Below are 45,941 nucleotides of genomic sequence, written 5' to 3' on the forward strand. Positions count from 1 at the left end.
TTGAAAACCTTCAAAATTCTTGCTGAGCGATATCGCAATCGAGGCAAAAGACTAGCATTAAGATTCAATCTAATTGCTGGAATTTATAACTTGGAGCTGAGTGAAAAATGACTTATGAAAGAAATCTTGTGTAGTTAATCATCAAAGCCTGTGTTGCATATTCACAACACAGTGTCCCGATTTTAAACGACGCATATTTTTGTGGTCTGTATTAGAATCTGCATAAGATTGGACGCTTAAATAATCAACATGAGCAATAACACACAATACTACACTCGAACAGCTCAGGTCTTACATTGGCTGATGGCGATCATATTCATCGTGGCATGGTTAATTGGCTTTTATAGTGGTAATTTTCTGAGTTATGACGTCGATGGCAGCTTTAAAGGGCAAGTCATTATCCTCCATAAAAATATTGCGACTACGATTATTTTTTTGGTGGTGATACGAATCTTTTGGCGCTATACCCACCCCGCTCCAGATTTACCTGACAACATGTCCTCCGGCATGAAAACCTTGGCACATTTGGGTCATTTAGCACTTTATTTTGTACTACTGGCTTTACCTATTACAGGTTGCTTATTTAGTTGGAGCGCAGGTCACCCGGCCCCTGTCCTGTATTTGTTTGAAATACCACGCTTGGTCCAAGATAATCCTGAATTATTAGCCATCGTGAAACCGCTACATATTTGGATTTCTTGGGCAGCAGGCTTGCTCTTAGTGGGTCATATTTTGGCAGCGTTGAAACATCATTTTATTGATAAAGACCATGTGCTCAAAAGCATGACACGACAACCAAAACCCTAATAAAGACAAAATAAAAGCCACATTATGTGGCTTTTATTGTGAGCATCATCTTTTAATTCAGCACTTGCTGAGCACAGCCACGCATACTATTCAAAACCGCTTTAGAAATCAGTTTATTCTTTTCAGTTTCATTCACTGCAGCAGTCATCAGATCTTTCGCACCGATATCATCCATAGCATGCTCACTCACGCACTGACAAATCGCAGCTTGATTGTCTTTTTTCTGTTGAGCACTCATAAACAACGCAGCACCTTTCCAAATTTTAGAACTATTTAACTCTTGCGAGCATTGATATTCAACCACGGGCTTTAGCATACGCTGACTTAAACTTGATTTATCTGCACTAGCAGCGGATGAAATCAATACTACGGCTAAAAATGTAATCGATGAGGCAAATATAGAGCGATTTGAATGAGAGAAAAGCATGATTTAAACATAAAAAAGGCAGTGAATATTCACTGCCTGAGATTATACGCTGATTATTAATTCAACGCTTCAATCTTTTTAATCCAAGTTTGTTTTTCCGCATCTGAAATAAATGATGCTTCAAAAGAGTTAATTGCCAGTTGCTTTAACTCTGCATTGCTTAGATCAAGAGCTTCGGTGATCGCAATAAAGTTATCATTCATATAGCCACCAAAATAAGATGGATCATCTGAATTGACGGTCACATGCACACCTTGTTGCAATAGTCGGCGAATATTATGATCAGCCATATCATTCACCACACAGAGCTTTAAATTGCTTAGCGGGCAAACGGTTAATGGCATTTTTTCTGCAATTAAACGTTGCATCAAAGCAGGATCCTCTTCTGAACGTACACCATGGTCAACACGATTTACTTTCAGCAAATCCAAGGCTTCCCATACGTATTCTGCTGGACCTTCTTCCCCTGCATGCGCAACGATAAGAAAACCTGCTTCACGTGCTTTAGCAAAAACACGTTCGAATTTTGATGGTGGATGACCCACTTCACTCGAATCTAAACCGACACCAATAATTTGATCTTTATATGGTAAAGCTTGTTCTAATGTTGCAAATGCTGCATCTTCAGATAAATGACGCAAGAAGCACATAATCAGATGTGAGCTAATGCCCAGTTTTGCTTTGGCATCATCACAAGCGCGTTGTAAGCCATTCAAAACCGTTTCAAAAGCAACACCACGGTCTGTATGGGTTTGTGGGTCGAAGAACATTTCAGTATGAACCACATGATCTTCTGCACATTTTTCGAAATATGCCCATGCTAAATCATAAAAATCTTGCTCATGAATCAGTACATTTGCACCTGCATAATAAATGTCTAAAAAAGACTGTAAATTATGAAAGTTATACGCTTCTTTTAATTCTTCGACTGATTGATAAGGGATTGCAATATTGTTGCGTTGGGCAATTGCAAACATGAGTTCAGGCTCAAATGTCCCTTCAATATGCACATGTAGCTCTGCTTTTGGCAAAGCGCGAATCAGCTCAAGTTGATCCATCTTTTATCCTCATAAAAATAAAAAAGGGTGCAAACTGAGTTTACACCCTTTCGCTATTTGACAGTATTAACCGCCAAATGCAGCAAATTTTAATGCCCAAAGTGCAGCAATAATCCAGACCATATACGGTACAGTTTTCGCCTTACCTGTAAGCAATTTAACCAATGCATAGCTAATGAAGCCCATTGCAATACCGTCTGCAATTGAATAGGTAAACGGCATAAATACAATTGTTAAGAATGCTGGGACTGCTTCAGTAATATCATCCCACTCAATATGAACGATACCTTGAATCATCAACACACCAACAAACAATAATGCTGGCGCAGTTGCAAAACCTGGTACAGACTGAGCAAGTGGTGCTAAGAACAATGCCAAAATAAACAATACAGCAACTACAACTGCAGTTAAACCTGTACGACCACCGGCAGCAACACCTGCTGATGATTCAATATAAGGCGTAGTCGAAGACGTACCCAATGCCGCACCCGCAACAATTGCAGATGAGTCAGCAAATAATGCTTTCTTCAAACGTGGTAATTTACCGTCTTTTAATAAGCCTGCACGGTGTGATACACCGACCAATGTACCTGTAGAGTCAAATAAATCAACCAAGAAGAATACAAAGATTACGCCAATCAAACTTGCTGTGAATAGACCTTCGAAGTTCATTTGCATGAATGTTGGAGCGATTGAAGGAATAGCACCTACAACACCTTTAAATTCGTTGAAGCCCAGTAGGGTTGAAATTGCAGTAATCACCAAAATACTGATGATGATTGCACCACGTACTTTGAAGTGATGCATAACCACAACCATCAAGAAGCCAAGTAAAGCCAACAAGACAGACGGCTGTTTTAAATCACCCAGACTAACCAATGTTGCAGGGTTATCAACAATAATGCCGGCATTTTTCAAAGAAACCAGTGCAAGGAATAAACCAATACCGCCGCCGATCGCCAGTTTAAGCGACATTGGAATCGCATTGACAATCGCTTCACGGATTTTGAACATGCTGATAGCGATAAAAACAAGGCCAGAGACAAAAACAGCTGCTAAAGCAGTTTGCCATTCCACGCCCATACCCAAACATACAGAATAGGTAAAGTAAGCGTTTAAGCCCATACCGGGTGCTAAGGCAATTGGATAGTTAGCAACAAGCCCCATCACCAAACAGCCAATGGCTGCTGCTAGACAGGTTGCGACAAAAACAGCGCCATGATCCATACCCGTTTCGGACAAAATCATTGGATTGACAATAATGATGTAACACATTGTCAAGAAAGTAGTTACACCTGCAATGACTTCTGTTTTGAAACTGGTTTTGTTTTCGCTCAGTTTAAACAGACGTTCAAGCATGTTCTCGGAAGATGGATTAGGAGTCGTCATGACCTAGCCCCTATGAAGTAAACTTTATGCATATAAGCATTCCACAAAATTAATCATGTCATGTATTCATCATTAATTTTGTGTATGCCTAAGCAACGAATATGCCAATTCGGCAGATTGTAGGCTTTAAAAAATCCTATTTTCAACAACATACAACACGGTACAAATGTTGAAATTTGCAAACAAAAAAGCTGCATAAACCTATGCAGCTCCTCTATTTATGTCATTTAATTCGTATTTAATATCAATAAATACTGATCAAATTAATTTCGGCAAATTATAACACATTGATTTTTTAATGTTTCCACATTTTCATCGCTTTTCAATTTAGTAAATTTAAGACATTGTTTTCTTTATAAAGTTTCAAATTATTATATATAAAAATAAAATATCAATATTTAAACGAACACTTCAAGACCATGCTTGAGCTCAATGCAAAAGCAGCAAGATTGATTTTTTTTAGCGCATATAAGGTGATGCGCTCAAATCATCATTGAACACCTGATTAATTTCTTGCTGTCGCTTTAACTCTGCATTCTTATAAACACTAAACCCTAAAAACACAATGCTGAGTATAAAAATTGGTATCAGTATTTTTTTCATAACAAAATTTTATTCATGTTTAAATATTTAGCTATAATAACAAAAAACTTAAACAAAAAAGTGATGTATTTCACAATTTTATATCTTATTAAGTCATTTAATAAGCTATTTGTTCGATCAATGTTAACTTTGTAATATATTTTAGACTGATAGACAAGATAATAACTGAATGTTTTTTCGAAGCCTTTTCCGCAAAAAGCCTCAAATCATAGATCATTTCACCTGCGAAATTTAAAGCACGATCAATTTCACAGACCCACCATTACATCTCGAATGAAGAAGATAAAAAAAGCCGCTGAGTTCTAAGCAGCGGCTATTCATATTCTTTTCGGTCTAAGTTTTTCAATTTCGAAATTAAGCGGCTTGTTGTTCGTCTCGCTTAAAGACCAATTCGCCCTTTAAGCTACTCTCTGCATCGAAATAATAACCATCGGTATTGAACGACTTGATATCTTCAATACGTTCAATTTTATTTTCCAACAAATAACGCGCCATTAGGCCACGTGCTTTTTTGGCATAGAAGCTGATGACTTTATATTTGCCGTTCTTTTGATCCAGAAAAACAGGTTTGATGATTTCGGCTTTAATTTTTGATTCTTTGACCGACTTATAGTATTCATCTGAAGCGATGTTGACCAAAAGTTCAGAGCCGGCTTTTTCCAAATCGTCATTGATGAGATTGGTGATTGTATTATCCCAAAACTCGTACAAGTTATGTCCACGTGGGTTTTGCAACTTGGTCCCCATCTCTAAACGATATGGCATCATTAAATCCAGTGGACGCAATAAACCGTAGAGACCCGAGAGCATACGCAAATGGGTTTGTGCGTATTGAAGGTCAGTATTTGCAAGTTGATAAGCATCTAAACCGGTATACACATCACCTTTAAAGGCAAAAATTGCTTGACGTGCATTGGCAAAATCAAAATCAGGCTGCCAATCTCGGAAGCGCTCAACATTTAAAGTCGCAATTTTCTCACTGACACTCATCAAGCTTGAAATTTCACTTGCCGACAATTTACGTGCGACTGAGATCAATTCTTCAGAATGATCTAATAGCCGTGGTTGAGTGAATTTTTCAGTCGGTAAAGCGGTTTCGTAATCTAAAGTTTTTGCTGGAGAAATTAAAGCGAGCATAAACATCCTGATTAATTTTTAATTAAACAAACTATAACAGTAGAGTATTTTCAAATCCAATCTGTGTTTTAGATAATATTAATCTGTAAACTATAGACTCTCCCGCTTTCACATCTTAGTCATTATGTCAGAACAAATGTTCATTCAAGGGCCGATGGGTCAACTTGAAATTTTTGTTGATTATCCACAGGGTGAAGTGAAAGGATTCGCGGTAGTTACACACCCTCACCCATTGCAAGGTGGTACACCACAGCACAAAGTCCCTGTGCTTTTAGCGCAAATGTTCTTAGAACGTGGCTATGTTGTTTACCGCCCAAGTTTCCGTGGTTCTGGCCAAAGTGCAGGAATACATGACGAAGGCAATGGTGAAACCAAAGACACTATGCAAGTCATTGAATTTGCTCGCAACCAACATCCGAACCTGCCATTTTATGCAGGTGGTTTTAGTTTTGGTGCAAATGTCATGACTAAATGCTATGCCCTATTGCCAGTAGAATTGCAGCCTGTACAAACTATTTTATGTGGCCTACCAACCACAACAGTTGCAGGTGTGCGTCACTATGTGACTCCGCATATTAAGGGTGATATTTTATTTATTCATGGTGAAGAAGATAATGTCACACTGTTATCTGACTTGATTCAGTGGGCCAAACCACAGCGCCATTTAATCACGGTTTTACCAGGTGCAAACCACTTCTTTACAGGTTATCTAAAACAGCTTCGTATCGCGATTTCACGCTTTTTAGTATAAAAAATACAAAAAAATGAGTCAGCTTAACTGGCTCATTTTTTTTGCCTAGCGAACGCTCTATTCCCCCAATATTTCAGATAAACTGAACTACTCGCTTTTCGATTTATCCATTTTTTTTGCATTAGCGATCATAATTCGTTCAACATGTAATGACTTAAGCCGATGCTCGTTTAATTTTGATTACGCCTCAATTTTTTATCTAAAAACCAATAATTTACTTGTTTAAATAATCAACTACAGAAATAATACCCAGAAAAATTAAGATAAAATTTAGAGGGAAAAATGAAATTTATTGTTGCTGTGATTTTAAGTCTAGGCATTGCAGCTTTGGTCTATTATTTTAATTCAACCCCATCCACAACGACAAATTTGCCAGCATCTACGGTTGCTGCGAACGATGGTCCCAAAGCCTATTTGACTGCGTCATACAAGATGAATGTCGATGGTCGTGATTTTAGCTTAAAGATGGTCTATGACTTTCCCAACAGCCAAGTGTGTGAAGCCCAACTCAACAGCACTGACACCATGAATATGATTTCAACCTTTAAGCAACGCTGTTCGAGTGACTCGGTGTGTAAAGAAGCTGAAATTTCGTCTTGTTCATCTTTTACCGATCAAAAATATAAAGATATGCTCGATAAAAACTATCATGACACCCATTATATTTATCTTAGCGATAGCAAATTGACTGATCAACGTGGTGTGATCGTGTTTTGGGGACTCAATGAACAAGAGTCAGAAAAAATGTGTGACTATGTGAAAAAGAGCAATCGAACCATTAATCCAATCAATATTGAATGTCTATAACCTTGTTCAATACATTCTGTTAAAAACAAAAAAGCAGCGCTATGCTGCTTTTTTATGGATGATTTTTAATTCAATTTTTCAGATCATTTTGTCATTTGTTTCCATTGAAACTCACTATATGACTCTTCTTCTTTTAAACTGTTTTCGACTGCTTGAGCCAATTGGTTCAATAAACTTTGCTCAGTAATACGATCTAACCAATCTTGGTCTTCATCTGGATAAGAGGTAATTTCACAGACTAAACGACCTGATTCATCCTGCCCCTGACATGTCACTGAAAGCGGCAATTCATGCTGATCGACACTGACTGCAATCTGATCACCACTTTGCGATAACGTTTGAAAGCCATAACGCTCTAATTTATTTGCCAATAATTCAGCAACCTGAGTTTGCGTATCAGCACTGCTTTCAACTCGATTTGACTCGCTATGCGCGGTGAATTGTAGTTTTCTCATGTATCTATCCAAAGACATTCTTGTTGTATGGTTTTAGCATAAGCAATTAAAACCAAACAGCCAAGCATTTGCTTGGCTGTTGTTGAATAAATATACAATTTTGGTGAATTATTTATTCACTTACGGCAATCGTTAAACCGGCCTGAGTGGCTAGCTCTGTAAATGTCGGGAAGCTGGTCGCAACGGTTTCTGTACCCACGATATTAATTTCACCCGAAGTACGTAAACCTGCCATTGAGAAGCTCATTGCAATACGGTGGTCATGATGTGACTCAATTTGACCACCTGTGAAGATTGCACCCCACTCGCCCGTTTTACCTTGACCTTCAATAATGATGCCGTCATCAGTAGGCGTGCAGTCAATACCCATAATTTTTAGGCCATCTGCCATCACTTGAATACGATCCGACTCTTTCACTCGAAGTTCAGCTGCACCGGTCAAAATGGTTTGACCTTCTGCACATGCCGCTGCAATAAACAGTGCTGGAAATTCATCAATCGCCAATGGCACTTGATCTTCTGGCATATGAATGCCTTTAAGCGTGCGTGAACCACGAATACGAATATCTGCAATCGGCTCACCGCCAGCGATACGTTCATTTTCAACAGTCAGGTCAGCGCCCATCTGTTTTAAAATTTCGATCACACCTGTACGGGTTGGATTAATGCCGACCGCTTCGAGTGTGACATCTGAACCTTCGGTAATCGCTGCACCCACCATAAAGAATGCTGCAGATGAAATGTCAGAGGGTACTTGAATGTCTGTACCGACTAACTTGCCGCCACCTTGAAGTGAAATGCGGTTGCCTTCTGTTTTCACGTCATAACCAAATGCACGAAGCATACGCTCTGAATGGTCACGTGTTGGTTCCGGCTCAGTGACAACAGTTTCACCTTCCGCCCAAAGACCAGCCAACAAAATACCTGATTTTACTTGTGCAGATGCCATTGGTAAGTCGTAATGAATACCTTTCAGGTTTTGACTTCCGGAAATAGACACGGGCGGCGTACCACGCTCACCTGTAGTTTGAATTTGCGCACCCATTTCACGTAATGGTTTGGCAATACGTTCCATTGGACGTTTTGATAATGACGCATCACCCGTCATCACCGAATCAAACTTCTGTGCCGACAACATGCCTGAAAGCAAACGCATTGAAGTGCCTGAGTTACCCATATACAAAGCGCCTGCAGGTGCTTTTAAACCATGCATGCCTACACCATGAATGGTGACTTCGCCATTTTTAGGGCCTTCAATACTCACTCCCATATCACGGAATGCTTGGAGGGTTGCCAAGGCATCTTCACCTTCAAGGAAACCCGTGACATGCGTTGTGCCTTCTGCAATAGCACCAAACATGATAGAGCGATGTGACACAGATTTATCACCTGGCACAGTAAATTTACCTTGGAATTGCTTTGGACCCGGTAAAATTTTGAATTGCTGTGTCGTCACTTTATTTTTCTCCATCAGTGGTTTCTTTGCGAGCATGTGATTGAAATGTTGACGTGCCGCTTGTGCATGCCCCAACAGTCCCATCAACGCTTGTGAGTTTTCATCTTCAATCAGTTTACGAAGAATAGCCAATTGTTTTTCAAAGCCATCTACCGCATTTAAAATTGCCTTTTTATTGGCAAAAAAGATGTCATGCCACATATGTGGGTCGCTTGCAGCAATGCGTGAGAAATCACGAAAACCGCCAGCGGCATAACGGAAAATATCTAGATTATCTTCTCGGTTCGCAAGTTGCTCAACCAAGTTAAATGCCATCAAATGCGGAAGATGACTGGTATGGGCCAACACTTCATCGTGTTTTTCCACATCCATGCAAATCACTTCCGCTTTGGCAGCTTGCCACAATTGAATCAGTTTCTCTACAGCCCAATCTGCACTGCTAGGTAAAGGTGTCAAAATCACTTTGTGATTGGCAAATAAATCCACTTTACCAGCATGCACACCTGTCAGTTCAGCCCCCGCAATCGGATGCCCCGGTACAAAACCAGCAGGTAATTGCTCACCATAGACCGCTTTCGCTGCATCAACGACATTGCCTTTAGTACTTCCAACATCGGTAATAATCGTCTGTTCGGTTAGATAAGGTTTGATCGCCTCAAGGACTTTTTGTGTCGCACGTACAGGCAAAGCCAAGACAACGAGATCTGCACCTTTGACCGCTTCGGCAGGATCGCTATAACCCTGCTGAATAAGTCCTAAAGCTTTTGCATCTTCTAAAGTTTTTTGTGAACGCGTAGACGCCACAATTTCCTTAGCCAAACCTTCAGCAATCATGACGCGAGCTAGGCTTGAGCCAATCAGCCCAAGCCCAATAAAAGCAACTTTTTCAAATAGTGGCACAGACATGACTTAAGCTTTAGCCTCTAAGCCCAAAACTTTAGCCAAGGCAGCTAAGAATTTAGCATTTTCAGCTTCAGTCCCAATTGATACACGTAAATGCTCAGGGATACCAACTGGACGAACAATCACACCTTCTTTTAATAAAGCATTGAAAGTCTGTGCAGGATCAGCTTTTACATTTACTAAAATGAAGTTCGCACGTGAAGACACATATGCTAAACCTAGAGCATCAAATCCTGACTCAAGTTGCGCCATACCTGCTTTATTGACTACACGTGATTTTTCAATAAACGCTTCATCTTTGAGTGCAGCAACAGCAGCCACCATTGCAAGATGGTTTACGTTAAAGGGTTGACGAATACGATTGAGGAAATCCGTCACTTCAACTGAAGCCAAGGCAAAACCAACACGTAACGCAGCCAAGCCATAACATTTTGACATGGTACGGCTAACGATTAAGTTTGCGTATTGATCTAAGAATTTTAAGCTGTTGAAGTTTTCTGGGAAATATTCCACATAGGCTTCATCTAAAACCACGATCACATTTGCAGGTACTTTTTGCATGAACGCTTCAAATTCAGCTTCTTCAAACCATGTGCCTGTTGGATTATTTGGGTTCGCAATAAAAACCAATTTAGTATTGTCTTTGATTGCCGCAGCCATTGCATCTAGGTCATGTGAAAAACCTTTTGCAGGTACTTCAATCGCTTCAGCATTAATCGCTTGAGTCACCAGACCATACACAGCAAATGCGTGTTGGCTATACACCACAGAGTCTTGCTCTGAAACAAAAGCACGAGCAAAAATTTCTAGAAGATCGTTTGAACCATTACCCAACGTAATGCGGTCATGTGCAATACCAAATTGTTTTTCAACTTGGTCTTTCAAAATAAAACCGCCACCATCCGGATATCGACCAATTTCTGCAAGTTCAGCAGCAACCGCTTCTTTCACTTTGTCAGAACAACCCAATGGGTTTTCATTTGATGCGAGTTTTACGATATCTGTAATACCCAACTCACGCTCAAGTTCACTAATTGGTTTACCTGGTTGGTAAGGCTTTAGCTTTGCAATGCCTTCATTGGCTGGGACAAACGTCATTTTACACTTCCAGTTTTTTCAAATGATGAAGGTGATCAACTCCTGATGGAATTGATCACAGTTGTGATCTTAAAGAACAGCAATCGGATATGAACCCAATACACGAATTTCTTTTACTAACGGACGAATTTCTTCAATTGCCGCTTTCACGTTTTCTTGCTCAACATGACCTTCCAAGTCCACAAAGAATACATAAGCCCATTTTTCGGGTAATGCAGGACGTGTTTCGATACTTGTTAAGCTAATATTATGCTTGGCAAACGGTGCAAGAATTTCAAGTAAGGCCCCCGCACGGTCATGCGCAGAAATCAACAATGAAGTTTTATCATTGCCCGATTGCGGTACTTTCTCACGACCAATCACCAAGAAACGAGTAGTATTTTCAGGATTGTCTTCAATATTGCTATGCAAAATTTCAAGGTTGTAAATGTTTGCAGCGACTTCAGAAGCAATTGCCGCAGAGTGCCATTCATTGCGAATACGGCGTGCAGCTTCTGCATTTGAACTGAGTGCAACACGTTCTACACCCGGATAATGTGCATCTAACCAACCACGGCATTGCGCCAAAGTTTGTTGATGAGCATAAATTTGTTTAATGCTGTCTTTACGTGTGTTTTCAGACACTAGGAACTGGTGATGAATACGCAGCTCCACTTCACCAATAACATTCAGATGTGAAGATTTGAAGCAATCTAGGGTGTGGTTCACTACACCTTCAGATGAGTTCTCTACAGGCACAAGACCATAGTGCGCACTGCCTGCTTCTACTTCGCGGAATACTTCATCAATCGTTGGAAGAGGGCGAACAACAGCGTCTTGACCAAAGTGTTTCAACACCGCCGAATGTGTATATGTCCCAACTGGACCTAAGAACGCAATACTTTGCGGTGCTTCAAGGGCTAAACAAGCCGACATGATCTCACGGAATAAACGTGCCATTGTCACATCAGACAATGGGCCTTCGTTACGATCCATAACTTTACGTAAAACTTGCGCTTCACGTTCAGGACGATAAAACAATGGATTCTCTTCTGCAGCAAATTTTGCTTTTGCCACAGCTTCAGCTAGTTTCGCACGACGGTTGATAAGTTGTTGAATCTGCATATCAACAGAGTCGATATCTTCACGAATTTGAGCTAAGTCCAGAGAAGTCGGAGTGTTTTGATCATCGTTGATCATTGTTATGTCGCCCTTCAAAAAAATTTTGCAAACAGTATAACAATAGTTAGCTTTCAAATGTTGCGCAATACGACTTTGATGGTTTCAGCCTTAAAAACATACAGTTGATTAAAGCTTCATCAGCTTAACTTAAGAGCCAAAACAGCCAAACTGATAGGTAAAGCCATAATTAAGGCAAATCTTACCTTTTGACGGCTTTATTGATCATTCATCTTGAGCAGCACAATAAATAGCCCTTCTCTTTTCCTCCAAATTTGCCTCAGATCCATCTCCTTGTATAAGCCCATCAATCAATTTGTTTCATTGGTCATTTCAGTTTTAAATTTTGCTCTCAATACTTGAAGCAAAATAAAAATTTCAAAACTTGGTTTTCATGGCATAGAATTAATTTGAAACTTAAAGATGATCTATATAAACACTTGGTCATTGATCGTTTTTTCAGTGACTTAATAGGCACTTTCATCTAGTGTTTACAGTCATTGACGCATTTATTACAAAAGACACAGGTAATTCTTATCATTGCTTTGTAGTCTAAATATCAGAAAAAAAATAACAGCCCCATAGGTACAAGTATGCACAAGAAAATTGCAGTGTTAGTGACCTACGATTTTGAAGATATTGAGTATCTTGAGCCTGTGGAGGCCTTTCGAGCCGCTCGGCACAGCATTATCAATATCGAAGATCAGGTTGGAAAAATCGTTTACGGCATTAAACGCCGTTCCCAGATCACCATTGACCAAAGTATCGACGATGCCTCTGTGCATGATTTTGATGCCTTATTTATTCCCGGCGGTTATTCCCCAGAGAAACTCGCTTTAGATGACCGTTTTATCTATTTTGTACGTAATTTTGCAGATAGCCAAAAGCCGATCTTGAGCAGTTGCCATGGTCCACAGTTGTTACTAGAAGCTGGTGTCATACAAGGTCGCCATTTCGCCCAATCTGAAACACTTAAATCCGCTTTGTTAAACGCAGGTGTGGTGGTGTCGGATCAATCGGTTGTGAATGATAATAACCTATATATATCGTCTCGCAGTACTTTAGATACACCTGAATTTATTGAAGTCTGTTTGCAAGTTTTGGGGCAACCGTCATTATCATAGGTTTCAAAATATTCACGCAAAATTAAACACACAATCTAATTCAAATAAGCAAATCTATAGAAATACATCGTCTCTATAGAAATACATCCTAAAAAAAATAGCGAAGTCTTCACTTCGCTATTTTAATTTCAGCCTGATAAATTGTTTATCGACCTAAAATACTTCGTGCCACGATTTCTTTCATAATTTCATTGGTGCCACCGTAGATTTGCTGAATACGTGCATCGACAAAGAAACGTGAAATTGGATATTCGGTCATATAACCATAGCCACCAAATAATTGAAGTAGATTATGGGCCACTTTCATTTGCATATCGGTAGAAAAGCTCTTGAGTGCTGCTGCAGTTTCAACATCAAGTTTGCCTTGCATATAAAGTTCAACATTTTGATTATAAAATGCCGCTGTAGCCAATTCGTCAATCTTAGCCTGTGCCAAGACAAAACGAGTATTTTGGAACTGTCCGATCGCCTGTCCGAACGCTTGTCGCTCTTTAACATACTGCGTTGCCACATCAATGGAACCGCGAATCGCACCAATTGCAGTCGAGGCAATTGCGGTACGTTCACGCGGTAACTCTTGCATCAAGTAAGCAAAGCCTTGTCCAGCTTGACCCAAAAGTTGCTCTTTTGGTACTTTGACGTTGTCATAAAACAACTCTGAAGTGTCTTGCGCATGCAGACCAATTTTGTCGAGGTTGGTACCTTTCTTAAATCCATCCAAATGTGTATCGACTAAAAGTAATGACACGCCTTTGGCACGTGCTTGTGGATCAGTTTTCGCGGCCAATACCACAAGGTCTGCATGTTGACCATTTGAGATAAAAGTTTTCGAACCATTGAGCAGATAATGATCACCCTGCAAAATTGCACTACTACGCATAGACTGCAAGTCCGAACCTGCTCCCGGCTCTGTCATACCAATAGCACCGACCACTTCACCTGTGACCATTTTCGGTAACCAATATTGTTTTTGTTCTTCTGAACCAATGTGCAAAATATAAGGCGCTGCAATTTCAGAATGGCATGAAATACCTGTCGATAATGCACTAAAACCTGCTCGCGCAGATTCTTCGACTAGCATCAGTGAATAATGCGTTGGAACGCCATAGCCGCCATATTCTTCAGGCACATCCACACATAAAAAGCCATTTTCACCCAAGGCATTCCATACTGATCGCGGCATAATGCCTTCACGTTCCCATTGCTCATAATGTGGTGCGACATGCTCTGCCATAAAACGGCGAAAGTTATCTCGAAATAATTCTAAGTCTGCATCATAAGCCAGCATGTGTTTCTTCCTTGGTTAAGTTTGTTGTTTTGTTGAACTCCATCCTATTGCAGTTTAGAACAGCCGTCATGCCCAAAAACTAAAGCGTTCAAATTTGGCTTTAGTCCTGCATTAAAAAAGGAAGCCGAAGCTTCCTTTTTAAATGACATCTTTTACATCACAGCATCTGCCTTAGGCATGATGTGCATTGCCTTCTTCTTGCATCTGACGGTCAATTTCTTCAGGGTTTGCCAAAGCAAAATCCAGTTTTTCTTTGTCTAATTGACCCACCCATTTCGCAACCACAATCGTTGCCAAAGAGTTACCTACAAGGTTCGTTAATGCACGTGCTTCTGACATGAAACGGTCAATACCAAGAATTAATGCCAAACCTGCAACAGGAATATGACCCACAGCAGACAATGTTGCAGCCATCACAATAAAGCCTGAACCCGTCACACCCGCAGCACCCTTAGATGAAATGAGTAGAACCAACAACAACGTGATCTGATGCGAAATATCAAGCGGTGTATTGGTCGCTTGTGCAATAAAGATTGCTGCCATGGTCAGGTAAATAGACGTACCATCTAGGTTAAATGAATAACCTGTTGGAATAACAAGGCCCACTACAGATTTTTCTGCACCAGCAAGTTCGAGTTTTTTCAACATACGTGGCAGTACAGATTCAGAAGAAGACGTACCCAGTACGATCAGTAACTCTTCGCGAATCATACGAATCATTTTGAGGATACTGAAACCGCAAATACGTGCAATTGAGCCAAGTACAAGGAAAATAAACAGCAAACAGGTAATATAGAAGCAGATGATCAATTGACCCAATTGCGCCAAACTACCAATACCATATTTACCAATGGTATAAGCCATCGCACCGAAGGCACCAATTGGCGCAAGCTTCATGATCATGTTTACAATGTTAAAGAATACATGTGCAATTTGATCAATAAACTTCAATACAGGCTTACCTGCATCACCAAGTTTATGCAATGCAAAACCAAATAATAAGGCAAATAATAGAACTTGAAGAATCTCACCCTCAGCAAACGCACCAACAACGGTGTTTGGGATGATATTCATAAAAAATTCTTGGGTAGATTGTGCTGCACCAGATTCAACATATTTAGAAATACCTGCAGTATCTAAAGATGCTGGATCGACGTTCATGCCTACACCAGGTTTTGCAATATTAATCACTGCAAGACCGATAATGAGTGCGATAGTCGAAACGATTTCGAAGTATAGTAAAGCGACCCCACCTGTCTTACCCACAGATTTCATGCTTTCCATGCCTGCAATACCACTCACCACGGTACAGAAGATCACAGGTGCAATAATCATTTTAATCAGCTTGATGAAACCTTGTCCTAGTGGATAGAACAATTCACCCCAGCCTTTTACGTATTGCTCGGTACCATTGATAATTTGCGTGCCACTTGGTGAGAAATGCCCCACCAAAACACCCGCAATAATGGCAACGATCACTTGAAAATATAGTGACTTATAAATTGGTTTTTTAGCCATGACATTACTTCACGATATATTTCTGCTTCAAAGAAATATTCAGTTTTTGTCTATTTTCAAAAAATAAACAGCCCAAAACCCCTTTGTCTTCGACAAAAGAGCACCAAAGGTATTTGACTTAGCCAAATACAGAAAAACGAAATATGTATGGTGATTAAATAATCACATCAGGACCTGATATAAAATCAGCGCATTGATCAGGAGATGAAACACATACTAAAGTAGGTTAAATTTTACCTGTTTTTTAAGGGCTTGTTCTGCCACAAATGTTAATTTCGGTTAAATAATAGACCGAGTTTATTAGACGATAGTCTAAAGACATCCTTTTTTAAACCTGTTATCAGGCTGAAAAATACCAACTATAGAAGTAAACTATCCTTAAGTCCTAATTTTAAGCCCAGTATTTGCATGAACAATAAACGAAATATTTACAAAGATTTTGAACATCCTTTTGCGCAATTTGTCCGTATTGTGGGTAAAGGAAAGAATGGTGCACGTTCGCTCACTTATGATGAAGCCTACCAAGCGTTCAGCATGATCTTAAAAGATGAGGTTTTAGACGTTCAATTGGGCGCTTTCCTGATGTTATTGCGTGTAAAAGAAGAATCTGTCGATGAACTCACTGGCTTTGTCCAAGCCTCCCGTGATCAACTCAAGTTTAAAAAGCTTGATGTCGATTTAGATTGGTCATCTTATGCAGGTAAACGTAAACATTATCCTTGGTTTTTATTGGCCGCATTAACGCTGGCAAAACACGGCTACAATGTCGTGATGCATGGTGCTTCAGGTCATACCATTAACCGCCTTTATACAGAACAAGTATTAGAGTATTTGGGTTTTCCTATTTGCCAAAATGATACAGATGTGGAACAGCAGCTCAATCAGCGTCATTTTGCTTATATTCCGCTCGACGTCATTTCGCCAATACTCAGTGATCTAATTTCACTGCGCAATGTGATGGGTTTGCGTTCCCCAATTCACACCCTTGCCCGCCTAATAAATCCGTTTAATGCCAAAGCCACCATGCAAGCGATTTTCCACCCAGCCTATCGTGGATCACACCAACGTGCGGCATTCCAATTGGGTTATCAAAATAGTGCTGTCATTAAGGGTGAAGGTGGTGAATTCGAACGTAACCCCGATGCAAAAACCTTAATTTGCGGCATCAAGGATGGTGAAATGTATGAACATGAATTGCCTAAACTGACGGACAACCGCAGTCCCGTCGAAGAAGAACTCGATTTGGCCGTCTTTAAAGCCGTTTGGGACGGTCAACAGGTACATGAATATGGTGAAATCGCAGTCATCGAAACCATGGGAATTGCACTGTATTCCATGGGCGCCGTCGCAAGTTTTGATGATGCAATGCAAACTGCCAAAACCATGTGGGCAAATCGTCACGCTTAAATAAGCAGTATGAAGCAAAAAATTTAGGCATGCATCAAGCCAATAAAAAGCCAGCATTAAGCTGGCTTTTTCAATCAGACAGAAAACGGATTAAACGAAACGAATCGGCTTGAACTCAGGTTCTTCCACATGCGAGTCGCAATGCTCATCTTCTTCTTTGGTCCCGCGGTCGATATAACCACTACGCTCATCTTCTGGCAAATGTTTAATTTCCCATGCATACACCGCTTGCATACAAATTTGACGTTGTTCTTGAGTCAGCGCTACGCCATTTGGCCATTTACCAATTTCAATTGCCGTTTTTAATCGACCAACAATTTCAGGATCGAGTACGGCAAGCATCTGTTCAATATTCATAATTAATCCTGCTTTAATGAGTCAAAATCTTGGTTCCAGCCTAGCTTGGTACGACATGCCATATAGAAGTCATAACCGGGTGGATGTAATAAGTTGAGCTTAAATGGATGTTTGCGGATATGTAAACTATCGCCTACACCCAATGATACACTGTGTTGACCATCGGCACTGACCATTGGTAAAACACGGTTTTCGCGAATCAAAATTTTAATTTCACTTTGTCCGCCCACGACAATCGGACGTGACGACAAAGTATGAGGATGCATTGGCACTAAGGCAATCGCATCCATACTTGGGTGGACAATCGGACCACCACCAGATAATGCATAAGCTGTAGAGCCGGTTGGTGTTGAAACAATTAAACCATCACTGTGTTGGCGGTATACATATTGCCCATCAATATTCAGTTCAAAGTCGATCATGTGTACCGATTTACCCGAGTGCAGCACAATATCATTTAAAGCTACAGCATCATAAATCGACTCGCCTTTCGAGCGAATTTCCATTTCTAGCAAGAAACGTCGGTCTAGCTGAAACTCACCTTTGAGCACTTGATCTAACTTGAAAATCACTTCTGTCGGTTTGATATCGGTCAGGAAGCCCAAACGACCACGGTTCACCCCAATCACAGGAGTATTGTATTTCACCAAGGCACGTGCAGCATGAAGCAATGAACCATCACCGCCGACTACGATCACCAAATCGACGACTTCACCCAATAAATTACGGCTTACCGTCTGAGTATTATTATAGGGAACCAGCTGCGCTGTTTGCGTATCAAATACAGGATGTAATCCCAAACTCAAAATATGATCGTGGATCAAACATAGGGTTTCGATCACTGATGATTTGTCTGGACGACCAATCAACCCAATGTTTCGAAATGATTTATGTGAAATTTGCACCTGCGCTTTTGCTCCGCTTCGCCTCATTGGTATCATATCACTAACAGAAATGATTTAAAAAAACTTTAAAGTTTCGACTTTAGTGAAGTAGCTTCCAATATTTTGCATACATATAACAGTTTAAATATTGCAAAATACTGAAAAGCTTCGCATGATTAGCAAAATTTCTCAGGGTCTTATCACTATTTATGAAGTCTGAACGTGGCATAGGCATAATTGCACTGATTTTTTCGCTGTTGATTATCGGCGGATTTCTCGTGTTCAGCATTTATCTTATTCGTCTAGATAATATTGTACGGGATAAATTCGAAGGTCAACGTTGGGACATTCCAGCCAAGGTATTTGCTCGTCCTTTAGAAATTTATACTAATGCGCCTGTGAGCCAAGCAGACCTCAACCAAGAACTGAAACTTTTGGGTTATAACGCTCAAGATAGCTATGCGAAAACAGGGAGTTACGTTACTTCTGGCAATGTAACCTATATCCATACGCGTGGTTTTGACTTTGGTGATAGTGTCGACCCTGAACAAGTCCTTAAAGTGACCTTTGGTGAAGATCAAATCACTGAAGTGAGTGCAACCAAGCCTTCAAGCAGTGGTATTGCCCGCTTAGAGCCGATGTTAATTGGTGGTATTTATCCTCAGCACAATGAAGACCGTGTGCTGATTAAACTTGATAAAGTGCCTAAGCCTTTAATCCAAGCTTTAATTGCTACCGAAGACCGTAATTTCTATCAGCATCATGGTATTTCGATTCGTGGTACAGCACGTGCCATTGTGAGTAATGTCACAGGTGGTAAACGTCAAGGTGGTTCGACCCTCACTCAGCAATTGGTGAAAAATTTTTATTTATCGCCTGAGAGAACCATTAAGCGTAAGGCCAACGAAGCCTTAATGGCCATGCTGATTGAACTTCACTATGACAAAGATGAAATTCTTGAAGCTTATTTAAACGAAGTGAACTTAGGTCAAAACGGTAACTATTCCATCAATGGTTATGGTTTAGCCTCACAATTCTATTTTGGTTTACCCCTACGTGAACTAAATATTGCTCAGCAGGCTTATTTAGTCGGTTTGGTACAAGGCCCGACCCTATTTAATCCGTGGAAAAACCCTGAAGGTGCGATTAAACGCCGTAATATTGTGTTAAACAATATGGTAGTGATGGGCTATTTAACTCAGGAACAATATGAAACTGAGTCAGCGCGTCCATTAAATGTCATTACTAAACCAACATTGGGCCCTTCTCGCTTCCCTGACTATATGGATATCGTGCGTCGTCAATTGCGTACCGAATACCAAGAAAGCGATTTGACCAATCAAGGTCTGCGTATTTTCACCGCGATGGACCCGATTGCTCAAACTCGTGTACAAACTGCATTTAAAGAATCTGTGGCACGTTTAAGTAATGCCAATCCAGCACGCTTGAAAGAATTACAAGGCGCGGTACTGGTGTCTCATCCTGAAAATGGTGAATTGGTTTCAGCAGTCGGTTCAACGCAGGACTTTACTGGCTTTAACCGTACAATGGATGCTAAACGTCAAGTCGGTTCATTGCTAAAACCTGTGATTTACCTCAGTGCGATAGAATCAAACCGTTATAACTGGGCGAGTCAAATCGAAGACAGTCCTATCAGCATTCAAAGTGATGGCAAAGCTTGGACACCGAAAAACTATAGTGGTGGTGCACATGGTGTCGTACCAATGGTCGATGCCCTATCAAACTCTTATAACCTCTCTGCGGTACGCTTAGGTCAAGAGTTCGGTATGTCGACTTTTATTAACCATCTGAAAAAGTTTGGTGTGACTTCTAATATTCCAAGCTACCCTTCGATTTACCTTGGTGCTATCGATATGTCACCGATGGAAGTGATGAGTGTGTATGGCAACTTTGCAACCGGTGGCTTCAAATATCCAGTGAAAGCTATTCGTTCAGTGGTCGATGCCAATGGTCGTTTATTAGATCGTTATAGCTTAACGGTACAACCGACTATTGCACCTGATGCAGCCTTTATCTTGAACTATGGTTTACAACAAGTCATGAGTTCAGGGACAGGCCGTTCTGCTTATGCATCATTACCAGCTTCACTCAAACTTGCAGGTAAATCAGGGACAACCAATGATACGCGTGACTCATGGTTTGCAGGTTATTCAGGTAATTATTTAAGTGTGGTTTGGTTAGGTTTAGACAACAACAAAGTTACAGGCTTAACTGGTTCGTCAGGAGCACTTCCGGTTTGGACCAATGTCATGAAGCAGTTACGTCAAAAGCCAGTTAATTTACGTCAACCAGACAGCGTACAGTGGCATTGGTTAGACCGTTATTCAGGTAATTTATCTGCACAGCATTGTACAGGTGCGATGTATATTCCTCTGTCGCGCAACTCTATTCCAAATCAAGCGACGGCATGTGGTTCGACACAATATGAAGTAGAACCTTACACAGTTGATACTGAAGAGACGCAGCCAACTCAGGAACAAAATGATAGTTTAGGTGACTACATTCGTGAAAGTGATGTCGATAATGACCAGGGTTCATCTGATCAACCTCGCATCATCTCAAGTGGAGAGTATACAAATTAAATTGCAAAACATTAAAGTTTTAAAAACGTTCAGTATTCTGAGCGTTTTGACGATCATTTTGGCTGGTTGCCAAACCATAGTCGAACCTGAGCAAAAGCCGCCTGCTCCACCTGAAAAAAAGGCAGATATCCATGACTCTTCTGGGGTCATTATTACGCCATATGACCATCCAGAAATTAAACGTCAACGCATCGTTATTCCTGAGCAGAAAACCCAAATTCAAAAATTTGATGATGGTCGTGACTTGCCTGCATTCAAAAAATTGATGCAAACTACGCAAACCGCTTATGCCAATGGAAAATGGAATGAAGCTGAAAGTGCGGCAACTCAAGCACAGCGTTTGGCACCACAATCTGCGGAAACTTTTTTATATTTGGCAATGATCGCCAATCGAAAAAATCAGCCTGCGAATGCAGAATCGTTGGCACTGCGTGGATTAAGCTATGCTCAAACCAAGCCGATGAAACAACAGCTTTGGAATGTTGTTTTAAAAGCCGGTCAAATGCAAAAGAAAAGCAGCACCATTCAAAAAGCACAACAAGCAATTAAAGCTCTTTAAGCACCCCGTAAAAAAGCTTGATCTTAATTGAGATCAGGCTTTTTTATTTAAAACATACTAAAAGTAAGTTTATTTCTTATAGTTATTATTAAAAAATGTTACGCAGTAACATCAGAAGCATAATTTGATCTAAATAAAAGTACGATACACGGTAACGTCATCTGCAAGCGTTTGAGACAAGACTACATCTATTTAAAAATGTTTGCGATACTTTGGATAAATTGACGCTAGTGAACGAGTTTTGTCAGTGAGGTGCATTGCACCGCAAGATGGTTTCCTTGTGAAGCACGCTTCTCATTTTGCCTAATGAGAAGCATCGTTTCGTAAGAGTACCTCCAGCCGAAGGCTAATCCCTTTACTCAATCTCTAGATTTAAGACTCCGTCGTATCGGTTTAAAAATCATTTTAAAAATGCGTAATTATTTTTACGGGCGTAACATCAGTAAATAGCTTACAAATAGTAAGTCTATTTCTAACCAACCTTCACTGAATTTTACATAACGACTTTCAAATACGACTTTAATTCAATATACACATTCTAGTTTCTAAAAACTGCGAATACCTGCCACCCCATAAGCATGATGTTGCTGTGAAATAGACAATAATTCAGGACGCATGCCACCTAAAGCAAAAACAGGGATTTCTATGCTTCGTGCAATCTCAGAAAAATGCGCCCATCCTATACTTTGCGCCTCTGGATGACTTTGTGTCGCCAGAACTGGGCTCATAAAAATAGCCTCACAGCCAATTTTTTGCGCATGCAGTGCAGAAACTTGATCATGACAAGCGGCGATATAGCGCTTCCCAAGCTGTAAATCACCTTTATTTTTTTTCAGCAATTGGTGCTGCTTAAGATGTAAAGCCGAAATATGTGCTTGCACCTCTGTAGAGAGTAATGACCATAGATCTTCATTAATTATCAGTTGTTTTAAAATCACGGTAGGTAATTGATTTAATGCCTCTGCATTTTCTGCGCTGGCATCGACTCGCCAATAATACAACAGCGTCTCTTTAAGCGTTTCAAGTGTTGGTAAATCGGCGGTGATTTTGATCTGTTGCTGCCAATATAAACGCTGCAAAATAGCTTGATTGGCCTTTGGAAAATTCAAACTCATGAGTTGTTGACGCGAATACCAGGCCCATGGCTTTTGGATTTCATTCAGCAACGCATGCGGGACGGTGGCATGAAATAAATGTAATTTCACAATAACATCATCGTATTCATGTTGAATAAAATCAAAAGCATGCCAGTCATGTAAACCAATTCCAACCTCTTCAAAAATTTCACGACGACAAGCCTGTTCAGGACTTTCACCCTGCTCGACTTTACCGCCCGGAAACTCATGTTTATTGCCCTGATGTTGTTTTGCTTCACGCCAACCCACCAGTACTTTGTCTTGATGCAATAAAATCGCAATGGCGACATCGATTTGCGGTTTAGACATAGTTCCCTGCTCTCTACTCTGTTCCAATTGATATCTAAGTGTAAGCAAATTTATCTTTTTTATAAAATCCTAAAATTACCGTTGACAGGCCTATTCGATAATGATTATCATTTAAACCATTCAGAAATACACCACGGAGTCGACGGAATGAACGCACCATTTAGCCTTTTTACTCGTAGCAATGAAGCACACCACTCACTGCCAATGCTACATTCAAACAACCTTTTTGCTTTAGGACGTGAAATTCGCATTATGCATGCAGGTGAAGAATATCGACTACGTTTAACACGAAATAATCGCCTTATTTTGACCAAATAATTTCTGATAAAAATAATAATTATCAGCGCAATAAAAATAATCGTGGACACAAGCAGTAAGCCATTCGCTTACTGCTTTTTTAAGTTTTGTACTTAGTTAAATTAAGTTTTATAGCTACTCAAACTTAATTTAAATCGCAACACTCATCTTCCTCTCACAATACTCTTTCGCTCAAATTCCATAGGGTAAATTATGTTTTTAGCGGATTGGAAAAATGAGTTGTACCTTTAAGCCACCCAGTTCAGATGCATCCACACTGAATTGACCTTGATGTAACTGTACAATTTTTTGGGCAATTGAAATACCTAAACCTGAACCTTGCGTCTTCGTTCCCAATACACGGTAAAATCGCTCGCCAATGCGTTGCAATTCTGCGACTGTCAGTCCCGCACCTTGATTTTCAATCGTCCAAACCGCCTGCTGTGCTGTTACCGTTAAATCAATCTTTACCTGTCCTTGCTCAGGACTATAGCGAATTGCGTTATCAACTAAATTGCGCAGACAGCTAAACATCAACTCTGGGTTCATAGCAAACTGTACAGACTGGGTCTGTAGCTTCAATTCGATCTGTTTTTCTTCAATAAAAGGCTGTAAAGCGTCAAAGACTTGTAAACTCAGCTGTTCTAAGTCTTCTTGTTTTTTATCTAATTGCTCCGATTGCGTCGGGTCGAGCCGTGCCAAAATCAGTAGATTTTCCAACACGCGCGTTCCTCGATTAACATCGTGCTGTATGCTCAATAAATCCTGCTGAATGTCGGGATATTTTCGTTTTAATACCTGAAGTCGCATTTGAATCGCAGACAGCGGTGAGCGTAATTCATGTGAAGCATCGGATGTAAAGCGTTGTTCCGCCTCTAAGGCTTGATCTAATCGACTTAATAAAAAATTCAGCTGTGTTTGGATCGGCTCTAATTCTTGTAATACAGGTTCAGGTAAAACAATGGCTTGTAAGTCATCTACATTTTTTTCAGCGATTTGTTTTGAAAAAAGCTGTAAAACTTTCAATTGACGTTTAATCAAAATATGCAGTAATAGCCATTGGATCAACCAGACAATCAATAGAATCCCTGCATAGCCTAGTACGCTTTGCAGCGTTTCTCTGAGCCGTGTTTTCATCGGTTGAACGATTTGTACGCTTAATCCATCGTCCTGAAGTGCATAGCTACGCCAAAGCGCTCCGTCTCTCCATTGATAATTTAGCCCCTGTTTTAAATTGGGCTGATGTTCAAATGCTGTGTGTTGTTCTGATGTGGTTAAGACTTGCGACCCTTGCATGAGTTGATATTGCATATCAAACTCTTCACTCAGCTCATCTATTTGTTCGTCTTGCTTCAGCGTGAGATCAGTAGCAGTGAGCATGTCAGCCACTTCGTCCATCAGGGCATCATGTACACTCATGATGTGATAAAGACCAAATCCCAACATCAGACACAGGGAGATTGCTCCCGCCCAAATTGCACTGAGCAGTGAGGTTTTAATCAGTTGCGACTGTAAGGAAATGCTTTTTTTATCACTCATAGACTTAACTTTGTTGTGGAAGATTCATGCGATAACCCAAACCTCTTAAGGTTTTGATGTAATCACTGCCAATCTTCTTACGCAATTGGTAAATAAAAACTTCGATCGCATTACTTTCAACTTCATCCCCCCAAGCATAGAGTGATTCTTCGAGTTGGCTACGCGTCATAATATGCTCAGGATTTAACATCATCTTATGCAAGATTTGATATTCACGCGATGTCAGCGTAATCAATTCCGCATTTTTACGCAGCGTTTTGGCTTGTACATCTAAACTTAAATCCCCGAAAGTCAGAGAATTATCACGCTGTTGATGATGCAAGCGTAATTGGGCACGTACCCTTGCTGACAACTCTTCCAAGCTAAAGGGTTTTACCAAATAATCATGAGCACCCAGATCTAAACCTTCTACACGATCTGCAATACTGTCCCGAGCAGTAATGAATAAAACTGGTGTAAGCGGATGCAACTGTACGATACGTTTTAAAATTTCATCACCAGTTACTTTTGGTAAGCCACGATCTAAAAGTATGCAATCATATTGATGTTGTTCTAAAGCCAAAATAGCGTGATCGCCGCGATCAACCCAATCGACACTATAGCCATCCATTTCAAGCCATGTTTTTATACTGTCTGCTTGGGATGCATCATCTTCTGCCAATAAAATTCGCATCTTACCTACCCTATTTCTATGGTTCCGACTTCAGTGTATCGAACTTTTGCTCATATCTACTCATATCATAAAAAAACCACAGCAAGCCGTGGTTTTTTTATGGAGCAGCACTGTATTGAATGACAGGCTAAATTAAAATTTTACTTGATCGACATCCACTTCAACACGTTTTGTTGGTTTGTAATCAATGTCGATTTCTCCAATGAGCGTTACCGGTGTTTTAGCTGAAATCGCTTTGCCTTGCCAAAGTTCATCATCAATATCCACTGTAATGCTGCCTGTGCTATCGCGGAACTGATATTTTTCATCGCCCATCGATTTCACAACATAACCTTTCAATTGAACTTTACTATCATCTTTTAAGCCTAAGGCATGTTTCACAGATGTGGTTTTCATCGGTGCAACTGCTGTTTGATTAACGGCTGTATTCGCGACTGCAACCGATGCCACACCTGCAAATGCTAAACCACATACCAATTGAGTGAATGTTTTCATCTTCGGTCTCTCTTACTTTGTCTATTTCGATAGCGCTATTTAAACAAAGCAAGATGAGTCGAATCTTAAGCTGCAAAGACGTTTTTATTTACTTTGATCGAACCATTAGTTGAGCGGCACGACACGCAGGACTTCTTCTAAAGTGGTTACCCCTGCAAGTACTTTACGCGCACCGGCAATTCGTAATGGCTCGACATGCTCTTTACGAGCCTGTGTACGTAGTTGGGTTAGATCTGCATTAGCACCAATCAATTGCTTGGTTTCAATACTGAGTGGCATAAATTCATAAATTCCCACACGGCCTTTATAACCCGTTTGACGGCATTCATCACAGCCCACCGCCTCGTAAACAAAATCAGGCATTTGAATCGCATATTCAAAGGTCAGATGTTTCCACTCTTGTTCATTGATAAAAGTCTCACGCTTACAATGTGGACAGAGTTGACGAACTAGACGTTGTGCCAAAACCCCTAATATGGTCGCTGCGGTTAAAAAAGGCTGAATACCTAGGTCATGTAATCGCGTCAAACTCGATGGTGCATCATTGGTATGTAAAGTTGAAAGCACCAAATGACCTGTTAATGCAGCTTGGATCGCCATATTTGCCGTATCATGATCTCGTATCTCCCCGACCATGATAATGTCAGGGTCTTGACGCATTAAAGCCCGTACACCATCAGCAAAGCCCAGATCAATCCCTGTATTCACCTGCATTTGGTTAAAGCTTGGCTCTAACATCTCAATCGGGTCTTCAATGGTGCAGACATTCACTTCTTCAGTTGCTAATTGTTTGAGTGATGAATAAAGCGTGGTGGTCTTACCTGAACCTGTCGGACCAGTCACTAAAATAATACCGTGACTATGACTGGTTAAGGCCTTCCAATCATCCAGCAGACGCCCTTCAAAACCGAGCTGTTGGAAGCTACGTACCAAGACTTCAGGGTCAAAAATACGCATAACCAACTTTTCACCAAAAGCTGTTGGCAACGTCGATAAACGTAGCTCTGTTTCTTGGCCTTTGGGTGTACGGGTTTTTAAACGTCCATCTTGCGGCTTACGCTTTTCCGCCACATTCATCCGACCTAAGATCTTAATTCGCGAGACCACGGCTGTCAGGGTATTTGCGGGCATGTTGTAGATGGTATGTAATACCCCATCGATACGAAAACGCACCTTTCCTGTATCTTTACGCGGCTCGAGGTGAATATCACTTGCACCTTGTTCGAAGGCAAACTGTAAGACCCAATCGACAAGCTTCACAATATGCTGATCATTGGCATCTGGATTTTGTGTATCACCTAATTGTAATAGTGCTTCAACGCCTTTATTTTCACGGTCATAACTCGATGATTTTTGCGAATTACTGACTGCGCGACTCACTTGGTAATATTCAACCAAGTAGCGCTGTAGTTGATCTGGACTGAGTAATACACGTTGAATCTTGCGTGGTAATACCGTTCTTTCTAAGTTGGCAATCCATTCATTTTTATAAGGTTGATCCGTTGCAATCAACACATGCTCATTTTGTAATTCAACCGCTAAAATGCGATTTCGTACTGCAAATTCCTGCGACATAATTGCAGTCAGTGCAGGCACATCAGCTTTTAAAGGATCGATAATATAAAACGGTACACCTGACTTTTCTGCCAACCATTGGCAGAGTCTATTGAGCGTTAAGGTAGACTGCGGATGACTCTGATCGACTAAATTAAAATTGGCAATCCATTGTAAAGGATGCCATTTTAACTGCTCACGCTGACGGTGCGTGGTTTGAATCAGCATTTTGTCCCGTTCAGTAATACGTCCATCTTTTTGCAATTGGTCTAAACACCAAGAAGTGTCAATTTCAAAATTAAAAGTCATTGTTCTATGTTCCCCAAACATAAAACTACTATAGCAAAAAAATTCTAAAGGCACGCTTGTGTCATTTGTGTTTTGCACATAGGTTTTCTGAAAGCATACTATTTTTTTTATTAATAAAAACATTCATAAATTTAAGCTATAATAAATTTGCCTCTCAGGGCTTTATAACAACGATATAAGAAGATTTATGATGAAAATAAAAATATTAGCAATTTATACGATGACTATTCTTAGCATAACTGCCTGCGGCAGTGGCGGTGGAAGCTCTACATCTAATAATAATTCCAGTGAAAATCCACCAGTACCAAATGCTGCTTTCCAACAGTGGTCAACTTTTGAACTCGACAGTGAAAGTGATGTGCTGTCATACGAAAGTGATACTGCAACTATCGATAATGGTAAATTATATACTTCAGAAAGTAGCGATTCATTTATGGTCACAACGAATGGCTTGTATGATGAAGGATCTCTACACAGTTCGTATGGCTATCTGAATGGCAATATATCCATTGCAAATAATGTGTGGACGCTAAGTCCTCATTCCTCTATTAATTCATCAGGTCTAAAAATTACAACAACAATGAAATCTTTCAATCTTGAAGGTGAAATCATTGCCTCTCAAGTTGATGCCTATAATTATTGGATCATAAAAAATAATATTACTGATTCAAGCAACTATATTTCTAACGATGCTCTCAAATACTTAACAGCTATTTCAAATATTAAGTTTCCCGCTGGTTCTCGCTGTTTACAATTAAATAAAGTATCAAATAGTGAACAGTATTTAGATTTAACAGATTCCTCAGATAGTGAAAGTCAAAGTTTTTTAGCTGACTGGTGGGCTGATCTTAGTACAGATATTACTGCGAAAAAATACATCATGAAAGATACTGTAGCCTATACCGTAGCTGATGATGAGAGTGAATATGGCGTAGCTCAATATAAAAATCGTTTCTATGACGCTTACCCATCTCCTAAAGGAGTGGAATACAATATGCAGGATTTAATTAAGATTATTGATAATTGGATAAATACTTCAACAAATCCTACTCAAAAAACTCAATTTTTAGAGTTTAAACAATTAGCTGAGAACTCTTGCAGCATGTATAACGATGTTGCTCTTAACGCAATCAAACAAAGTTTTGCAGCAAATAAATAATTTACACATTTAATAAAAAAGGAGCTGAAAGCTCCTTTTTTATTGAGATATTTCAACAATCAAAACATGTTGTTTACTGACCTGAAATTTCACATTCAATCCACCAAACAACATGCCGTACACACGTTCATCATCATGCTGATAGGCAGGACGTGGATCTAAACTCAATACCTGCTCAAGTTCAGCCCTTAATTGCGCGGTTAAATTGCCATTATTCAAAAATACCTGTTTTTGTTGCTCAGCGTGCTCTGACCAAATCACAGATTTTCTTTCTGGCTCATCCTGCGCATAACCGCTTTGCGCATCCATAACTGCATCTGAATATTGAATATAGGGTTTGATATCTAAAATTGGTGTTCCATCCAACAAATCACTACCGACCACATAGACACATACCGATTTTCCGACTTTTTTCACTCCTTTGAGCTGCACAACCGACAAGCCCATAGGTGACGGTCGGTACATACTTCGTGTCGCAAATACCCCGATTTTTTGATTACCACCTAAACGCGGAGGACGAACTTGCGGACGAAATTTTGTCGAATCTGCATTTTTATTTTCATGAAACTGCCAAATCAGCCAAAGATGACTAAAATCTTCAATTCCCTCAAAAGCCAGTAAATCGTTATAAGGTTCCACCATTTCAATATAAGATTCGACCTGCACCAAATTCGGCTGACGTGGAATACCAAATTTTTCTCGGTAAGGAGATTTCATATACCCGATAATTGGCATTTTAAGCTCAGACATAATCACTTTTTCTGATAAGTTCAATTAAATATATTCAGTTTATCGAGAATGATTTTAGATTAGAATAGTAAGCTGTTCTAATTTGATAATTTTATTGAGACCTTTAATGGCTGCTTTTAACGTCGAAAAGATTACTCACGTCCACCATTGGAATGACACTTTATTCTCTTTTAAAACCACTCGTGACACTGCACTGCGTTTTAAAAACGGTCAATTTGTGATGATCGGCCTTGAAGTAAATGATAAGCCTTTAATGCGCGCTTATTCTATTGCAAGCGCAAACTATGAAGAAGAATTAGAGTTTTTCTCTATTAAAGTTCCAGATGGTCCTTTAACGTCTATTTTACAAAAAGTAAAAGTTGGCGATGAAATTTTAGTGTCTAAAAAACCTACAGGTACTTTAGTTCTAGATGACTTAAACCCTGGTAAAAACTTATACCTTCTTTCTTCAGGTACAGGTCTTGCACCATTCCTTTCTGTAATTCGTGACCCTGAAACTTACGAACGTTTTGAAAAAATCATTGTTGTACATGGTACTCGTTTCATTTCGGAATTGGCTTATCAAGATTTAATCTTAGATGAAATTCCTAACCACGAATTCTTTGGTGAATTAGGCGCGAAAGAAAAATTGGTTTACTACCCTACTGTAACTCGTGAAGAATTCCATACTCAAGGCCGTGTAACTACTGCCATTGAATCTGGTCAACTTTTCGAAAAAATCGGTCTACCACGCTTCAACCCTGAAACTGACCGCGCAATGCTTTGCGGTTCACCTGCATTCCTAGACGACGTTGCTGCACTACTTGACCAGCACGGTTTGAAAGAATCTCCTAAGATGGGCGTTCTAGGCGACTACGTGATTGAACGTGCATTCGTTGAAAAATAATTAGCTGTAAATTAAAAAGCGCATGTCATCATGCGCTTTTTTTTATCTATATGCCACTCATGACTGATACAGCTATTTTTCTTCTTTTACCTTCAATTCATCAATAATTTTTGCTCTCCACTCTAAACCTTTCTCAGTAGCATCAGGTAATTCATTCGATAAATTAATTTCCACACTGTCATCTGGATATATATGTACAGCTAAATATTTTTTATCTTTTAAATTTTCATTCGTCAATGTGGGGACATTGGTTGCAATATGCTTTTTAGAGCTATTACCTTCTCCCCATTTAATATATTGAGCTCCTGTTATCACTGCTGATCTTTTCGTTCCACTACCTAGCCCTCCACCTAACTCCTCTCCATTTAATTCAACAATATATGGAATATAACTTGCATCATAACCATAAGATGTTGTCGTCAATACATAAGTTTTTGTTGAATGTGTATTACACCCTATTAAACTCATTGCTGAAAGCATAATAAGCATTAAATTCGTTTTTAAAACTTTCATCATTATCCTTTTAAAAATATTGGGTTTTAATTTATTTAATTAAAAATAATAATCAAAGAAAATTAAAAATATTATCCATTAGAAACGAATAACCAAAAGGAAAATTTATCCTATTTATCACCAGCAAACTGCCAATATACATTCGCATCCATTTTAAAATGCCCCCCCCGAATGGCATCTACTTATTCAGTCAGATACCAAATCGTTAGACCCCAAGGATTATCTTTAATCTCAGGCATACCTTCTCCTTGATTAAAATGACGTTTTTCCATGTTATTCGCAGGACTATACCATTCACTTGTTTTAGGGCAAATTTGTCCTGCTTCGCATCTTAGTGTTTTTGTACTAGGATTACTTATATCCTTCTCGCAAGGTACAAATTCTCGGGCAAATTTAACCAAATCTTTTGGATAAATCATATGTGTTATTTCGCTATCATCTAAATCTAGCAAATAAACGTAAGCAGCAGCTTCTATAGCCCAATAGCCAAAATAACCTCCATTTTCCATTTTATGTAAGTCATACCATGGAGCACTTTCAAATGCGGGATACCATAATTTCAAATATTCCTGTATATCCTGAATACTCTCTTCTTTAGTATCTCTATAATTACTAAAAATTAATGGGCGATATGGATTATCAAAAAAACCATTGATCTACATCATATCTATCCATCAACTCAAATGATAAAAAGTCCTCATACAGCGTATCTAATTGTTCTGTTTGCTCATGGTAAATTTTGTCTTGCATCGCTGCAATACGTGGTAATAGGTCTCTTCTGTGTAATAGATAACACAGTCCTATCAACTGCATACATCTTTCGTACTCATCTATAGCGGTAAAATAAAATGGCGCCCAATCATTATTTTTTCTGCAGCTCTAAATGCGATTGTATATTTTTCATAAGCAATTATTACATCTTCAAAAATTAATCTTAAATCTAAAATCTTATATCCTGACGTCAATAATAGCGAAAATAAATTATATGAGTACTCAGCATGAGTGCTCATTGCTAACTTCTTTTTTTCTTCAAGGTTATCGCCACTTCCCCCTACATTATTAAACCAATAATCAATATATTCTCTATAATGATCAGCAAACGTGATTAAATTATCCTCAGTTAAATAAAACTGTCTTTTCTTTTTATCAAAAACCATTCTGATTCCCAAAAATAATGCCCCGAAGGGCATGTTTTATTTATTCCTCACCATTAAAATACCAGTACACTTCACCCCAATCTGTTTCAGAAAATGTTGGTAACATTTCACCTCTTAACACATGAACACGTGAATCCTCTTGTGCAGGGGTTGTCCAATAGCCCGTTTTTAGGGATTTTTCGCCAGCTTTGACTTTTATTACAGTTAGATTCTCTTAGGTTACTTCAGATTGAGTATTATTTTTACGAGCCCATGCAACTATATCTTTAGGATAAAACAAATGTTTATGTAAAGAACTTTCATCCAAATCTAGTAAATAAACAAGAGCTGCTGCTTCAAAAGCCCAGTAACCAACATATGAATAATTATCTAAATTTAAATGACTATTGTACCAAAGTGTATTTTTATGCATTTGATACCAATCAGCCAAATATTCATCCAACAGTTCAATCGCATGATTTTTGTTATTTTTAATTATTACATTATCAATCACATCGCATAATATTGAAAAATTATAACTATATATCCCATCTCTTTCAGTATCTGGATGATTAGAATCCGTTAGTTTTAAAAACTTATTAATCACTTCATCTTCACTAAAAGTTCCTCCATCCTCGCCATTGATTAATTGTTTAATTGTAGATAATAAATTATTTTTATTTAGCAATACTGCTAAGCTAATTGTACTTAATGCAATAAAACCACCTTCACCACCAATAACAACTGGCTTTTTACTTGCTTTAAAAACTCCTAATGCTTCTGCTTGTTTTTCATAACCTTCTATTACTTTTTCAAATAATGGAGATATTTCTTCTATTGGCTTTCCTGCAGTATAATGAAGATATAATAAAGAATGATAGATCCATGTAATAGATTGCCATCTTGAAGCTTCTCCACAATTATATTGATCATCTTCAAATGTATCACTTTCTAAATATAAGGGTATTCCTTCTTCATTGTATTCTTTAGTCTTTAAATAATACTCTTCAGTTAAAAAAATCTGTCTTTTATATTTATCGAAATTCATATTAATCCTAAAATTAATGCCCCGAATGGCATCTACTTATTCAGTCAGATACCAAATCGTTAATCCCCAAGGGTTATCTTTAATCTCAGGCATATCTTCTCCTTGATTAAAATGACGTTTTTCCATGTTATTCGCAGGACTATACCACTCACCTGTTTTAGGGCAAATTTGGCCTGCTTCGCATCTTAGAGTTTTTGTACTAGGATTACTTATATCCTTCTCGCAAGGTACAAATTCTCGGGCAAATTTAACCAAATCCTTTGGATAAATCATATGTGTTATTTCGCTATCATCTAAATCTAGCAAATAAACGTAAGCAGCAGCTTCTATAGCCCAATATCCAAAGTACAAACCTTCATCCATTTTATGGGTATCATGCCAAGCTGCACTTTCAAATGCGGGATACCATAATTTCAAATATTCCTGTATATCATGAATACTCTCTTCTTTAGTATCTCTATATTTACTAAAAATTAATGGGCGATATGGATTATCAAAAAACCATTGATCCACATCATATCTATCCGTCAACTCAAATGATAAAAAATCCTCATACAGCGTATCTAATTGTTCTGTTTGCTCATGGTAAATTTTGTCCTGCATCGCTGCAATACGTGGTAATAAGTCTCTTCTATGTAATAGATAACACAGTCCTATCAACTGCATACATCTTTCGTACTCATCTATTGCGGTGAAATAAAATGGTGCCCAATCTTCATCCTCCTCGTCTTTGCGCAAGGCTATTGTATATTCTTCATATTTCGTAATTATATTTTCTAATTCTATTCTGAGAGGTTGAATCGACTTACCAATTGTATAATGTAAACTAAATAATTGATAAGCTTCTTCAGCGATATAATAATTTAACCGTCTTAAATCATTTATGGATCCATTATACTCAATTTTTTTTTGAACCAATCTATGATAAGAGTTTAATAAGTACTTCGTGATTTCAATATAAGTATTTTCAGTTAGAAAAATTTGTCGAATTTGTTTTTTATAGATGTCCATATCTATTCCAAAATGCCCCGAATGGCATCTACTTATTCAGTCAGATACCAAATCGTTAATCCCCAAGGGTTATCTTTACTCTCAGACATAACATCACCCTGTTTAAAATGACGTTTTTCCATGTTATTCGCAGGACTATACCATTCACCTGTTTTAAGGCAAATTTGACCTGCTTCGCATTTTAATGTTTTTGTACTTGGATTACTTATATCCTTCTCGCAAGGTACAAATTCTCGGGCAAATTTAACCAAATCTTTTGGATAAATCATATGTGTTATTTCGCTATCATCTAAATCTAGCAAATAAACGTAAGCAGCAGCTTCTATAGCCCAATATCCAAAGTACAAACCTTCATCCATTTTATGGGTATCATGCCAAGCTGCACTTTCAAATGCGGGATACCATAATTTCAAATATTCCTGTATATCTTGAATACTCTCTTCTTTAGTATCTCTATATTTACTAAAAATTAATGGGCGATATGGATTATCAAAAAACCATTGATCTACATCATATCTATCCATCAACTCAAATGATAAAAAGTCCTCATACAGCGTATCTAATTGTTCTGTTTGCTCATGGTAAATTTTGTCTTGCATCGCTGCAATACGTGGTAATAAGTCTCTTCTGTGTAATAGATAACACAGTCCTATCAACTGCATACATCTTTCGTACTCATCTATAGCTGTAAAATAAAATGGTGCCCAATCTTCATCCTTCTCGTCTTTGCGTAAAGCTATTGTATATTCTTCATATTTCGTAATTACATCTTCTAATTGAATTCTAAGTGTAGAAATATCAAACCCAGCGGTAAAATTTAGACTTAATAAATCATAAGAATAGATCTCTTTCATAAATCAAAAAACGATCTATCTCTTGCTTATTATTTGTACCAAATAATTTTAAATATACATGCATAATTTGCAGATGAAATACGTCGATTCAACAAAGCTTTCTGAAACACAGTTTAAGCGATATACAGGCATCTCATGGTCAACCTTTGATTTAATGGTTGAACAGCTAAAAATGCTGGTGCCTGCTAAAGGTAGACCATCAAAGTTAAGTGTAGAAGATCAAATTCTTCTATGCTTAAGCTATTGGCGTGAATACCGAACATTGTTTCATGTCGCAACGAGTTTTGGCGTGTCAGAGCCTACTGCTTCAAGAATTGTCCGCCACGTAGAAGATTGCCTGATCAAGTCTAATCTATTTAATTTACCCAAAAGTTTGCCTGAAGGCGAAGGTATCGACTGGAATGTGGTGATCGTAGATGCCACAGAAATTCCAATACAAAGACCTAAAAAAACAGAATAAAAGCTATAGTGGCAAGAAGAAAGCACATACTTTTAAAGTTCAAGCCATTATCCATTATAGAACACAGCAAGTTCTGAGTTTATGTACGAGTCGTGGTGCTGTACATGATTTCGAGCTTTTCAAACGTAATTTGAATCATATTCCTAAAGGTGCTTTTATTCTTGCAGATAAAGGCTATCAAGGTATCTATGCAATGTATCCAAATAGCTTATTGCCTCTAAAAGCAAAGAGACGCTGCAAACTAGATCCCGAGCTAAAAGTTTACAATCAAGAAATCAATAAAAGAAGAATTGGGATTGAACATGTATTCGGCAGTTTGAAAACTTTCAAAATCATTGCCGAACGATATCGTAATCGAGGTAAAAGACTAGGTTTAAGATTCAATTTAATTGCTGGAATCTATAACATGGAGCTGAATAAAAAATGATTTATGAAAGAACTCTAATGTAGTGGCTTTGTTGCACAAAGATTTCATAACTATATGATTTTAAAAGTTTTGATTGTTTTTTGATCCAAAATTAAATTTATTTAAATCAGATGCTTACATATTTATGCAACAAAGCCTAATGTAGTGATAAGTAATAATCTAATCTTCTTATATCAGATGGACTGTCTTCATATATTTTTTTACTTTCTAAAATTTCAATGAGTAATTCTTTTAAAAATATATTTACTCTATTGTAAACTTCATCTGTTAAAAATAATTGTCTTTTCTTTTTATCAAAAATCATTCTTATTCCAAAAATAATGCCCCGAAGGGCATAAATCATTCTTCACCATCAAACTGCCAGTACACATCACCCCAATCACTTTCAAAATCAGGGAATATATCACCTTGTTTAAAATATTGACGTGAGTTTTCTTTAGCAAAAGTATACCAATATCCTGCGTGAGGACATGGGCTACCGGCAATAACAATATCTATTCTTTCTGGTTCTTGAACTTCAACTTTCACTCGTTTTAATTCAGGCCAAGTGCTGTCTTCATCAAATCGTGCAATCCATTGCTTTGAACTTACGGCATCAAAACGTGGATTTGGATCATCTGACCACGCATCTAAAGTGGTCAGTTTTAAGTTATCACAACGTATCGGTTTAATTAGTTCATTTGCCATCACCAATAAATCAGGAACACCTTCTTCAACTGGATAAAGTGAAAGCTCTCCCAAACGTATCCATAAGCTGTATTTTGTTGAATCTTCTAGGTCTATAATTTTAGTAATTTCAATTCGTGGATCATCCAGTTTTTCACGAATTTGTTCTTCACTCAAGCCTAGTTTCTCTAGCCAGTAGGGAGAAAGTAAAAAGCACCATGTTGGGGTACGAATACCGCCACCTAAACCATCCCGATCTTCTGCAATAAACATATTTTCATGAGAAAACTCCATACCAGGATGATCAATATCGAGCCCGTAAAAATAATCCGTGAAAGTCCGTTCAACTGTTTCAAATTCAGGAGAAACAAATGCAAATTGACTTGTGTTTCCAATTTCATATCCACTATATGCTTGAATTGGGTTAAGCATTTCTAGACATTTTTGAACAAATGAGTACCAAATATCTTTATTGGATCTATACCATTGATCACCAAAAGTTAATTTTAGACTAGAATAGCGCTCACTAGAGTCTCTAATCTTTGCACTTAAAGCCCAACGTGGACTTTGATCTTGAGATTGTGCAGATGTTGCACCTAAATAGTAAATGAAATATTTTTTATAAATTTTTGCCATTTCAGCTGATATTTCTTCACGACTTCTAATCCATGAAATTGCCTTTTTCCAAACTTCAGTATCACATCGAAATCTTAAATGAAATGGCTTATCAATTATTTCGAATTCAAATTTCTCATAAATATCAATTACTTTTATCAAAAATTCTTGCGCATTTGTTTTTTTTTGATCAATATAAAATGTAATATAAGGGCAAACTCCGAACTCTTTTTTTTCTTCCCCATAAATTATTGATGTATCAAGAGGAATATCTCGAACTAATTCTTCTATTTCCTCATCATTTAAATAAACTTGTGCTGTGCTCATAAAATATTCTTTTAATTAATACTTCTTTTTTTAGAGATCCAATATTATCAAGTCCCGAAGGCATAAATTACTCTTCACCATCAAACTGCCAATACACATCGCCCCAATCACTTTCAAAATCAGGAAAAACATCTCCCAAGTTAAAGTATTGACGTGAGTTCACTTTAGCAACTGTAAACCAATAACCCTGTTGAGGACATTTTTCCCCAGCTTTAATTGAAAATTTATTATGATTTTCAAGAAAATTTATTACTGAAGTTTTGAGCTTGAATTTGTGATAAAATTCAACCAAATCTTTAGGGTAATATAAGTATTCATGTAAGACAGTATCATTCTCTATCTCTAACAGAATAACAGCGCACGCTGCTTCAAAAGCCCAGTATCCATAATAGCCACCTTCTGATTTATGAGTATCATGCCAAGGCGCACCTGATAAATCTTTGTACCAATTCTTTAAAAACTTACGGACAAAAGCTAAAGAAATTTCATTATCTTGATTTGAAAAGGCTTCACATAATAATAAGTAAGGTTTTGGTACTAATACTGTTGAACAATCATATCTATTTTCATCTGAAAAAGATAAATACTCTTCAATTAGCCAATCTTGAGCAACATTTTCTCTCATTTCTCCGTCAATTAATTTCGCAACTCTAGGTAGCAAATCCTTTCGGTGGAGTAAATAACACAAACTGATTAACCAAATACATGGACAATAGCCATCAATAGTAAATAATTCAAAAACTGGTAAGTTTATATTTTTATGATAACTTCTTAATTTACTTCCATATTGCTCATAATAGTCAATAACTATTTCAATTTGGCTTCTAATAAAAGGTAAACTATTGCCAGCTGTATATTCCAATATAAGCAGATTTAAATAGTCCTCTGCTACGATAGCATAAGAGTATACCCATCTTTCTTCTATTGAATCACCAACACCTGTAGGATTTACTTTAAAAGTTTCAATAGTGTTCAGAGTTTCCACCTTTAATGTTTCATACATTTGAGGTGTAAGAAATTGTTGTCTTTTTATATTAACTAAATCCATTTTATGCCCAAAAACTGCCCCGAAGGGCATATTTTCACTTATTCTTCACCGTCAAACTGCCAATATACATCCCCCCAATCACTTTCAAAATCAGGGAATATTTCCCCTTGTTTAAAGTATTTACGAGTGTTTTCCTTGGCTACACTGAACCAATAACCTGATTGAGGACATTTTTTACCTGCTTGAATTGATACTTTTTGATATTTAGTTAGGAGGTCAATTTCAGCACTACTAGGTTTAAATGTACGATAGAACTCTATTAAGTCTTTAGGATAATAGAGGTATTCATGAAATTCTTTATCATTTTCTATTTCTAATAGAATAACAGCACAAGCTGCTTCAAAAGCCCAATATCCATAATATCCACCCTCTGATTTATGGGTATCATGCCATGGAGCTCCAGATAAATCTTTATACCATTTTTTTAAAAATTTGTTTAAATGCTTGAATGAAACTTTATTATCTTGGGTCACAAATGCATTGGATAACTCAAAATAAGGATTTGAAAAAAGGACATCTGAACAATCAAAACGGTTATCGTCATTAAAAGCCAAAAATTCCTCTACAATCCAATCTTTCCCTCCATTTTCTTGATCCTCTCCATCAACAAGGTTAGCTACCAACGGTAGTAAATCAGTTCTTTTTAATAAATAACAAAGGCTGATAATCCATATATATACACAATAGTCATCTAAAATTTCGATGTCAAAAACACTAAAATTATTATTTTTATAATAGGCTCTTTGTTTTATAGAGAGTTCCTTGAATAATTCAATTACTTTATCAAATTCTAAGCGTAAATACTCAATCGGTTTACCAGCAGTATAGTCCAAAATAAGCAAATCAAACTGATATCTAGACGCTATCGAATAAGAGTCTATCCATCCTGCTTCGATATCATCATCATCATTTGATTCACTTAAAAAACTTTCTATGGCGCTGACAAGCTCACTCCTTGTAGATTGATAGTAACTTTCATCTAAAAATTGTTGTCTACGATTAAACTTAAATTCCATCATAAATAAATTTCCAATTATTTATTATTAACAACGATACTAATGTCTTTATCAGTCCAAACCTTTGTAGCTGTATGAATAGAATGTTCTTTATCAGTTACTGTTTGTTTAGATAAGAATTTAATTAATGCAACAGCATGTTCTACTACCTGCAATCCACTAAAAAAAATAACATATCTTTCATATCTTCTTTTTTTCAATATTATTGGAGCTAGCTTAATTCCTACTGATTTAACAAGACGATTTGTTATCCAATGATGGCTCATTTGAACTACTTTTCCACTAGAATCTCTATATTTTTCGCCACCTAAAGTTAGATTACGATTAGTTGAACTAGTGTTAGTACGGTTTCTAGAAGTTCTGCCAGATCTTTGTTGTTGTTGAGGTATTGATTTATCAATACCATTTTTATCATTAGCATCACCTAATAAATCTCTAAGTGAAGCAGCAGGATTTTGGCTACATTTAGCCTCAATAATTGCATATGGTTTTGCGTCATTATTATTTTTCTTCCAAACTCCATCTATACCACGCCCTCTACTTTTAATAGAAAATAGATTTACCATTTCCCCATTATCATTCAATTTATGAGAGTTTTTCGTTCCTATCTTATCATGTGTTGAAGTTCCCCAGCCTTTAATTTCTTGGCAATAGTAATCTGCCATATGCTCACCTAGAATACCTTTAAATTTATTAGATAAATTAGTTATAGCTGTTTGGCCTATTGACGAATTATTGGTACTGTTAGATTTGCCCTGATTTGTATTGTTTGTATTACCACTACCATTAGTTGAGTTTGGCTTAGTCGTTTGAGTCTTTGAGCGTGCATTTGCATCTGCAGAGGTTTTTCTACTTTTTATTAACCAACCATCAACTTCTTTTTTAAATTCTTGTAATTGTTTACCTAAATTTCTTCTAATTTGATCTACGTTTTTACGCGCTTGAGGACTTAATTGATTTAGTACTTGAGGGTTGGTTAAAATTTTATCTAAATTTTTTTGTAATGCATTTAAATTTAAACATTTACGAATCAGTTGTTCAGGATCACCTTTCCCAAGCTTTCGGATACCATCCAAAATACTATCCATTGGTAAAGCGCCTTTTTTGACACTTTTTAATGACATTTTAACAGCATCACCACCACCAGGAACTAAGCCAATTAACGCAGTGATAAGATCAAACCATCCAGCAGGACTTGTTGGATTTGCAGATAAAATGATAATTGCTTTAATAATATCTCTCGCGTCTACCAATTGACCTAAAACAGGTACACAGCCAATTACCGTCTCCGCTAAAATTGCCCAACCACCAGTACTTTCACCTTTAAAGAAAGTCATAGTGTCTTTTTTTAAACTTTGTAGCCATCCACCGGGAACAGAATCTACAGAACGTTTATATTTAGCGACAGAGCCCATTATTTCGCTCCATTCTGTAAGTTATTTGTAAGTTTTTGATATGCTTCTTCATCTAATAGTGACCAAATATCATCGTCAATAGTGTCTGTATCTTCAATTTCTGCATCTAGGTCATCGGGAATGTCTTTTTTAAACTCTGACGGATCTTCCCCATAATAAATTTCAGATTTTCCTTTAGGTACATTTTCTAATTTTGCATATCCTTTATCATCTAATACACCTTCTCTATAACTTCCGTCTTCAAAAAAGACTTTAAAAGGAGCTCCTTTAACTGGTGATAAATCATCATAATGGTAGTTCAATTCCATCCAATTTTGCATTTCACCTAATAATGGTAAAGTAATATTTTTTGGTTGAGCCGTACTTCCACCTGTAAATAAATGCTGCCCGGCCTTTACCTCAAACTTCGCTGCAGTTGTTGGAAATATTCCTGCACTGGTAATTTTAAGTTGAGAGCCCCCCGCAGTAAGGATAATTTCCTTAGGACTTTTTATATCAACATTTTCTTCCGTGGAAATAATTTGAATACCCTTTCGTGCAATCAAATCTGCCCCATCTCCTTGGGCTTGGATTTCAACTTTGCCTTTGCCTGCATACGCACGTAAACCTTCTTGTGCCGCAAATAGACTGATCTTGCTTTGTGCATGGGCAATTAAGGATTTTTGACTGCTGAGGTTGATGCTATCCCCTGCACTTTGGCTGATTTGTCCATCTGCTGAAAGATGAATATCTTCCTGACTACTCACAGCAATTGAGTTCGGTGCAGATAAAATCATTAAGGCATGTTTAAAGGCATCAGCTTTTTCTTTACTGCCTTTTTCAATTTGTCCAAGGAAGTTTTTCAGGTTATCTAAGACTTCAAGCGGGTCAGTTTGCTGGTTTTTCGCCACTTCACTTAAGGCTTTGCTGCTGTTTAAGTTCGCTTCGATTTGTTCTTTCGCCGCTTGTGCGTCGAGGTGCATTGCTGCTGCTTGTTGTTGTGGGTGTGTGCTGACAAGGAGCCCTTGTCCTGCTCGTACTGCGCCCCATTGGTCGGTTCTCAGTTCAAAGCCTTCGCCTCGACCGTCACTTTCTGCGGTTTCTTTGGGATGACTGAGGTTACCGAGGTTGAGCTGAGTCGCGCCATGGGTGCTTTGTAATTGTGTCGAGATTTGTCCCGTCGTGTCGTCAAAACGTAGTTGTCCAAAGCCTTCGCCTTGTACTTCCTTACTTTTTATTCCAGCTAGTTTTTTGGTGTCTGGCAGTTTGCCTTTACTATCAAATTGGGTTGGACTGCGCTGTGCTTCATGTATACGCCCCACCACAAATGGGCGGTCGATGTTGCCGTCAAAGAAATCGATGACCACGATTTCATTAATGCGTGGCAAGAAGCGTGCGCCATAACCTTCACCTGCCCATGGTGTAAGCACATCTACCCATGCAGAATCTGTGTCATTGTCATTGCTGCCTGCTCCGCCATCATGGCTGTGGTCACCACCACGAGTAAATAAGAAGCGGACTTTGATTCGTCCCCATTCATCGACATGTATTTCTTCACCACTTGGCCCAACGACTTTGGCGCGTTGCGGATGGGTGCTTGGACGGTGTTCGAGTGGGTTATATTCAGGAACGGTCGAAATATTGCGGCGTTGTAATGTGAGCTGATTGGCCTGACGCTCGGCCTGTTCATGGATCGGTTTAATGTTCCACTGGCTTTGTTCAATCAGTTGATTGACTTGTTCAGAGAGGTCTTTGGGTAAGTTATTTTGGTTATAGAATTTCTTTTCTGTAATTAAAAATTGTTTGTCTGCACCACTGTGTTGATCGATTTCTGGGTGTTCATTCAATTCAAACCAATAACCGACTTGGGTATCACGCACGGTCGATTGTGCATTGAATTTTTTCGATTGCAGCTCGTGATAGCGCGTTAGGTTTTGATTCAATTTTTCAATTTGGCTATTGGATGAAGCGGTAGCTTGGTCTTCGCCTTTTAAGTCCTGCATCCATGCAGGGCTGATATGCCATGCTTGTTCCAAACTTAAGCTGGCATTGTCTTGGCTTTGGCTATGCTGATGTTTACTTTGAACTGAACCTGCGCCTTCTTCTTGGCTGAGACCATCGGCTTGCCAGCGCTGTATGTGTACCGCAGTCGGCTGAATGCTACGTTCACCAATCAAGCTGGTGATGCTGTCTTGTTTTTCTGTTGCACTAGAACGATGAAAGCGGATGCTACGACGGCTGAGTGCTTGATATTGGCTATTGTCATCAATCAGGCGGAGTTTTTGTTTTTCAATTGGCGCTGAGGAATGTGGCACTTTCAGCTGCGCTTCATCGATGAGCCAGTTGATGCCTTCACTGCGCCAAAGGCGGGTTAAAAAGTCATAATCGCTTTCATTCGACTGCATGATGAAAGGTCGTACATCATAGTTTTGGCTTAAACCGCTTAGATCAAGCGTTAGACTGGCAGCAAAGAGCGGACTTTTGCTTTGCCATTCTTTGAAGATTGTTTCACTAACATCGCGCACCGATTTGTTCATAAACACACGGCTGTTGCGGCGCTTATGCCACAGCGATGTTGCATCTTCTAAAGTGAGTTTATACAGCGTGAGTGAACCGTCACTCTGCCCTTGGGTGGCTTCGGTAATAATACCCGTTGTACGGAAGAGTTCGCCCTGATCGGTCACTTGATCAACGGCGACTTGTGCGCCAATAAATTGTTTTAATGGAATAAGGGCATTGGTAGATAGGCAAATCAAAGTCGCTTGCACGCCTTGGTTTAAGATATGCTCCCCATCAATACGTTGAATAAAAAGCTCATCATTCAACGCAGGGTTGGAAAATTGCACATGAATGGCACGTTTTTGGGCGGATAGCCCCAATTGTTCTAATACAGCAAATATTTTGCCTAACATAATAAAAATTCTAAATTGTAATCATGGAAATAATTCTGCTGCTAGTTTAGTCAAATTCATCAATAAAATTAATGCTTAAAACCATAGAAGATGTTTCGTTATGTAAAATCCACGATTCAAAAATTCACTTAAAACTAAAAAGCTGAGAACCCACTCACTAAATACTTTTTGCATATAAAATATTCACAAAATGGTCTTAGACCATGCTCTTGCATCCAACGAGCAGCGTCATTCACACAAGTGTAAAAATAGTTTTATCATCTAATTTACATCGAGCTTAATGATCAATTTTTTTATATTATCTTTAAAAATAGTGGATTAATTTAAACTCAAGTCAGATTAAAAAACACACAAACCTTTCTTTCCTGTCTTGTAATTCACCTAAGATCCCCTATAATTCAAAAAAACAGACAAGTCTGTCTATTTTGCTGCAAAAACCGAATGAATTTAGCATTCAGAGGGTAAAAATATAAATGAGAGAAAACGTATAAAACGTTCGAAAATCAAATCATTGACTTAAGCTAACAAAGTGAATGATTTGAACGCACAATTGTCAGCAAAGCGCGATTACCCCAAATAATCGCGCTTTTTATTTTCTTAGAATCTTAAGTCATGTGAAAAAATTGATTGTTAATCAATACAAATAAGTCGTCGCTAGATTTAAAACCTAAATGCCTACAAACAAATTTTTAAGCAGCCAATTCCAAACGAATTAAGGTTTCAACTCGCTTCCAATAATCTGCTAAATGCACTTGGTTGGGGTCAATTTGGGCTTGGATGGTCATGCCATCCAAAATACTACTCAGAAATGCAGCTAGTTGTTCAGTTTGCTGAATGCCCAGATTTTGTAAGGCAGTACTTAGTTTTGATTTAAGCCACTCTTTATAGTCAATCGCAGGTTGCAATGAAGACGGATAAACTTTAGATATTTCTTCTACTGCTTTTTGAAACATACAACCATTGAAATCTGCAGTATGAAACCAAGCATCGTACCAAGCAAAAATGGTTTTAATATGCGAAAGATGATCTTCTGGATCACATTCTGCAATAGCAGCTTCAAGTGATTCCTGTAAATTAAGATTTCGAATCACGAGACATTCTTCAATTAATTTGGCTTTAGAGGGGAAATATTTATAAAACGTCATTTTAGCAACGCCCGATTCCCCAATAATTCGATCTATACCAATCGAGTTATAGCTATAAGAATTGAAGAGTTGGAGCGCAACGTTAATGATGTCTTGCTTTTTCGACATTTAATTTACCTGATGCACCAATGGAGCCTAAACATAAAGCTTTTAAGGTAGAAAACCTAATTTTTAAACATGATTTTCGCGCGCTATTGTAAAGCATAACTTAACTGGAGTCTGTAGATAAAACCTCAGCACCCCATTAAATACAGTCTGATTTCAGAAGATTTATCAAATTAGCAGTCAGGAAAATTTCGTATAAAACTGACTGCTATTTTAATTTCAACTAGCGATTTAACGTCTATAGGACTTACGCATTGACTGATTCAAAAAAGTATTAAAATACTTTATAAAGTATCTGTGATCAGACGAATTAAACATGCTTCTACAGCAACTTGTACATTACCCATTTATATGGGCTTTCTCATGAC

The 45,941-nt window shown here is 38.3% G+C and carries 43 protein-coding genes and 1 pseudogene; 13 read left to right on the forward strand and 31 right to left on the reverse strand.

Annotation, left to right across the window (positions count from 1 at the left end; genetic code table 11):
* Positions 1 to 111 (forward strand): annotated as a pseudogene (locus tag FTU17_RS09615) (IS5/IS1182 family transposase); the annotation flags it as partial.
* 138 nt (positions 112 to 249) lie between these two features.
* Complete coding sequence (locus tag FTU17_RS09620) at positions 250 to 807, forward strand: cytochrome b (RefSeq protein WP_180135276.1); 558 nt, start codon at positions 250 to 252, stop codon at positions 805 to 807.
* A 52-nt stretch (positions 808 to 859) separates the two neighbouring features.
* Here FTU17_RS09620 and FTU17_RS09625 read toward each other — a convergent pair whose 3' ends face one another.
* From FTU17_RS09625 to yaaA, 4 genes are all read right to left on the reverse strand, one after another.
* The gene (locus FTU17_RS09625) at positions 860 to 1,234 is read right to left on the reverse strand and encodes a hypothetical protein (protein ID WP_180135278.1); all 375 of its coding nucleotides are present in this window, start codon (positions 1,232 to 1,234) and stop codon (positions 860 to 862) included.
* Positions 1,235 to 1,290: 56 nt separating this feature from the next.
* Positions 1,291 to 2,292, reverse strand: a complete 1,002-nt coding sequence (locus FTU17_RS09630) for an adenosine deaminase (RefSeq protein ID WP_180135280.1) — start codon at positions 2,290 to 2,292, stop codon at positions 1,291 to 1,293.
* A 66-nt stretch (positions 2,293 to 2,358) separates the two neighbouring features.
* A complete protein-coding gene (locus FTU17_RS09635) occupies positions 2,359 to 3,681 on the reverse strand; it encodes an NCS2 family permease (RefSeq protein WP_111885323.1) in 1,323 nt (440 codons plus the stop codon).
* 957 nt (positions 3,682 to 4,638) lie between these two features.
* Entirely contained in the window at positions 4,639 to 5,421 is a 783-nt protein-coding gene (gene yaaA / locus FTU17_RS09640; RefSeq protein WP_078189087.1) for a peroxide stress protein YaaA, read from the reverse strand.
* 124 nt (positions 5,422 to 5,545) lie between these two features.
* On the opposite strand from yaaA, the gene FTU17_RS09645 reads away from it, so the two are divergent.
* Together FTU17_RS09645 and FTU17_RS09650 are read left to right on the forward strand one after the other, a co-directional pair.
* Entirely contained in the window at positions 5,546 to 6,172 is a 627-nt protein-coding gene (locus FTU17_RS09645) for an alpha/beta hydrolase (RefSeq protein ID WP_078189088.1), read from the forward strand.
* A gap of 282 nt (positions 6,173 to 6,454) precedes the next feature.
* A complete protein-coding gene (locus FTU17_RS09650) occupies positions 6,455 to 6,979 on the forward strand; it encodes a hypothetical protein (RefSeq protein ID WP_168379340.1) in 525 nt (174 codons plus the stop codon).
* Between the two features lie 83 nt (positions 6,980 to 7,062).
* Here FTU17_RS09650 and FTU17_RS09655 read toward each other — a convergent pair whose 3' ends face one another.
* The 4 genes from FTU17_RS09655 to pheA all read right to left on the reverse strand — a co-directional run bounded on the left by FTU17_RS09655 (position 7,063) and on the right by pheA (position 12,070).
* Positions 7,063 to 7,434, reverse strand: coding sequence for a hypothetical protein (locus FTU17_RS09655; RefSeq protein ID WP_078189090.1), 372 nt, complete (start codon positions 7,432 to 7,434; stop codon positions 7,063 to 7,065).
* A gap of 112 nt (positions 7,435 to 7,546) precedes the next feature.
* The gene (locus tag FTU17_RS09660; protein ID WP_168379339.1) at positions 7,547 to 9,796 is read right to left on the reverse strand and encodes a bifunctional prephenate dehydrogenase/3-phosphoshikimate 1-carboxyvinyltransferase; all 2,250 of its coding nucleotides are present in this window, start codon (positions 9,794 to 9,796) and stop codon (positions 7,547 to 7,549) included.
* A 3-nt stretch (positions 9,797 to 9,799) separates the two neighbouring features.
* Entirely contained in the window at positions 9,800 to 10,891 is a 1,092-nt protein-coding gene (gene hisC / locus FTU17_RS09665; protein WP_180135281.1) for a histidinol-phosphate transaminase, read from the reverse strand.
* A gap of 69 nt (positions 10,892 to 10,960) precedes the next feature.
* Complete coding sequence (pheA, locus tag FTU17_RS09670) at positions 10,961 to 12,070, reverse strand: prephenate dehydratase (RefSeq protein WP_078194414.1); 1,110 nt, start codon at positions 12,068 to 12,070, stop codon at positions 10,961 to 10,963.
* A gap of 572 nt (positions 12,071 to 12,642) precedes the next feature.
* Between pheA and FTU17_RS09675 the strand changes: the two genes are divergently transcribed.
* The gene (locus FTU17_RS09675) at positions 12,643 to 13,173 is read left to right on the forward strand and encodes a DJ-1/PfpI family protein (protein ID WP_078189095.1); all 531 of its coding nucleotides are present in this window, start codon (positions 12,643 to 12,645) and stop codon (positions 13,171 to 13,173) included.
* Positions 13,174 to 13,318: 145 nt separating this feature from the next.
* Here FTU17_RS09675 and FTU17_RS09680 read toward each other — a convergent pair whose 3' ends face one another.
* Entirely contained in the window at positions 13,319 to 14,461 is a 1,143-nt protein-coding gene (locus tag FTU17_RS09680) for an acyl-CoA dehydrogenase family protein (RefSeq protein ID WP_180020843.1), read from the reverse strand.
* A gap of 171 nt (positions 14,462 to 14,632) precedes the next feature.
* Positions 14,633 to 15,979 carry a dicarboxylate/amino acid:cation symporter gene (locus tag FTU17_RS09685; RefSeq protein WP_180005246.1) on the reverse strand — a complete coding sequence of 449 codons (1,347 nt, stop codon included), beginning with the start codon at positions 15,977 to 15,979 and terminating at the stop codon, positions 14,633 to 14,635.
* 408 nt (positions 15,980 to 16,387) lie between these two features.
* Here FTU17_RS09685 and FTU17_RS09690 point away from each other — a divergent pair, with 408 nt between their 5' ends.
* On the forward strand, positions 16,388 to 17,386 hold the full coding sequence (locus tag FTU17_RS09690; RefSeq protein ID WP_180135283.1) for a glycosyl transferase family protein: 999 nt from the start codon (positions 16,388 to 16,390) through the stop codon (positions 17,384 to 17,386).
* Between the two features lie 90 nt (positions 17,387 to 17,476).
* Here the strand turns inward: FTU17_RS09690 and FTU17_RS09695 are convergent, their stop codons facing one another.
* Together FTU17_RS09695 and FTU17_RS09700 are read right to left on the reverse strand one after the other, a co-directional pair.
* On the reverse strand, positions 17,477 to 17,743 hold the full coding sequence (locus FTU17_RS09695) for a YeaC family protein (protein WP_078189099.1): 267 nt from the start codon (positions 17,741 to 17,743) through the stop codon (positions 17,477 to 17,479).
* A gap of 2 nt (positions 17,744 to 17,745) precedes the next feature.
* On the reverse strand, positions 17,746 to 18,684 hold the full coding sequence (locus tag FTU17_RS09700) for an NAD(+) kinase (RefSeq protein ID WP_078189100.1): 939 nt from the start codon (positions 18,682 to 18,684) through the stop codon (positions 17,746 to 17,748).
* A 152-nt stretch (positions 18,685 to 18,836) separates the two neighbouring features.
* On the opposite strand from FTU17_RS09700, the gene mrcB reads away from it, so the two are divergent.
* Both mrcB and FTU17_RS09710 read left to right on the forward strand, forming a co-directional pair.
* A complete protein-coding gene (gene mrcB / locus FTU17_RS09705; RefSeq protein ID WP_168379334.1) occupies positions 18,837 to 21,230 on the forward strand; it encodes a penicillin-binding protein 1B in 2,394 nt (797 codons plus the stop codon).
* Complete coding sequence (locus tag FTU17_RS09710; protein WP_257220768.1) at positions 21,172 to 21,789, forward strand: tetratricopeptide repeat protein; 618 nt, start codon at positions 21,172 to 21,174, stop codon at positions 21,787 to 21,789. The genes mrcB and FTU17_RS09710 overlap by 59 nt, the downstream gene beginning before the upstream one ends.
* Positions 21,790 to 22,334: 545 nt before the next feature.
* Here the strand turns inward: FTU17_RS09710 and FTU17_RS09715 are convergent.
* Positions 22,335 to 23,234, reverse strand: coding sequence for an NUDIX domain-containing protein (locus FTU17_RS09715; RefSeq protein WP_180135285.1), 900 nt, complete (start codon positions 23,232 to 23,234; stop codon positions 22,335 to 22,337).
* Positions 23,235 to 23,381: 147 nt separating this feature from the next.
* Here FTU17_RS09715 and hemP point away from each other — a divergent pair, with 147 nt between their 5' ends.
* Entirely contained in the window at positions 23,382 to 23,552 is a 171-nt protein-coding gene (hemP, locus tag FTU17_RS09720) for a hemin uptake protein HemP (RefSeq protein ID WP_078189103.1), read from the forward strand.
* Between the two features lie 198 nt (positions 23,553 to 23,750).
* On the opposite strand, the gene FTU17_RS09725 is transcribed toward hemP, so the two are convergent.
* The 4 genes from FTU17_RS09725 to FTU17_RS09740 all read right to left on the reverse strand — a co-directional run bounded on the left by FTU17_RS09725 (position 23,751) and on the right by FTU17_RS09740 (position 28,101).
* Complete coding sequence (locus FTU17_RS09725; protein ID WP_180135287.1) at positions 23,751 to 25,070, reverse strand: HAMP domain-containing sensor histidine kinase; 1,320 nt, start codon at positions 25,068 to 25,070, stop codon at positions 23,751 to 23,753.
* A gap of 4 nt (positions 25,071 to 25,074) precedes the next feature.
* Positions 25,075 to 25,743 (reverse strand): response regulator transcription factor, encoded by a 669-nt coding sequence (locus FTU17_RS09730; protein ID WP_180009491.1) that lies wholly within the window; start codon positions 25,741 to 25,743, stop codon positions 25,075 to 25,077.
* A 132-nt stretch (positions 25,744 to 25,875) separates the two neighbouring features.
* On the reverse strand, positions 25,876 to 26,238 hold the full coding sequence (locus FTU17_RS09735; protein WP_168379331.1) for a NirD/YgiW/YdeI family stress tolerance protein: 363 nt from the start codon (positions 26,236 to 26,238) through the stop codon (positions 25,876 to 25,878).
* Positions 26,239 to 26,343: 105 nt separating this feature from the next.
* Entirely contained in the window at positions 26,344 to 28,101 is a 1,758-nt protein-coding gene (locus tag FTU17_RS09740) for a GspE/PulE family protein (protein ID WP_078194425.1), read from the reverse strand.
* Between the two features lie 187 nt (positions 28,102 to 28,288).
* Between FTU17_RS09740 and FTU17_RS09745 the strand changes: the two genes are divergently transcribed.
* On the forward strand, positions 28,289 to 29,260 hold the full coding sequence (locus FTU17_RS09745) for a hypothetical protein (protein WP_180020825.1): 972 nt from the start codon (positions 28,289 to 28,291) through the stop codon (positions 29,258 to 29,260).
* A gap of 39 nt (positions 29,261 to 29,299) precedes the next feature.
* On the opposite strand, the gene tsaA is transcribed toward FTU17_RS09745, so the two are convergent.
* Complete coding sequence (tsaA, locus tag FTU17_RS09750; RefSeq protein WP_180135289.1) at positions 29,300 to 30,010, reverse strand: tRNA (N6-threonylcarbamoyladenosine(37)-N6)-methyltransferase TrmO; 711 nt, start codon at positions 30,008 to 30,010, stop codon at positions 29,300 to 29,302.
* Between the two features lie 106 nt (positions 30,011 to 30,116).
* On the opposite strand from tsaA, the gene FTU17_RS09755 reads away from it, so the two are divergent.
* On the forward strand, positions 30,117 to 30,896 hold the full coding sequence (locus FTU17_RS09755) for a ferredoxin--NADP reductase (RefSeq protein ID WP_180135291.1): 780 nt from the start codon (positions 30,117 to 30,119) through the stop codon (positions 30,894 to 30,896).
* A gap of 72 nt (positions 30,897 to 30,968) precedes the next feature.
* On the opposite strand, the gene FTU17_RS09760 is transcribed toward FTU17_RS09755, so the two are convergent.
* From FTU17_RS09760 to FTU17_RS09785, 6 genes are all read right to left on the reverse strand, one after another.
* The gene (locus tag FTU17_RS09760; protein ID WP_111885342.1) at positions 30,969 to 31,409 is read right to left on the reverse strand and encodes a hypothetical protein; all 441 of its coding nucleotides are present in this window, start codon (positions 31,407 to 31,409) and stop codon (positions 30,969 to 30,971) included.
* A gap of 182 nt (positions 31,410 to 31,591) precedes the next feature.
* Complete coding sequence (locus FTU17_RS09765) at positions 31,592 to 32,065, reverse strand: PoNe immunity protein domain-containing protein (protein ID WP_180135309.1); 474 nt, start codon at positions 32,063 to 32,065, stop codon at positions 31,592 to 31,594.
* Between the two features lie 174 nt (positions 32,066 to 32,239).
* On the reverse strand, positions 32,240 to 32,599 hold the full coding sequence (locus tag FTU17_RS09770) for a hypothetical protein (protein ID WP_180056084.1): 360 nt from the start codon (positions 32,597 to 32,599) through the stop codon (positions 32,240 to 32,242).
* Positions 32,600 to 32,780: 181 nt separating this feature from the next.
* A complete protein-coding gene (locus tag FTU17_RS09775) occupies positions 32,781 to 33,593 on the reverse strand; it encodes a PoNi-like cognate immunity protein (RefSeq protein WP_257227385.1) in 813 nt (270 codons plus the stop codon).
* A 36-nt stretch (positions 33,594 to 33,629) separates the two neighbouring features.
* Positions 33,630 to 34,604: a PoNe immunity protein domain-containing protein gene (locus tag FTU17_RS09780; protein WP_180135293.1), complete on the reverse strand. Its 975-nt coding sequence runs from the start codon at positions 34,602 to 34,604 to the stop codon at positions 33,630 to 33,632.
* Between the two features lie 32 nt (positions 34,605 to 34,636).
* Positions 34,637 to 35,458 (reverse strand): PoNe immunity protein domain-containing protein, encoded by an 822-nt coding sequence (locus tag FTU17_RS09785; RefSeq protein ID WP_180135295.1) that lies wholly within the window; start codon positions 35,456 to 35,458, stop codon positions 34,637 to 34,639.
* 73 nt (positions 35,459 to 35,531) lie between these two features.
* On the opposite strand from FTU17_RS09785, the gene FTU17_RS09790 reads away from it, so the two are divergent.
* Positions 35,532 to 35,918: a transposase family protein gene (locus tag FTU17_RS09790; protein ID WP_180135297.1), complete on the forward strand. Its 387-nt coding sequence runs from the start codon at positions 35,532 to 35,534 to the stop codon at positions 35,916 to 35,918.
* Positions 35,875 to 36,345 (forward strand): transposase family protein, encoded by a 471-nt coding sequence (locus tag FTU17_RS09795; protein WP_180135299.1) that lies wholly within the window; start codon positions 35,875 to 35,877, stop codon positions 36,343 to 36,345. The genes FTU17_RS09790 and FTU17_RS09795 overlap by 44 nt, the downstream gene beginning before the upstream one ends.
* 136 nt (positions 36,346 to 36,481) lie before the next feature.
* Here FTU17_RS09795 and FTU17_RS09800 read toward each other — a convergent pair whose 3' ends face one another.
* The 7 genes from FTU17_RS09800 to FTU17_RS09830 all read right to left on the reverse strand — a co-directional run bounded on the left by FTU17_RS09800 (position 36,482) and on the right by FTU17_RS09830 (position 45,576).
* A complete protein-coding gene (locus FTU17_RS09800) occupies positions 36,482 to 36,688 on the reverse strand; it encodes a hypothetical protein (RefSeq protein ID WP_180135301.1) in 207 nt (68 codons plus the stop codon).
* A complete protein-coding gene (locus tag FTU17_RS09805) occupies positions 36,685 to 37,953 on the reverse strand; it encodes a type VI immunity family protein (RefSeq protein ID WP_180009468.1) in 1,269 nt (422 codons plus the stop codon). Before FTU17_RS09805 ends, FTU17_RS09800 begins: the two co-directional genes overlap by 4 nt.
* Before the next feature lie 67 nt (positions 37,954 to 38,020).
* The gene (locus tag FTU17_RS09810) at positions 38,021 to 39,001 is read right to left on the reverse strand and encodes a PoNe immunity protein domain-containing protein (protein WP_180135303.1); all 981 of its coding nucleotides are present in this window, start codon (positions 38,999 to 39,001) and stop codon (positions 38,021 to 38,023) included.
* Between the two features lie 38 nt (positions 39,002 to 39,039).
* The gene (locus FTU17_RS09815) at positions 39,040 to 40,020 is read right to left on the reverse strand and encodes a PoNe immunity protein domain-containing protein (protein ID WP_180010882.1); all 981 of its coding nucleotides are present in this window, start codon (positions 40,018 to 40,020) and stop codon (positions 39,040 to 39,042) included.
* A 14-nt stretch (positions 40,021 to 40,034) separates the two neighbouring features.
* On the reverse strand, positions 40,035 to 41,432 hold the full coding sequence (locus FTU17_RS09820; RefSeq protein ID WP_180135305.1) for a hypothetical protein: 1,398 nt from the start codon (positions 41,430 to 41,432) through the stop codon (positions 40,035 to 40,037).
* Positions 41,432 to 44,323, reverse strand: coding sequence for a type VI secretion system Vgr family protein (locus FTU17_RS09825; RefSeq protein ID WP_180135307.1), 2,892 nt, complete (start codon positions 44,321 to 44,323; stop codon positions 41,432 to 41,434). Before FTU17_RS09825 ends, FTU17_RS09820 begins: the two co-directional genes overlap by 1 nt.
* Positions 44,324 to 45,012: 689 nt before the next feature.
* On the reverse strand, positions 45,013 to 45,576 hold the full coding sequence (locus tag FTU17_RS09830) for a TetR/AcrR family transcriptional regulator (protein ID WP_180102989.1): 564 nt from the start codon (positions 45,574 to 45,576) through the stop codon (positions 45,013 to 45,015).
* Positions 45,577 to 45,941: the final 365 nt, after the last annotated feature.

Source organism: Acinetobacter sp. YH12070 (assembly GCF_013419625.1).
Classification (GTDB): domain Bacteria; phylum Pseudomonadota; class Gammaproteobacteria; order Pseudomonadales; family Moraxellaceae; genus Acinetobacter; species Acinetobacter amyesii.

Coding starts and splice junctions, on each gene's coding strand:
- FTU17_RS09745 (WP_180020825.1), top strand. CDS start 28,289: ATGATGAAAATAAAAATATTAGCAATTTATACGATGACTATTCTTAGC.
- FTU17_RS09650 (WP_168379340.1), top strand. CDS start 6,455: ATGAAATTTATTGTTGCTGTGATTTTAAGTCTAGGCATTGCAGCTTTG.
- FTU17_RS09730 (WP_180009491.1), bottom strand. CDS start 25,743: ATGCGAATTTTATTGGCAGAAGATGATGCATCCCAAGCAGACAGTATA.
- pheA (WP_078194414.1), bottom strand. CDS start 12,070: ATGATCAACGATGATCAAAACACTCCGACTTCTCTGGACTTAGCTCAA.
- FTU17_RS09770 (WP_180056084.1), bottom strand. CDS start 32,599: ATGCCCTTCGGGGCATTATTTTTGGGAATCAGAATGGTTTTTGATAAA.
- FTU17_RS09700 (WP_078189100.1), bottom strand. CDS start 18,684: ATGATACCAATGAGGCGAAGCGGAGCAAAAGCGCAGGTGCAAATTTCA.
- FTU17_RS09675 (WP_078189095.1), top strand. CDS start 12,643: ATGCACAAGAAAATTGCAGTGTTAGTGACCTACGATTTTGAAGATATT.
- FTU17_RS09815 (WP_180010882.1), bottom strand. CDS start 40,020: ATGATGGAATTTAAGTTTAATCGTAGACAACAATTTTTAGATGAAAGT.
- FTU17_RS09820 (WP_180135305.1), bottom strand. CDS start 41,432: ATGGGCTCTGTCGCTAAATATAAACGTTCTGTAGATTCTGTTCCCGGT.
- FTU17_RS09710 (WP_257220768.1), top strand. CDS start 21,172: ATGACCAGGGTTCATCTGATCAACCTCGCATCATCTCAAGTGGAGAGT.
- FTU17_RS09735 (WP_168379331.1), bottom strand. CDS start 26,238: ATGAAAACATTCACTCAATTGGTATGTGGTTTAGCATTTGCAGGTGTG.
- FTU17_RS09625 (WP_180135278.1), bottom strand. CDS start 1,234: ATGCTTTTCTCTCATTCAAATCGCTCTATATTTGCCTCATCGATTACA.
- yaaA (WP_078189087.1), bottom strand. CDS start 5,421: ATGCTCGCTTTAATTTCTCCAGCAAAAACTTTAGATTACGAAACCGCT.
- hisC (WP_180135281.1), bottom strand. CDS start 10,891: ATGACGTTTGTCCCAGCCAATGAAGGCATTGCAAAGCTAAAGCCTTAC.
- FTU17_RS09690 (WP_180135283.1), top strand. CDS start 16,388: ATGAACAATAAACGAAATATTTACAAAGATTTTGAACATCCTTTTGCG.
- FTU17_RS09755 (WP_180135291.1), top strand. CDS start 30,117: ATGGCTGCTTTTAACGTCGAAAAGATTACTCACGTCCACCATTGGAAT.
- FTU17_RS09740 (WP_078194425.1), bottom strand. CDS start 28,101: ATGACTTTTAATTTTGAAATTGACACTTCTTGGTGTTTAGACCAATTG.
- FTU17_RS09825 (WP_180135307.1), bottom strand. CDS start 44,323: ATGTTAGGCAAAATATTTGCTGTATTAGAACAATTGGGGCTATCCGCC.
- FTU17_RS09695 (WP_078189099.1), bottom strand. CDS start 17,743: ATGAATATTGAACAGATGCTTGCCGTACTCGATCCTGAAATTGTTGGT.
- FTU17_RS09630 (WP_180135280.1), bottom strand. CDS start 2,292: ATGGATCAACTTGAGCTGATTCGCGCTTTGCCAAAAGCAGAGCTACAT.
- FTU17_RS09780 (WP_180135293.1), bottom strand. CDS start 34,604: ATGGACATCTATAAAAAACAAATTCGACAAATTTTTCTAACTGAAAAT.
- FTU17_RS09635 (WP_111885323.1), bottom strand. CDS start 3,681: ATGACGACTCCTAATCCATCTTCCGAGAACATGCTTGAACGTCTGTTT.
- FTU17_RS09805 (WP_180009468.1), bottom strand. CDS start 37,953: ATGAGCACAGCACAAGTTTATTTAAATGATGAGGAAATAGAAGAATTA.
- FTU17_RS09760 (WP_111885342.1), bottom strand. CDS start 31,409: ATGAAAGTTTTAAAAACGAATTTAATGCTTATTATGCTTTCAGCAATG.
- FTU17_RS09800 (WP_180135301.1), bottom strand. CDS start 36,688: ATGATTTATGCCCTTCGGGGCATTATTTTTGGAATAAGAATGATTTTT.
- FTU17_RS09725 (WP_180135287.1), bottom strand. CDS start 25,070: ATGAGTGATAAAAAAAGCATTTCCTTACAGTCGCAACTGATTAAAACC.
- FTU17_RS09645 (WP_078189088.1), top strand. CDS start 5,546: ATGTCAGAACAAATGTTCATTCAAGGGCCGATGGGTCAACTTGAAATT.
- hemP (WP_078189103.1), top strand. CDS start 23,382: ATGAACGCACCATTTAGCCTTTTTACTCGTAGCAATGAAGCACACCAC.
- FTU17_RS09795 (WP_180135299.1), top strand. CDS start 35,875: ATGCCACAGAAATTCCAATACAAAGACCTAAAAAAACAGAATAAAAGC.
- FTU17_RS09660 (WP_168379339.1), bottom strand. CDS start 9,796: ATGTCTGTGCCACTATTTGAAAAAGTTGCTTTTATTGGGCTTGGGCTG.
- FTU17_RS09655 (WP_078189090.1), bottom strand. CDS start 7,434: ATGAGAAAACTACAATTCACCGCGCATAGCGAGTCAAATCGAGTTGAA.
- tsaA (WP_180135289.1), bottom strand. CDS start 30,010: ATGTCTGAGCTTAAAATGCCAATTATCGGGTATATGAAATCTCCTTAC.
- FTU17_RS09715 (WP_180135285.1), bottom strand. CDS start 23,234: ATGTCTAAACCGCAAATCGATGTCGCCATTGCGATTTTATTGCATCAA.
- FTU17_RS09790 (WP_180135297.1), top strand. CDS start 35,532: ATGAAATACGTCGATTCAACAAAGCTTTCTGAAACACAGTTTAAGCGA.
- FTU17_RS09680 (WP_180020843.1), bottom strand. CDS start 14,461: ATGCTGGCTTATGATGCAGACTTAGAATTATTTCGAGATAACTTTCGC.
- FTU17_RS09775 (WP_257227385.1), bottom strand. CDS start 33,593: ATGAATTTCGATAAATATAAAAGACAGATTTTTTTAACTGAAGAGTAT.
- FTU17_RS09810 (WP_180135303.1), bottom strand. CDS start 39,001: ATGGATTTAGTTAATATAAAAAGACAACAATTTCTTACACCTCAAATG.
- FTU17_RS09830 (WP_180102989.1), bottom strand. CDS start 45,576: ATGTCGAAAAAGCAAGACATCATTAACGTTGCGCTCCAACTCTTCAAT.
- FTU17_RS09620 (WP_180135276.1), top strand. CDS start 250: ATGAGCAATAACACACAATACTACACTCGAACAGCTCAGGTCTTACAT.
- mrcB (WP_168379334.1), top strand. CDS start 18,837: ATGAAGTCTGAACGTGGCATAGGCATAATTGCACTGATTTTTTCGCTG.
- FTU17_RS09685 (WP_180005246.1), bottom strand. CDS start 15,979: ATGGCTAAAAAACCAATTTATAAGTCACTATATTTTCAAGTGATCGTT.
- FTU17_RS09785 (WP_180135295.1), bottom strand. CDS start 35,458: ATGAAAGAGATCTATTCTTATGATTTATTAAGTCTAAATTTTACCGCT.